Source organism: Micromonospora sp. CNZ296 (assembly GCF_007827635.1).
The window spans coordinates 1-54,877 of record NZ_VISW01000019.1 but is presented as its reverse complement, the minus strand read 5'-3'; the positions used below and the strand labels follow the sequence as shown (position 1 = coordinate 54,877).

General features: G+C 69.8%; 62 protein-coding genes (1 of these 62 cut by a window edge). 35 read left to right on the top strand and 27 right to left on the bottom strand.

The features are described 5' to 3' along the window. On the top strand, positions 1-1,507 hold the 3' portion of the coding sequence (locus tag FB455_RS26795; RefSeq protein ID WP_145755212.1) for a hypothetical protein. 209 nt of this gene lie to the left of the window's left edge; the window shows 1,507 of its 1,716 coding nt (coding positions 210-1,716); its start codon lies off the left edge, out of view; the stop codon is at positions 1,505-1,507. A gap of 228 nt (positions 1,508-1,735) precedes the next feature. Here the strand turns inward: FB455_RS26795 and FB455_RS26790 are convergent, their stop codons facing one another. Next, positions 1,736-2,605, bottom strand: coding sequence for a hypothetical protein (locus FB455_RS26790; protein WP_486481587.1), 870 nt, complete (start codon positions 2,603-2,605; stop codon positions 1,736-1,738). A 201-nt stretch (positions 2,606-2,806) separates the two neighbouring features. On the opposite strand from FB455_RS26790, the gene FB455_RS26785 reads away from it, so the two are divergent. Continuing rightward, complete coding sequence (locus FB455_RS26785; RefSeq protein WP_486481586.1) at positions 2,807-3,160, top strand: STAS domain-containing protein; 354 nt, start codon at positions 2,807-2,809, stop codon at positions 3,158-3,160. Positions 3,161-3,260: 100 nt separating this feature from the next. Then, complete coding sequence (locus FB455_RS26780) at positions 3,261-3,659, top strand: ATP-binding protein (protein WP_186466440.1); 399 nt, start codon at positions 3,261-3,263, stop codon at positions 3,657-3,659. Positions 3,660-3,987: 328 nt separating this feature from the next. On the opposite strand, the gene FB455_RS26775 is transcribed toward FB455_RS26780, so the two are convergent. After that, positions 3,988-4,599, bottom strand: a complete 612-nt coding sequence (locus tag FB455_RS26775; protein ID WP_145755210.1) for a hypothetical protein — start codon at positions 4,597-4,599, stop codon at positions 3,988-3,990. A gap of 616 nt (positions 4,600-5,215) precedes the next feature. On the opposite strand from FB455_RS26775, the gene FB455_RS26770 reads away from it, so the two are divergent. From FB455_RS26770 to FB455_RS26730, 8 genes are all read left to right on the top strand, one after another. Then, positions 5,216-5,575 (top strand): transposase, encoded by a 360-nt coding sequence (locus tag FB455_RS26770; RefSeq protein WP_083791297.1) that lies wholly within the window; start codon positions 5,216-5,218, stop codon positions 5,573-5,575. Further along, complete coding sequence (locus tag FB455_RS26765; protein WP_013285608.1) at positions 5,572-6,498, top strand: IS3 family transposase; 927 nt, start codon at positions 5,572-5,574, stop codon at positions 6,496-6,498. The genes FB455_RS26770 and FB455_RS26765 overlap by 4 nt, the downstream gene beginning before the upstream one ends. A gap of 89 nt (positions 6,499-6,587) precedes the next feature. Continuing rightward, positions 6,588-7,118, top strand: a complete 531-nt coding sequence (locus FB455_RS34910; protein WP_145755209.1) for a DUF1775 domain-containing protein — start codon at positions 6,588-6,590, stop codon at positions 7,116-7,118. A 302-nt stretch (positions 7,119-7,420) separates the two neighbouring features. Continuing rightward, complete coding sequence (locus FB455_RS26750) at positions 7,421-7,786, top strand: metalloregulator ArsR/SmtB family transcription factor (protein ID WP_145755269.1); 366 nt, start codon at positions 7,421-7,423, stop codon at positions 7,784-7,786. Then, a complete protein-coding gene (locus tag FB455_RS26745) occupies positions 7,783-8,463 on the top strand; it encodes a cation efflux transmembrane domain-containing protein (protein WP_145755208.1) in 681 nt (226 codons plus the stop codon). The genes FB455_RS26750 and FB455_RS26745 overlap by 4 nt, the downstream gene beginning before the upstream one ends. Positions 8,464-8,681: 218 nt before the next feature. Then, a complete protein-coding gene (locus FB455_RS26740) occupies positions 8,682-8,915 on the top strand; it encodes a signal peptidase II (RefSeq protein ID WP_145755207.1) in 234 nt (77 codons plus the stop codon). 105 nt (positions 8,916-9,020) lie between these two features. Next, positions 9,021-9,683 carry a thioredoxin domain-containing protein gene (locus FB455_RS26735; protein ID WP_145755268.1) on the top strand — a complete coding sequence of 221 codons (663 nt, stop codon included), beginning with the start codon at positions 9,021-9,023 and terminating at the stop codon, positions 9,681-9,683. Continuing rightward, positions 9,680-10,318: a vitamin K epoxide reductase family protein gene (locus FB455_RS26730; RefSeq protein ID WP_145755206.1), complete on the top strand. Its 639-nt coding sequence runs from the start codon at positions 9,680-9,682 to the stop codon at positions 10,316-10,318. The genes FB455_RS26735 and FB455_RS26730 overlap by 4 nt, the downstream gene beginning before the upstream one ends. A 61-nt stretch (positions 10,319-10,379) precedes the next feature. On the opposite strand, the gene FB455_RS26725 is transcribed toward FB455_RS26730, so the two are convergent. Next, positions 10,380-11,096 carry a cation efflux transmembrane domain-containing protein gene (locus FB455_RS26725; protein WP_145755205.1) on the bottom strand — a complete coding sequence of 239 codons (717 nt, stop codon included), beginning with the start codon at positions 11,094-11,096 and terminating at the stop codon, positions 10,380-10,382. After that, complete coding sequence (locus FB455_RS26720; RefSeq protein WP_145755204.1) at positions 11,096-11,440, bottom strand: metalloregulator ArsR/SmtB family transcription factor; 345 nt, start codon at positions 11,438-11,440, stop codon at positions 11,096-11,098. Before FB455_RS26720 ends, FB455_RS26725 begins: the two co-directional genes overlap by 1 nt. A gap of 155 nt (positions 11,441-11,595) precedes the next feature. On the opposite strand from FB455_RS26720, the gene FB455_RS26715 reads away from it, so the two are divergent. After that, positions 11,596-12,510 (top strand): cation diffusion facilitator family transporter, encoded by a 915-nt coding sequence (locus tag FB455_RS26715; protein WP_145755203.1) that lies wholly within the window; start codon positions 11,596-11,598, stop codon positions 12,508-12,510. 144 nt (positions 12,511-12,654) lie between these two features. Here FB455_RS26715 and FB455_RS26710 read toward each other — a convergent pair whose 3' ends face one another. The 11 genes from FB455_RS26710 to FB455_RS34395 form a co-directional block, all read right to left on the bottom strand. Then, positions 12,655-12,999, bottom strand: coding sequence for a YnfA family protein (locus FB455_RS26710; protein WP_145755202.1), 345 nt, complete (start codon positions 12,997-12,999; stop codon positions 12,655-12,657). Next, on the bottom strand, positions 12,996-13,322 hold the full coding sequence (locus tag FB455_RS26705) for a hypothetical protein (protein ID WP_145755201.1): 327 nt from the start codon (positions 13,320-13,322) through the stop codon (positions 12,996-12,998). The genes FB455_RS26710 and FB455_RS26705 overlap by 4 nt, the downstream gene beginning before the upstream one ends. Continuing rightward, a complete protein-coding gene (locus tag FB455_RS26700) occupies positions 13,306-13,752 on the bottom strand; it encodes a MerR family transcriptional regulator (protein WP_145755200.1) in 447 nt (148 codons plus the stop codon). Before FB455_RS26700 ends, FB455_RS26705 begins: the two co-directional genes overlap by 17 nt. Further along, a complete protein-coding gene (locus FB455_RS26695; protein ID WP_145755199.1) occupies positions 13,749-14,081 on the bottom strand; it encodes a hypothetical protein in 333 nt (110 codons plus the stop codon). The genes FB455_RS26700 and FB455_RS26695 overlap by 4 nt, the downstream gene beginning before the upstream one ends. A gap of 130 nt (positions 14,082-14,211) precedes the next feature. Further along, entirely contained in the window at positions 14,212-15,465 is a 1,254-nt protein-coding gene (locus FB455_RS26690) for an MFS transporter (protein WP_145755198.1), read from the bottom strand. Beyond that, positions 15,465-16,883 carry an FAD-dependent oxidoreductase gene (locus tag FB455_RS26685; protein ID WP_145755197.1) on the bottom strand — a complete coding sequence of 473 codons (1,419 nt, stop codon included), beginning with the start codon at positions 16,881-16,883 and terminating at the stop codon, positions 15,465-15,467. Before FB455_RS26685 ends, FB455_RS26690 begins: the two co-directional genes overlap by 1 nt. Before the next feature lie 76 nt (positions 16,884-16,959). Beyond that, a complete protein-coding gene (locus FB455_RS26680; RefSeq protein ID WP_145755196.1) occupies positions 16,960-17,454 on the bottom strand; it encodes a GNAT family N-acetyltransferase in 495 nt (164 codons plus the stop codon). Continuing rightward, positions 17,451-17,780: a metalloregulator ArsR/SmtB family transcription factor gene (locus FB455_RS26675; RefSeq protein WP_145755195.1), complete on the bottom strand. Its 330-nt coding sequence runs from the start codon at positions 17,778-17,780 to the stop codon at positions 17,451-17,453. The genes FB455_RS26680 and FB455_RS26675 overlap by 4 nt, the downstream gene beginning before the upstream one ends. A gap of 12 nt (positions 17,781-17,792) precedes the next feature. Beyond that, positions 17,793-19,049, bottom strand: coding sequence for a M28 family metallopeptidase (locus FB455_RS26670; protein ID WP_222434150.1), 1,257 nt, complete (start codon positions 19,047-19,049; stop codon positions 17,793-17,795). Further along, positions 19,046-19,306 (bottom strand): hypothetical protein, encoded by a 261-nt coding sequence (locus FB455_RS26665; RefSeq protein ID WP_145755194.1) that lies wholly within the window; start codon positions 19,304-19,306, stop codon positions 19,046-19,048. The genes FB455_RS26670 and FB455_RS26665 overlap by 4 nt, the downstream gene beginning before the upstream one ends. A 15-nt stretch (positions 19,307-19,321) precedes the next feature. Beyond that, complete coding sequence (locus FB455_RS34395) at positions 19,322-19,471, bottom strand: hypothetical protein (RefSeq protein ID WP_186466439.1); 150 nt, start codon at positions 19,469-19,471, stop codon at positions 19,322-19,324. 85 nt (positions 19,472-19,556) lie between these two features. Here FB455_RS34395 and FB455_RS26660 point away from each other — a divergent pair, with 85 nt between their 5' ends. Further along, the gene (locus FB455_RS26660) at positions 19,557-19,934 is read left to right on the top strand and encodes a metalloregulator ArsR/SmtB family transcription factor (RefSeq protein WP_145755193.1); all 378 of its coding nucleotides are present in this window, start codon (positions 19,557-19,559) and stop codon (positions 19,932-19,934) included. On the opposite strand, the gene FB455_RS26655 is transcribed toward FB455_RS26660, so the two are convergent. Continuing rightward, positions 19,906-21,000, bottom strand: a complete 1,095-nt coding sequence (locus FB455_RS26655) for a flavin-containing monooxygenase (protein ID WP_222434149.1) — start codon at positions 20,998-21,000, stop codon at positions 19,906-19,908. The genes FB455_RS26660 and FB455_RS26655 overlap by 29 nt on opposite strands. Before the next feature lie 62 nt (positions 21,001-21,062). Here FB455_RS26655 and FB455_RS26650 point away from each other — a divergent pair, with 62 nt between their 5' ends. The 7 genes from FB455_RS26650 to trxB all read left to right on the top strand — a co-directional run bounded on the left by FB455_RS26650 (position 21,063) and on the right by trxB (position 25,324). Continuing rightward, on the top strand, positions 21,063-21,392 hold the full coding sequence (locus tag FB455_RS26650; RefSeq protein ID WP_145755192.1) for a metalloregulator ArsR/SmtB family transcription factor: 330 nt from the start codon (positions 21,063-21,065) through the stop codon (positions 21,390-21,392). Positions 21,393-21,543: 151 nt separating this feature from the next. Beyond that, the gene (locus FB455_RS26645) at positions 21,544-22,245 is read left to right on the top strand and encodes an arsenate reductase/protein-tyrosine-phosphatase family protein (RefSeq protein ID WP_145755191.1); all 702 of its coding nucleotides are present in this window, start codon (positions 21,544-21,546) and stop codon (positions 22,243-22,245) included. Next, the gene (locus FB455_RS26640; RefSeq protein ID WP_486481585.1) at positions 22,238-22,900 is read left to right on the top strand and encodes an arsenate reductase ArsC; all 663 of its coding nucleotides are present in this window, start codon (positions 22,238-22,240) and stop codon (positions 22,898-22,900) included. The genes FB455_RS26645 and FB455_RS26640 overlap by 8 nt, the downstream gene beginning before the upstream one ends. 57 nt (positions 22,901-22,957) lie before the next feature. Further along, a complete protein-coding gene (locus FB455_RS34905) occupies positions 22,958-23,686 on the top strand; it encodes an MIP/aquaporin family protein (protein WP_486481584.1) in 729 nt (242 codons plus the stop codon). A gap of 13 nt (positions 23,687-23,699) precedes the next feature. Next, positions 23,700-23,882, top strand: a complete 183-nt coding sequence (locus tag FB455_RS34900) for a hypothetical protein (RefSeq protein ID WP_486481583.1) — start codon at positions 23,700-23,702, stop codon at positions 23,880-23,882. Next, entirely contained in the window at positions 23,882-24,289 is a 408-nt protein-coding gene (locus tag FB455_RS34895) for an arsenate reductase ArsC (RefSeq protein ID WP_486481582.1), read from the top strand. Before FB455_RS34900 ends, FB455_RS34895 begins: the two co-directional genes overlap by 1 nt. 105 nt (positions 24,290-24,394) lie before the next feature. After that, positions 24,395-25,324, top strand: coding sequence for a thioredoxin-disulfide reductase (gene trxB / locus FB455_RS26630; protein ID WP_145755190.1), 930 nt, complete (start codon positions 24,395-24,397; stop codon positions 25,322-25,324). Positions 25,325-25,379: 55 nt separating this feature from the next. Here the strand turns inward: trxB and FB455_RS26625 are convergent, their stop codons facing one another. Together FB455_RS26625 and FB455_RS26620 are read right to left on the bottom strand one after the other, a co-directional pair. Beyond that, entirely contained in the window at positions 25,380-26,450 is a 1,071-nt protein-coding gene (locus FB455_RS26625) for an ArsO family NAD(P)H-dependent flavin-containing monooxygenase (protein ID WP_186466446.1), read from the bottom strand. A 97-nt stretch (positions 26,451-26,547) separates the two neighbouring features. Then, complete coding sequence (locus FB455_RS26620; protein ID WP_145755188.1) at positions 26,548-26,799, bottom strand: hypothetical protein; 252 nt, start codon at positions 26,797-26,799, stop codon at positions 26,548-26,550. A 218-nt stretch (positions 26,800-27,017) separates the two neighbouring features. Between FB455_RS26620 and FB455_RS26615 the strand changes: the two genes are divergently transcribed. Beyond that, positions 27,018-28,610 (top strand): FAD-dependent monooxygenase, encoded by a 1,593-nt coding sequence (locus tag FB455_RS26615; RefSeq protein WP_222434148.1) that lies wholly within the window; start codon positions 27,018-27,020, stop codon positions 28,608-28,610. Positions 28,611-29,088: 478 nt separating this feature from the next. Here FB455_RS26615 and FB455_RS26610 read toward each other — a convergent pair whose 3' ends face one another. Beyond that, on the bottom strand, positions 29,089-29,640 hold the full coding sequence (locus FB455_RS26610; protein ID WP_145755187.1) for a TetR/AcrR family transcriptional regulator: 552 nt from the start codon (positions 29,638-29,640) through the stop codon (positions 29,089-29,091). Between the two features lie 292 nt (positions 29,641-29,932). Between FB455_RS26610 and FB455_RS26600 the strand changes: the two genes are divergently transcribed. From FB455_RS26600 to FB455_RS26585, 4 genes are all read left to right on the top strand, one after another. After that, a complete protein-coding gene (locus FB455_RS26600) occupies positions 29,933-30,457 on the top strand; it encodes a DUF2269 domain-containing protein (protein WP_222434147.1) in 525 nt (174 codons plus the stop codon). 572 nt (positions 30,458-31,029) lie between these two features. Next, the gene (locus tag FB455_RS26595) at positions 31,030-33,051 is read left to right on the top strand and encodes a heavy metal translocating P-type ATPase (RefSeq protein WP_486481581.1); all 2,022 of its coding nucleotides are present in this window, start codon (positions 31,030-31,032) and stop codon (positions 33,049-33,051) included. Positions 33,052-33,061: 10 nt separating this feature from the next. Further along, on the top strand, positions 33,062-33,493 hold the full coding sequence (locus FB455_RS26590; protein WP_145755184.1) for a DUF6153 family protein: 432 nt from the start codon (positions 33,062-33,064) through the stop codon (positions 33,491-33,493). 87 nt (positions 33,494-33,580) lie between these two features. Further along, positions 33,581-34,258, top strand: coding sequence for a DUF305 domain-containing protein (locus tag FB455_RS26585; RefSeq protein WP_145755183.1), 678 nt, complete (start codon positions 33,581-33,583; stop codon positions 34,256-34,258). Between the two features lie 240 nt (positions 34,259-34,498). Here FB455_RS26585 and FB455_RS26580 read toward each other — a convergent pair whose 3' ends face one another. Together FB455_RS26580 and FB455_RS26575 are read right to left on the bottom strand one after the other, a co-directional pair. After that, positions 34,499-35,824, bottom strand: coding sequence for a GNAT family N-acetyltransferase (locus FB455_RS26580; RefSeq protein ID WP_145755182.1), 1,326 nt, complete (start codon positions 35,822-35,824; stop codon positions 34,499-34,501). Continuing rightward, on the bottom strand, positions 35,821-37,221 hold the full coding sequence (locus FB455_RS26575; protein ID WP_222434146.1) for an MFS transporter: 1,401 nt from the start codon (positions 37,219-37,221) through the stop codon (positions 35,821-35,823). The genes FB455_RS26580 and FB455_RS26575 overlap by 4 nt, the downstream gene beginning before the upstream one ends. Positions 37,222-37,315: 94 nt before the next feature. Between FB455_RS26575 and FB455_RS26570 the strand changes: the two genes are divergently transcribed. The 3 genes from FB455_RS26570 (at position 37,316) to FB455_RS26560 (ending at position 39,133) form a co-directional block, all read left to right on the top strand. Beyond that, positions 37,316-37,927 (top strand): TetR/AcrR family transcriptional regulator, encoded by a 612-nt coding sequence (locus FB455_RS26570; protein ID WP_145755181.1) that lies wholly within the window; start codon positions 37,316-37,318, stop codon positions 37,925-37,927. Between the two features lie 269 nt (positions 37,928-38,196). Next, positions 38,197-38,634, top strand: a complete 438-nt coding sequence (locus FB455_RS26565; RefSeq protein WP_145755180.1) for a MarR family winged helix-turn-helix transcriptional regulator — start codon at positions 38,197-38,199, stop codon at positions 38,632-38,634. A 28-nt stretch (positions 38,635-38,662) separates the two neighbouring features. Next, on the top strand, positions 38,663-39,133 hold the full coding sequence (locus FB455_RS26560) for an aspartate carbamoyltransferase (RefSeq protein ID WP_145755179.1): 471 nt from the start codon (positions 38,663-38,665) through the stop codon (positions 39,131-39,133). Positions 39,134-39,568: 435 nt separating this feature from the next. On the opposite strand, the gene FB455_RS26555 is transcribed toward FB455_RS26560, so the two are convergent. Both FB455_RS26555 and merA read right to left on the bottom strand, forming a co-directional pair. Next, the gene (locus tag FB455_RS26555; RefSeq protein WP_145755178.1) at positions 39,569-39,832 is read right to left on the bottom strand and encodes a hypothetical protein; all 264 of its coding nucleotides are present in this window, start codon (positions 39,830-39,832) and stop codon (positions 39,569-39,571) included. Next, positions 39,825-41,240, bottom strand: a complete 1,416-nt coding sequence (gene merA / locus FB455_RS26550) for a mercury(II) reductase (protein ID WP_486481580.1) — start codon at positions 41,238-41,240, stop codon at positions 39,825-39,827. The genes FB455_RS26555 and merA overlap by 8 nt, the downstream gene beginning before the upstream one ends. Before the next feature lie 52 nt (positions 41,241-41,292). Here merA and FB455_RS26545 point away from each other — a divergent pair, with 52 nt between their 5' ends. Both FB455_RS26545 and FB455_RS26540 read left to right on the top strand, forming a co-directional pair. Further along, the gene (locus FB455_RS26545) at positions 41,293-41,697 is read left to right on the top strand and encodes a MerR family DNA-binding protein (RefSeq protein ID WP_486481579.1); all 405 of its coding nucleotides are present in this window, start codon (positions 41,293-41,295) and stop codon (positions 41,695-41,697) included. A gap of 14 nt (positions 41,698-41,711) precedes the next feature. Further along, a complete protein-coding gene (locus FB455_RS26540) occupies positions 41,712-42,287 on the top strand; it encodes a bleomycin resistance protein (protein ID WP_186466438.1) in 576 nt (191 codons plus the stop codon). 626 nt (positions 42,288-42,913) lie between these two features. Here FB455_RS26540 and FB455_RS34580 read toward each other — a convergent pair. Further along, positions 42,914-43,108 carry an FAD-dependent oxidoreductase gene (locus FB455_RS34580; protein WP_486481594.1) on the bottom strand — a complete coding sequence of 65 codons (195 nt, stop codon included), beginning with the start codon at positions 43,106-43,108 and terminating at the stop codon, positions 42,914-42,916. 152 nt (positions 43,109-43,260) lie between these two features. Here FB455_RS34580 and FB455_RS26530 point away from each other — a divergent pair, with 152 nt between their 5' ends. After that, on the top strand, positions 43,261-43,632 hold the full coding sequence (locus tag FB455_RS26530; RefSeq protein ID WP_145755176.1) for a metalloregulator ArsR/SmtB family transcription factor: 372 nt from the start codon (positions 43,261-43,263) through the stop codon (positions 43,630-43,632). Positions 43,633-43,813: 181 nt separating this feature from the next. Here the strand turns inward: FB455_RS26530 and FB455_RS26525 are convergent, their stop codons facing one another. After that, positions 43,814-44,224, bottom strand: coding sequence for a hypothetical protein (locus FB455_RS26525; RefSeq protein ID WP_145755175.1), 411 nt, complete (start codon positions 44,222-44,224; stop codon positions 43,814-43,816). Between the two features lie 127 nt (positions 44,225-44,351). Further along, positions 44,352-45,926 (bottom strand): tyrosine-type recombinase/integrase, encoded by a 1,575-nt coding sequence (locus FB455_RS26520; protein ID WP_486481578.1) that lies wholly within the window; start codon positions 45,924-45,926, stop codon positions 44,352-44,354. A gap of 334 nt (positions 45,927-46,260) precedes the next feature. Between FB455_RS26520 and FB455_RS26515 the strand changes: the two genes are divergently transcribed. Genes FB455_RS26515 through FB455_RS26500 form a run of 4 tightly spaced genes read left to right on the top strand, consistent with a single transcriptional unit; the run spans position 46,261 to position 53,349 of the window. Then, on the top strand, positions 46,261-47,796 hold the full coding sequence (locus tag FB455_RS26515; protein ID WP_145755174.1) for a DUF3375 domain-containing protein: 1,536 nt from the start codon (positions 46,261-46,263) through the stop codon (positions 47,794-47,796). Next, on the top strand, positions 47,793-48,551 hold the full coding sequence (locus FB455_RS26510) for a DUF4194 domain-containing protein (protein ID WP_145755173.1): 759 nt from the start codon (positions 47,793-47,795) through the stop codon (positions 48,549-48,551). The genes FB455_RS26515 and FB455_RS26510 overlap by 4 nt, the downstream gene beginning before the upstream one ends. Continuing rightward, positions 48,548-52,099, top strand: a complete 3,552-nt coding sequence (locus tag FB455_RS26505) for an ATP-binding protein (protein WP_486481577.1) — start codon at positions 48,548-48,550, stop codon at positions 52,097-52,099. Before FB455_RS26510 ends, FB455_RS26505 begins: the two co-directional genes overlap by 4 nt. Next, positions 52,096-53,349, top strand: a complete 1,254-nt coding sequence (locus FB455_RS26500; protein WP_145755171.1) for a Wadjet anti-phage system protein JetD domain-containing protein — start codon at positions 52,096-52,098, stop codon at positions 53,347-53,349. The genes FB455_RS26505 and FB455_RS26500 overlap by 4 nt, the downstream gene beginning before the upstream one ends. A 456-nt stretch (positions 53,350-53,805) precedes the next feature. Here the strand turns inward: FB455_RS26500 and FB455_RS26495 are convergent, their stop codons facing one another. After that, a complete protein-coding gene (locus FB455_RS26495) occupies positions 53,806-54,363 on the bottom strand; it encodes a hypothetical protein (RefSeq protein WP_145755170.1) in 558 nt (185 codons plus the stop codon). Positions 54,364-54,877 lie beyond the last annotated feature (514 nt).

Here is a 54,877-nt window from a genome sequence, read left to right as displayed (position 1 = left end):
GTCAATGCAGGACGGCTCCCTCGGACACGTCAGCCATACCTTCCGTGTCGCAACGAGCTGCTGCACCACATGCGGTGAACGCAACCGGCACTTTCCGTATGCGATGGTTTCCCTGCTCGCCCGCAAGGAGCGGGGTCTGCCCGAGGCATACCTCAGCTGTAAGCGAGGGCACCTGCAGCTCGGTCGCAGCGACAGAACAAGCCGTTGCAAGACATGCAAAACCATCATCGAGCCGTCGGCGATCTACACACCCGGCCGTGTCGTCACGTGCTCCAGGGGCCACCGCGAGAGCCTTTCGGAGCGGACCGCGGCCGGCGCGTGGCAGTGGGAGGTAGTTCTGGTCGAGCGGGCGAACGGCTTCCGTCGCGAGCTCGCAATCCCGACAAACCCCGAACTCGCAGCTGCTGACTCCCCTCGATGGGGCGAGCCGGTATCCCTTGGTGCCATCCCCGAGGGCGCCGAGACACGCGTCCTGCTCCGCCACGGCTTCCGGGACTGGTCAGACCTCTACCCCGCGCGGCAGGCCTTCATGGTGCGTGAGCTCCTCGATTTGCTACCGGAGTGCTCGAGCCAGCCCGCAGTGCAAGCGGCGCTGCGGATGGCGATCATCGGTAGCACTGAGATGGCTGGTCACCTCTCGCGATGGGACCGTTGGTACCTCAAGAGCTACGAATCCATGGCAGGCCATCGCTTCAATCTCACGACGTTCGCCGCGGAGCCGAACGTGTGGGGCACGGAAGTCAGTGGACGCGGGACCGTGCTACGTCGCTTAGGTCGACTGGTTCGCGCTGCGGAATGGCTGCACGCTCGCACCGGCGGACCCCTGACTGTCAAGCTACGCCGCACCAGTGAACCCGAACCATCCCAACCCGGGGCGGCGACGGTGCATGTCGTCGAAGGCAGCAGCGAGCGGATGTTGCTACCGAGCGACTCGGCCGACTTGGTCCTGACAGATCCGCCTTACCACGACGACGTTCAGTACGGTGAGCTGTCCCTGCCGCTGCGATCGTGGGCTGGCCTCATCGACGGCGCTCTCGCCGGTGAGGCCGTTGTCAACGCGGCGACAGGGCAACTGACAGGCGTCGGTGAGTACCAACAGCTACTGACAAGGATCTACGCAGAGAGCCGACGTGTGCTCAAGGAGGACGGCCACCTCATCTTTTCGTACGCCAACCGTGAGCCAGAGGCATGGGTGGCGCTACTAGAAGCCCTCCAGAATGCCGGTCTACGCACCGTAGGTTACGAGATCGTGCACTCCGAGAACGAGACCGACCAGGTCAAGCGCAGCGTCCGCGCTTGCACCATGGACCTTATTCTCGACCTGGTGCCGGCTGGACCTCGGCCGCTGCAGCAGCACCGCAGCACCGCCGTGGATGCCGACTCGGAGACAACTTTCCTGCACCTCGTCGGCTCAACAGCGCTACGAATCGGTGGCTTAGAGCACGGCTGGGAAGAAGACTTCATCGCCAGGGCGCGTGCCTCTGAGTTCCTGAGCGGCAGGCTCTAGGAGGACCGGCCCCGACATGGTGCCGGGGGCTGTTCTGCGTGACCGCGGACCTCACGTACATGGCCACACGGCCGGCAACCCTGTTGATCCGCTAACGTTTCCAGGATCGGACCTGCTGTCGCCATCGCGTCCGCCGCCGGTGAGGAGCTCAGGGCGTTGCTGCCGTAGCTCGCCGCACGACCGGTTGCGCATGTCGGACAGCGGTCCGACGCTCCAGTGCCGGCAGGATCACCCCGTTGCCCACTGGGTAGAAGGATCGAACCAGCCGGTGTGCGGGAACCACGCAAGGCACCTTCCAATCGGATAGGCCCACGCCCAAAGATGCGTGATCTCGGCAGGTAGCCGGGGCGGCTGGTCGGGCAACTCCCGGTATTCGTCGCTGAGACTGTGGTACGCGGGCCACGGCGTGCTGAAGGTTAAGGCGACGAAGACGTGCCGTTCCGATGCGTCTGTAGCAGCAAGCTTATGGCGAACATCTGCCCGCTTCGAACCGTGTAAGTATTCACTAGCCCAAGTGTGGAATGCCGGCCAGTCAGGGCCTGCTGCCCCTCCCACGCCACAGGGGTAGAGCAGTATCCTCGGATCTTCGTCAGCCCGGGCCGGGCGAGACAGAATCTGTACGACCCCGAGAGCAGCCAGTTGCCGGGCGGCTTCGTGATCGTTGTGGGAAAGTTCGCCTGCTGACCCAACGTGCTCGAACAGTGCGCCAGCGTCTTGGAGGGCTCGCAAGCGACCGGCGAGGGCGGATCTGAGGACGCGGAGATTTACAGTCTGGGCGACAGTGACGTACCAGATCCTGCCGAGTTCGGGGGCGAGTATCTCCTGGTCTCTGAGGACAAGCTGTGTCATCTGGGCGTAGGACGGTTCGACATCAGCAACGACCTCCACGAACGCTGGCGGCCGGTCGTGATAGTCGATTCGGAGATCGGCCATATGCTGGGCGCTATTGTCGTCTTGAATGATGACCCGTTCCCCTGTCAGGCGCGCGATGACCCTCGCAGCGGCGAGCTCGAGATCGCCGAGGTAGCTCGTAAAGGCACGCACCCGCATGGCCTCAGTGCGGAGGTCGATGGGTTGGCCGGGGTAGAAGGGCTCCACGGGCAAGAGCGTAAGGCTGGCTGCCACTGGAAGGCCACGGCGCGCGGTGCTCCCGAACGCCGCCTCGGTGCCGCAACCGGTGCGAGTCGGTCGACGCTGATTCGCTCGGAACGGGACGTGGCTGCATGCCCGCGGCAGCGGGGGTGATGTAGCGTGCGGCCAGGCTCAGCGGAGCCGCCGCCGGCGGATATGGAGGGCGTCATGACCGGCCCGGACATGCTGTGGCGGTGGCGGATCCAGCGCGGAGCAGAGGCCGTCGTGGTAACTCTGTCCGGCGAGCTCGACCTCGCCAGCGCGGATGACCTTCGTGATCGGTTGACCGCCACGATCGAGCTCACCCCGGTGGTCGATGTTGACCTCGCCGGCGTGACGTTCATCGACTCCACGGTCATCAGCGCGCTGGTAGCCGCTCACCACGCCGCCAAGACCGCCGGCGGCAGGCTGACGCTGATCAACTGCACCGGCCAGGTCCGCCGCGTCCTGCACATCACGGGCGTCCTGCCTCTGCCCGAACCCGACGATGCGACCTGCGCGCCGCCGCCGGGCGACGTGTGACCAGGCACGGCGCCGTCCGTGGGATGTTTCGCCTGGCCAAGTCGGGGGTAGCGGTGCTGACTGTCAGGACGGGCAGACCTGAACAGACGGGATCACCGCCGTGAGGAAGCTGACCGCGCAGCTGGACCTCCCCGGCGGCGTCGACGCTCTCGCCACCGCACGTCAGTTCACCAAGGCCGCTCTGGCCGGGTGGCTGCTCGGCGACCCGCAGTGGGTGGACGACGCGGTGCTGATCGCCGACGAGCTGGTGGCCAACGCGGTGCGCCACGGCGGCGGCTGCCTACGCCTGCACATTCACGCCGACGGCACAAGCGTGAGGATTGCAGCCCTGGACGGCTCCGCCGTTGTCCCGCGCCGCCGCGACCCGGACAGCGACGGCGGCCGGGGCTTGGCGATCATCGAAGCCCTGTGCGACGCGTGGGGCGTCACCGACCTCGACGACGGTCACAAGTGCGTCTGGGTCCGGCTGACGCCGCCGCCGGCCGCGACCGACGAATAGGCGCTCGACCCCGCTCGAGCTGCGGAAACGGTCATCGGGGACGAACGGTGCTGGTAGCGTCAGCGGTGTTGGAGCGGCGGGCGCAGCCAGGCGGCTGGCTTCCTCATAACGCCCGCCGCTCCCACTCAGGTCCACCGAAGGGACCCGCGCGCCCGGCAGTGCCCAGTCTCCTGACGCCGCCCGCCCTTCGGTGTGGTGACGGGGCGACGGGCACGCCGGGCACGCCGTCCACGACAGCGGTCTGTCGCCCCGTCGCCACAACACCCCTGCCAGCCCCGCGCCGTGCCGCCGCTTGAGGAACACCGCGGCTGTCCGACGCCTGGCGTGTTCACTGCGGTGGCAGGATCTTCAGGTCAGCGCTCATGCGGGTGACGACGTCGGCGTCGAGTTGCCGGCCGTGGGCGAAGGTCCAGCCGCCATCGCGGAGGTTGGCGATGGTCTGGGTGAGAGCGCGACGTGCGTAGACGACGATCTCATCGCTCCAGAGCACGACGGTGCCCTGGGCTGTGTTGTGGCTGTTGCCGACGGCTTCGCCGAGCAGCGTCAGGCAGTTGCTGGCGTCGTCGAGGACTCCGACGGCCTCCCACTTGTCGCGGCGTCCGTCCGCCAGCCGCTCGTGGTTGAGGCTGACGCACCGCACCGCCTGGGCAAGCGAGGCGATGACCCGGCCGGTGCCCTCCAAGCTGACCACCGCGGGGGAAGCGGCGGCCACCTCGCGTTTCTGCGCATCGTCCGCCTGCTTGAAGTGGGCCACGAGGTCGGCCAGGTCGACGGTGGGAAGGTGAGACCGGACAAAGGTCTCCTCGCGGATCCCCAGCATGCTGGCGCTGGTGGTGACGAGGTCGGCGAGGATATCCTGCGCGGTGGCAACGGAGATGTCGAGACCCTGACGGCGGCCTTCCTCGCGCAGCCGCTCGACCGTCTGCTGGAAATTCCTCATCCGACGCACGTGGTCCTCCTGCCGCAGCGATCGATCGATAGGATAGGACAGCTGCGAGACGCCGCCACCGCTAGGCGCACGCATCGGTCCGATGTCTTGTGCAAGGGAGACCGGTGCGAGCGGTCCCGGCCAGGGAATGCCGGGGAGTCGCCTGACATGGGGTGCTGCGGCAGGCGTGCAGCCGGTGCTCGCGTCTTGAGCCGGTAGAGCCGTCTCACCCGTGGCCGACGCAACGTTGGTAGGTGTCTAGCCAGCCCGTGGCAATGCTGTCACCCCGGCGGGTGAAGACGGTTACACCGCGCGGTTGGTCGGGGTCCCCGTTCGGTTAGGGCACGTGCGCCGGATCGCCCTGTGGATAACCCTGCCGTTATCCACAGCGAGTCGTGGCCTCTGCGCTGGCAAGCAGCGGACCTGGCGGCCGAAGAGATAGCGCCGCTGCGTTGACGGGTCCGGATTTACCCCAGGCTGCGGCGGCGACGGGGAGCCGAATCGGAGCCAGCTCAGCCGCATGGTCGAGACGATCATGGTTGTCTCGGGAGGCAGAGCAGCGGCGTTGATCGTTGTCTGCGATCATGCAGGCGTGGTGGGAGGCTCTGGGTGAGCTACCCCCGCTTTCATGGAGCTTCTTGATCATGGTCTGATGGCCGTGGGGAGGAAGTTGTCCGTGGCAGCACCGAAGAAGTACCCCGATGAGCTACGTCAGCGCGCTGTGCGTTTGTACCGCGAGTCGGATCCGAAGCCGGTGATCCGGCGCCTGGCCGAGCAGCTTGGTGTGCATCACGAGGCGTTGCGGAACTGGATCCGCCAAGCCGAGGCCGACGCCGACGAGCGTCACGACCGGCCGACCAGCGAGATGGCGGAGGAGAACCGCCGGCTGCGCAGGGAGGTCGCCGAGTTGCGGCGGGCGAACGAGATCCTGAAGGCCGCGAGCGCGTATTTCGCGGCGGAGCTCGACCCGACCCGGCGACGGTCATGAGGTTCATCCACGAACACCGTGACCAGTTCGCGGTCGCGCTCCTGCTACGGGTCCTCAACATCGGCGCCTCGACCTACTACGCGTGGGTGAAGCAGGTCGAGCAGCCCTGCGACCGCGACGTGGTCGACCTGGGTCTGGTCTCCAACATCCACGAGATCTGGGAGACATCGGGGCGCACCTACGGCGCTGACCGGGTCCACCGGCAGCTACGCCGTGACGGCATCCGCGTGGGCCGTAAGCGGGTCGAGCGGTTGATGGCGCAGCAGGGCTGGCAGGGCGCGTTCCTGCGTCGAGGCTGGCGCGGCGGCTCCACGAAGCAGGATCCCCGGCACACGCCGGCGCCGGATCTGGTCAACCGGCAGTTCACCGCCGACGGGCCGAACCGGCTCTGGGTCGCCGACGCCACCCGCATCCCCTGCGGTGAGGGCGTGTTCTGGTTGGCTGCGGTCCGCGATGCGTTCTCCCGCCGGATCGTTGGGTGGAAGACCTCCGACCGCTGCGACACCGACCTGATCCTCGCCGCCCTCGAATACGGCATCTGGTCGCGCGACGTCCGCGACGGCCAGTTGATCCACCACTCAGATCGCGGGTCGAACTACACGTCGTTTCGCTTCGCGGAACGCTTACAGGACAACGGGATCCTGCCCTCGATGGGATCCGTCGGCGACTCCTACGACAACGCGCTGATGGAGAACTTCTGGTCGACGTTGAAGATCGAACTCGTCTACCGCACGAGCTGGCGGACCCGCGACGAGGCCGAGAACGCGATCTTCGCCTACATCGACGGCTGGTACAACACCCGCCGCATCCAGAAGGAACTGGACTACCTCAGCCCGAACGAGTACGAGACCGCCTGGCACACCCGCCAGACGCAACCAGCCGAGCCACCTATCGCCACCCCTGCGCCAGCCGGCAGCAGGTAACCACCGCTCCATCAAAGCGGGGGGAACTCAGGTCGGTCACGTCCCGCGACGATGGTGACGACCAGCGCGCCGGCGCGAGCAACGCCGTCGTGACGGTCAACGCCAAGGCCGAATCCGACAACGCAGGCGTCAAATCGGTGCAGGTGTTCCTGCCCGCATCACCGCCCCGGACGTCACCCTGCAAAGCCCTCAAGGGGTGGAAGCTGAGCAGCAAGGCAGCCGACAGCTACACCGTCGGCGGACCGGCCGTGCCCGTCGGTCAGGACGCCGAACACCAAATGCGGGTATGGCAACTGCCCAACGCGCCGCAGGTGTCGTTCAAGATCCTGCAGACCTACAGCGACGGCCGCGTCGACAGATGGATCGAGGTCCCCAGCGGCGATTCCCGAACCCGCCAACCCCGCGCTCGCCGTCAAGCTCGCCACCGCGGCACCGGGCAGCGCGGCGCCCACCACGGCACTGCCACCCCGAGCGCGGCGCCCAGCAGCGCCACCACCACCGACGCCCCTGCCACCGACGCCGCCGTCACCGAATTCCCCTCAACCAGCGACGAGCCGGCCGCGGGTAACGGTGGGCTCTGGAAAGGTGCGGGGGTTCGCTGGCAGTCCTCGCCGCCATAGGCGGAGCGCTCTATCTGCGGCGGCGCCGCCGCCAGCTGTGGCAGCCGCACCCTCGCACCCGCGCCCCGGCGTCGTCGACGTCGTCTGCCGCTCCCGTCCGGGCGCGGGTGGGTTGCCGGCCGCCAAGGTGCAGCAGCCACGGCGTTTCGTACCAGCGTTGCAGCCAACGCCGCGGCGCGGAGTTAATCAGCGCTGACTCGATCCGGTTCATCAACATCCCGGCCCCTGTTCCACCCGTATTTTCCGATGTCATCGGATACTAGCGATACAACGTTGTGGGTGGCTATCATCGCGCCGTGACGATGAAAAATGAGGAGCGGGTCTCCAGCCGGCCCGCGGACGAGCTGGCGCCGGCAGCGGCACTGTTTCGCGGCTTGGCGGATCCGACCCGGCTGGCGATCCTGCGGCTGCTCGCCAGCGGCGAACTGCGGGTGGTGGACCTGACCGGGAAGCTCGGTCTGGCGCAGTCGACCACGTCGGCGCATCTGGCCTGCCTACGCGACTGCGGCCTGGTGACGGCACGCCCGCAGGGACGGCAAATGTTCTATGCCCTGGCCCGAGCGGACCTGCTGGACCTGCTGCGCGCCGCCGAGCAGCTGCTGGCGAGCACCGGAGAGGCCGTGGTGCTGTGCCCGACGTACGGCTGCACGACGCAGGACGGCAGGTGACCACGCGGTCGACCGGGCTGAGCCCGGCCGAAACCGAACGGCTCACCCGCCGCGGGCTTCGCCTGGCGCAGTTCACGGTCGCCTACAACGTCGTCGAAGGGGCCGTGGCGATCACCGCCGGGCTGCTCGCCGGACTGGTGTCGCTGGTCGGGTTCGGTCTGGACTCCGGCATCGAGTCCGCCGCGTCAGTGCTGGTGGGTGTGCGGCTGGCGGCGCGGCTACGCCACGGTGAAGCCGACGAGGCCAAGGAGCGCCGCACACTCAAGGCAGTTGCGGTGACATTTTTCGTCCTGGCCGCGTACGTGGTGTTCGAGGGAGTGCGCAGCCTCATCGGTCGGGAGGAGCCGGACTCCTCAATCGTCGGTCTGGTCCTGCTCGCCGCGTCGGTGGTGATCATGCCGGTGCTCGCCGCGGCGAAGAAGAGGGTGGCAATGCAGCTTGGCGGGGATCAGCTGATCCTGGCTGACGCCGCCGAGACGAAGATCTGCGTGCTGCTGAGCATCTCTACCCTGCTCGGGCTGGGCCTCTACGCGCTCACCGGCGCTGCGTGGTTGGACCCGGTGGCCGGGTTCGTCATCGCCGCGTTCGCTATCCACGAGGGCCGTGAAGCGTGGGAAGGCGAGTTGGTTGAGGACGACGACGATGACGATGACGATGACGATGACGATGACGACTGAGCATCAGCATCGGCTCGACCCGGCGCTTGGTGGGGTGCGACGGGCCACGGCGGCGGCGGATATCGCAGGCCGCCGTGGCCGGCACCGGCTTGGCCCCAAAAGGCTTCCGCCGAGGCGACGCTGACCGGGGACGGGAGCGGCTGAGACGCGTGTGGCGGCACCCTGAGCCACAGCCCGGCGCGGAGCTCAGCCCTCGGTAGCGACGACCCGCCTGGGTCGTGCCGACGTTCGCGGTTGTGGTTGTCGCCGGGAAGGCCATCTACGCCTGTCCGGCCGCGGCCACCGCGACCCGCATCACGGTGACCGCGCTGGCCGTGATGCTCAGCGGCGGTGCCGCCAAACCTGACCGACGCATCGAGGACCGGCTCGCCACCGACGATGTCAACCTGGATTGGTTTCCGTCGTTCGACGTAAGCGACGCCGGCCGATTCGCGCCACCTTCAGCAAACTGACAGCAAGTCAGTACAGCCGTGCCTGTATGGTCCGATTCGGTGGTGGCTCGGCTTCGCGCCGAGCGGGCTGATCACGTTGTTCACGCGGCGGACGAGGGACGGCAAATGACGAGGAATACGCGTTTGACCTTGGCGTTGATCGCGGTGGTGGTGCTCGTGGTTGGCGGTCTGTTGGCCGTCAATCGTCCCGACCAGCCGCCTGCTGCGACCACTGATACTGGCGCTATCGAGTCGACGGTGCTGGTGCGCGAGGACAGCCATCGGTTGTCCACCGCAGCGGACGGCAGGGTGACGCTGGTGGAGTTCCTCGACTTCGAGTGCGAGTCCTGCGCCGCGGCGTATCCGGCGGTCAAGCAGATCCTGGCCACCTATCAGGACCGCATTACTTTCGTGGTCAGGTATTTCCCGATCCCGAGCCACCCGAACGCGGATCTGGCCGCGCGCACCGCCCAGGCCGCCGCGAACCAGGGCCGTTTCTCCGACATGTACGTCCAGTTGTTCGAGAACCAGACCAGCTGGAGTCACAAGGAGCAGGCGCAGACGGAGGTGTTCCTCGGCTACGCCCGTACCCTCGGCCTGGACATGGCGCGCTTCCAGCGCGATCTCGACGACCCCGCCACTGCCACGCGGGTTGCCAAGGACAAGGCCGATGGCGAATCCGCCGGCGTGCAGGGCACCCCGACGTTCTTCCTCAACGGCCGGAAGCTGACCGACCTGCGCGGCCAGGACGACCTCGTCGCCGCCATCGACGCCGCGCTGGCCGAATGAGCGCCACCACCGTCGATCAACCCACCGACCTGACCTCATCCGAGCAGGGGTTCCTGTCCCGGGCCACCGCCTGGATCTGCGCCGTCGGTGGGGTTGTCGGGATGCTCGCCGCCGTGATCCTCATCGTCGAGAAGATCAACCTGCTCGCCGATCCCGGCTATGTGCCCAGCTGCAGCATCAACCCGATTCTGTCCTGCGGCTCGGTCATGACCACGCCCCAGGCCGAGGCTTTCGGCATTCCCAACCCCTTGATCGGCATCGCGGGGTTCGCCGTGGTCACCACGATCGGCGTCGTCCTGCTGGCCGGTGTGCGACTGCCGGGCTGGTTTTGGCTCGGATTACAGGCCGGCGTGACGTTCGGCGTGGTCTTCGTGCACTGGTTGATCTACCAGAGTCTCTACGTCATCGGCGCGCTGTGCCCGTACTGCATGCTCGTCTGGGCCGTCACCATCCCGATCTTCCTGTACGTCACCCTGCGCACCCTGCCCCAGCACGCCGATGTGCTTCCCGCGCCCGTACGACGGGCCGTCGCCGTGACCGGCACCTACCACAGCCTCATCCTCACCAGCTGGTACGCGGTGATCGTGATCGCGATCCTGGACCGGTTCTGGAGCTACTGGATCACTCTCATCTAGCCGTCCGCTGCCTCGTATCACTGTGCCGGCGGTCGAGAACCGACCGCCGGCGCAGCTCCACTCAGGGCTTGCCAGGGGCGCAGCATCCGTCGTCGCACCCGCTGGCGTCGCTCTCTGGGGCGGGGGAGCGCAGGGCAGCGCCGGGGGCGCAGCAGGTGTCGCCCCGCCAGGCGTCGCGGCCTTCCTTGACCGCGACCGCGGCGATGACCAACGCGGCGGCGGGGTCGGCCCACCACCAGCCGAACAGCGAGTTGACCGCCAGGCCGACAAGCAGCACCGCCGAGAGGTACGTGCACAGCAGGGTCTGCTTGGAGTCCGCGACGGCCGACGCTGACCCGAGTTCGCGTCCCGCGCGGCGTTGCGCGGCGGACAGGACCGGCATCACCGCCAGGGACACCGCGGCCAGGGCCAGGCCGATCGTGGAGTGCTCCGCCCGGTCCGCGCTGACGAGGGCGCGCACCGACTCGACGGACACGTAGGCGGCGAGGGCGAAGAACGACAGCGCGATGACGCGCAGCGCGGCGCGTTCCCGGCGTTCGTGGTCGGGGCCGGAGAACTGCCAGGCGACGGCGGCGGCGGAGGCCACCTCGATGACGGAGTCGAGCCCGAACCCGATCAGCGCGGTCGAGGACGCCATCGTCCCGGCGCTGATGGCGATGACCGCCTCGATCACGTTGTAGGTGATCGTCGCGGCGACGAACAGACGCACCCGCCGGATCAGGATCGCCCGGCGGGCCGAGGACGGGCTGAGCGACATCAGCGGCAGCGGCGTGCCCATCAGCAGCACCCGTCGGATTCAGCGGCCGGGCAGGCGGCTGGATCGACGGCCAGGACCAGACCGAGGAGGTCTCCGAGGGCGTGCGCGAGGCGCGCGTCGGCCAGTTCGTAGCGGCTACGGCGGCCTTCGGGCACGGCGACGACGAGGCCGCAGCCCCGCAGGCACGCCAGGTGGTTGGACAGGTTCTGCCGGCTTGTGCCGAGCAGGTCGGCGAGCTCTGCGGGATAGCCGGGCCCGTCGCGTAGTGCGAGCAGGAGCCGGGCGCGGACCGGGTCGGACAGGGCGTGACCGAAGCGGGCCAGCACCTGGCCGTGCGTGAGTGTCTCCACCCGCTGACAGTACATCACAAGGTGAATAAACAGAATGCTGAACTATTTGCTTGCGGGTCTTGACGGGGTCCAATCAACTCATCTTAGTATGCGCATGTGAGCATGATTCCTGGATTGGTCGACGGGTGCGGCGCTGGAGGCATCGCGAACACGGTGCGGGAGGATCACTGATGGGGCACGACCACGGCCATCAGGTGACGGCGACCGGGCAGCACCGCCGAGCCTTAGCCGGTGTACTCCTGGTGTCGGTGGTGATCTTCGCTGTCGAAGTTGTCGGTGCGGTCATCACTGGCAGCCTCGCGCTGCTCGCCGACGCCGGGCACGTCCTCGCCGATGCCGGCGGTGTCGCCCTCGCTCTCGGCGCGGCCTTGCTCGCCGCCCGCCCGGCGACCGGGCGGCGCACCTTCGGCTGGGCCCGTGCCGAGATCCTCGCCGCCGCCGTCAACGGCCTGATCCTGGCCGGGATGGGCGTCTACGTCTTCGTCGAAGGCGTCCGGCGTCTGTTCGAACCGGTCGACGTGCAACCCGGTGGCATGGCAGGTTTCGCCGCGATCGGTCTGGTCGGCAACCTCGTCGGGGTGGCGTTGCTCTACCGGGCCCGCGACGCGAGCCTGAACATGCGCGGCGCGTTCCTTGAGGTCGCCACCGACACCGCGACCTCCGTCGGTGTCCTCGCCGCCGCCGCGGTCATCGCGCTGACCGGCTTCACCCGCGCCGATGCGATGGTGTCCCTACTCATCGGCCTCGTCATCGCCCCCCGCGCGCTGCGGCTGCTGCGCGAGGCGGTCAACATCCTGCTCGAAGCCGCCCCCGCCGAGGCTGACCTCGAACAGATCCGCCAGCACATCACCGACGTCGACCACGTCCTTGGCGTGCACGACCTGCACGTACACACCGTGACCTCGGGACTGCCGGTCCTCACGGCGCACGTCGTTGTCGATGACTCCTGCTTCCACGACGGCCACGCCCCACAACTACTCGACGCCCTACAGACCTGCCTGGCCGGGCACTTCGACGTCGAACACAGCACCTTCCAACTCGAGCCGGCCAGCCACGCCGACCACGAACATCCCACCCACCCCTAGCCGAACCGCACCACCGCACCGCCGAACCAGCCCGCGTCGTCCAGGATGTCGCCACCACACTCGCAGCCCTCACTGGTCAGCCGCACACACCCATCGAACAGCGAGGGCGTCCACGCTCGCCCGCCTAACCTGCTTTCGCCCTGATCACGAGCCGCTTGCGGACCGGGGCGCGTACATGATCAAGGCGACGCCGATCAGGCAGATGCCGGCGCCGATGACGTCCCACCGGTCGGGTCGGAACTTGTCGACGATCGCGCCCCAGGCGAGGGATCCGGCGACGAACACGCCGCCGTAGGCGGCGAGGATGCGCCCGAAGTTCGGGTCGGGTTGGAAGGTGGCGACGAATCCGTACGCGCCGAGGGCGATGACGCCCGCGGCGATCCACCACAGCCCGCGGTGTTCCCGCCAGCCCTGCCAGACCAGCCACGCCCCGCCGATCTCGAACAGGGCGGCGACGATGAACAGCAGGATGGAGCGGACGACGGTCATCGGTGCACCGTAGCGGCCTGGCGGTGGCCCGCGATCATGCCGGCGACCCGGTCGAGCAGCCGCAGCCGCGCGCGCCCACGCAGCCGCCCCGGTGGGAGCGGCGCATCGCCCACCACCAGGCGCCCGCGGCTACGGCGGCGAGGGCGATCGCGATGCCGGGCATCCACGCGCCGACGGCGGCCCAGCCGGCGCCGGAGGATCCCGGCGGCGAGCAGCAGCGGGATGGCGCAGCACGCCGCGCAGGCCAGACCAGCCAGACCGGTCAGGCCGAAGGGCAGCCCGCGGCGCGCTCGGGCAGCATTCTGGTCAACGGACTTTGGCATCGGGGACTCCTCTGACGGCGATGGTGGCGAACGGGATGGGGCAGCACGGCTGTCCGGCGCACTCGACGAGGTCGTCGCAGCCGACGTCCACCGCGGCCCGCAGGGTGTCGGCGATGACCTGCAGGTCGGCGATTTTCGCCTCGACCTCGGCGAGCTTTGTTCGGGCGCGGACCCGCAGACCAGCGTCGGGATTAAGGCCGTGGCGGTGTTGGCCCGCGTCGAGCAGGTCGGCGACCTCGTCGAGGGTGAACCCGAGCCCCTGCGCCGCCTTGATCACTCTCAGCACGGTGACCGCTTCGGCGGGGTAGAGGCGGTGTCCGCCCAGGGTGCGCTCCGGTTCGGCCAGTAGGCCTCGGCGCTCGTAGTAGCGCAGCGTCTGCGGGTTCACCCCGGCCGCTGCGGCGACCTCGCTGCTGCGCAACCCGCTCATGCCGTCAACCTCGCGGCGGCTCGTTGCACGAGGGCGTCGAGGACGTCGACGTGCGTGGCCGGCACCTGCACGTCCAGGCGCAGCGTGTCGGCGTCGCCGGTGATGGTGAAGGTGAAGAACGAGCAGCAGGAGCTTTCTCGGTCGGTCAGGTTCCGGGCGGTCGTCTCGGCGGTCGGGTCGAGGCGCCACCGCAGGTGGGTGGGCGACAGCCGTTGCTGCGCCAGCAGGGCGGTGGTGAACAGGTTGTCGAATTCGGCCAGCCGCAGTGGCCGTTGCACGCTTGGCAGGGTGCACGCCTCGGGCATCCACGTCTGGTCATCGGCGGTCATACCGATGACGGTAAGCCTGTACCCGGGTACCGGATGCAAGCCCAATTGTTCGACGTAGTCCACTGCGGCACTGAAGTCAGTTCTCTGATCGCCACCGATTCCCTGCCCGTCCGTGGTGCCGCGGGCCGGCTCAGCCGCTGGGGTTTGGTGCCGTGGTGGTGGCGCGGGCGAGCATGCCGGTGGCGGCGAGGGCGCAGCAGGCAGCGACGGCGGTGAGCAGGGGTGTGTATCCGGTGGTGGTGTGCAGGAGGCCGGCGGCGGCGAGGGGTCCGGCGGCTTTGGCGATGGTGACGGGGGCGGTGAGTCGGCCGGCGATGGTGGCGTAGGCGGTGGTGCCGTACCGGTCGGTGAGTAGGGCGGGGGTGGCGAGGCTGGTGATGCCGAAGCCGAGTCCGAAGCCGATGACGGTGATGATCGCGCCGGTGCGGGTGCCGGCGAGCAGGGGCATGGCGAGCACGGCGGCGGCCTGGGTGGTGAAGACGGCGGCGACGATGGTGGTGACGCGCAGGTGTCGGCGGGCGGCGGTGAGGACGAGTCGTCCGGTGACGGACAGGATGCCGAGCAGTCCGGTCAGGGTGGCGGCGACGGTGGCGGGGTGGCCGCGGCTGGTGAGGTAGCCGATGAGGTGAACGGTCATGGTGCCGGTGGCCGCGCTGTGGGCGATCAGGGTTGCGGCGAGGATCCAGAACCGGGTGTCGCGCATCGCGGCCCGGGCCACAGCGCGCCGCTGGGCGTGTCCGGACCGCTCGGTGCCGGCGGGTGCCGTGGTCGTTGCCGGTCGGGGCCGGCGGATGGTGAGGGCGTGCAGCGGCACGGTGACCGCGCCGTGGATGGCGGCGAGGACGAGCAGCGCGCCGCGCCAACCGAGGTGGGCGGCCAGGACGCCGGTCAGGGGCATGAAGATGGTGCTGGCGAACCCGGCGACGATCGTGACGACCAGCAGGGCGGTGGGGCGCCGCTGGGGGGTGAACCAGGCGACGATGACGGCGAACGCGGGTTCGTAGAGGACCATCGCGCCGGTGATCCCGATGCCGATCATCACGGCGTAGAGCTGTTCGATGGTGTGGACCTGGGACCAGGCCACCAGCAGGGCGGTGGCGGTGACCGAGCCGGTGGTCATCAGGGCGCGTCCGCCGTGGTGGTCGAGCCACCGGCCGACGGGGATCGCCGCGAGGGCGCCGGCGAGGACGCTCGCGGTGAGTGCGCCGGTGACGGCGGTGGTGGAGGTGCCGAGGGTGGCGGCCATCGGGGTGAGCAGGACGGCGTAGGCGTAGTAGAGGGTGCCGTAGCCGATGGTGGAGGTGACGGCGAGGGCGGCGACGATGCGCCACCCGTGGTGCCCGCCAACAACAGGGTCGGCGGGCACCGTGATGGTGGTGGGCATCAGCTGGCGCAGCAGCCGCCGGTCTGGGTGTCGGCGGGTGCGGCGTCGAGGGTGAGCAGGCTCAACGGTGCGGCGAGCAGCCCGCCGGAGATGCCGGTGGCCAGGCCCCGTCCGGCGCTCTGGGCGGCCGGCGCCGGCCCGCAGCAGCTATCGGCGGTGGCGGACTCGTCCGGGTTGCTGTTGCACACCCCGGTCTCGGGAAGGTCGAGTTGAACGTCGCGGGCGGCGGCCCAGTCGCCGGCGAGGGCGGCGACGACGGAGCGGACCTGCTCGTAGCCGGTGGCCATCAGGAAGGTCGGCGCCCGCCCGTAGGACTTCATCCCGACGGCGTAGTAGCCCGCCTCGGGGTGGGTGAGCTCGTCCACGCCGTGCGGGGGCACGGTGCCGCAGGAGTGCTCGTTGGGGTCGATCAGCGGGGCCAGGGCGCGGGTGGCGCCCATCACCGGGTCAAGGTCCAGGCGCAGCTCGGCGGCGATCGAGTGGTCGGGGCGGAACCCGGTGGCCGCGACGATCCGGGCCACGGTGACGGACTCTTCGCCGCCGTCGGCGTGGCGCACCACGACACTGACCCGGCCGTCGGTGGGGGTGAGGGCGTGCACGGCGAAACCGGTGAGTAGCCGGATCCGGCCGGCGTCGACGTGCGCGCGTAGCCGGGAGCCGAGCGCACCGCGGGCGGGCAGCGCGTCGGCGTCGCCGCCGCCGTAGGTGCGCGCCGGTGAGGCGGTGCGGATCGCCCAGGTCACTTCGGTGCCCGGCGTGGCCTCGGCCAGCTCGGCGAGGGAGAGCAGGGTGTTGGCGGCGGAGTGACCGGCGCCGACGACCAGGGTGTGCCGGCCGGCGAACCGGTCCCGGTCGGTCCCGAGGACGTCGGGCAGCGCGTGCTCCAGGTACCCGGCGACGTCGCGCTCACCGCGGGCGGGCAGCCCGGAGGCGCCGAGGACGTTCGGGGTGGCCCAGGTGCCGGAGGCGTCGATGACCGCGCGGGCGAGCACCTCCTGGCCGTCGGCGAGGCGGATCAGGAACGGGGTCGTGTTGCGGCCGGCGGTGCGCAGCCGGTCCAGGCCGAGGCGGCTGATCGCCTCGACGCGGGCGCCGTAGCGCAGGTGCGGCTTGAGCTGCGGCAGCTGCGCGAGGGGCTGGAGGTAATCGCCCGCCAACTCCGCTCCGGTGGGCAACGCCTCCAGGTCCGGGGCGATCCAGCCGGCGTCGTCGAGGAGCCGACGGGCGGCGGGGTCGATGTTGTACCGCCAGGGGGAGAAGACCCGGACGTGACCCCACTGCCGCACCGCGGCGGCGGGGGCGTCGCCGGCTTCCAGGACGAGGAACGGTAGGTCACGCTCGTGCAGGTGCGCGGCGGCGGCCAGGCCGACCGGGCCGGCGCCGATGACCACGACGGGCAACTCGTTCAGGGCGCTCATCAGGTGACTCCTCTGTGTTGAGAACTGTCGAATCAAGAGGGTGTGGTGGTGCGATGGTGGCAGGGTCCGGGAGGGTTCAGATGGTGCGGCTGCGGCGTTCCAGCAGGATCACGTCGCGCCACCGGCCGTGGTGGCGTCCCACCCGTTCGCGCACGCCGATCACGCGGAATCCGGCCCGTTGATGCAGGGTGAGGCTGGCGGTGTTCTCGCCGAACACGCCGGACTGGATGGTCCAGATGCCGGCCGCCTCGGTGGAGGTGATCAGCGTGTCCAGCAGCAGTCGGGCCACGCCCTGTCCGCGCGCGGCGGGGTCGATGTAGACGGAGTGCTCGACCACCCCGGCGTAGACCGGGCGGGTCGATGTTGGTGAGACCGCGATCCACCCGAGGACGGTGCCGTCGCCGTCGACGGCCACGAAGCGGTGCTGCGGCAGTCGGGCGGCGTCGAATGCGGCCCAGGTCGGTGTGGTGGTCTCGAAGCTGGCGTCCCCACTGTCGAGGCCGGCCTGGTAGATCGCGAGGACCCGGTCGGCGTCGTCGACGCTCATCGGGCGGACGGTGATCTCGGTCATCGGCAGGCTCCGATCGGGGTGGGGGCGGGGCGGCCCATGACCACGTCGGCGGCGGAGGGGAAGCAGTCGACGCAGGCGTCGTTGATCCGGTAGTGCCGGGCGGTGCCGACCGCCTCGACGAGGACGAACCGCACCTCGGTAAGGATCTTCAAATGTTGGGAGACGGTGGACTGGGCCAGGCCGACGGCGGCGACGATCTCGCCGACGCTCATCGGTCGGGCGTGACGGGCGAGGTACTCGACGATCTGGACCCGGGTCGGGTCCGCGAGGGCCCGGAACCACGACGCGTACTGCTGCGCGGTGCTCCGGTCGAGCAACTCGTCCACACCTCACCCCTTCTATCGTTTATCGCCGATCGACGATAAAAGTGTAGCGGGTGCGGAAGCGGCGAGGCCGACGGTCGCGACAACGAGGCGGGCGATCGCCTGCAGGGTGTGCGCGTCGACGCGGTCCGGGGTGTCGGCGGGACTGTGGTAGCCGGCCATGCCGGCGCCGATGCCCACCGCGGCGAACCCTGCGGCGGCGTAGCGGCGGTTGTCGGAGGCGACCGGACCGGCGGCGAGCGGAAGGCCGGTGTGCCGCCCGGCCTGATCGAGCAGCGCGAGCAGCGCGTGGGCCGGCCCGCCGGCCTCGACCGCGGCGGCCCGGTCGAGCAGCCCGGCGCCGTCGACGTTAATGACCAGCGGCCGAACGTCGCCCGCCTGCAACTGCTGGCTGTGGTGGGCCGAGCCCAGCGCACCGACCTCCTCGCCGTCGAGCAACGCGACCGCCACCCCAACCCCTGCAGGGCGGGCGGCGGCAAGGATTCGGGCGGCTTCCAGCACCACGGCGACGCCGCTGGCGTTGTCCGACGCGCCGGGCTGACGCAGCCCGGGATGGTCGCCGACGCCGTCGTAGTGGGCGGTCAGCAACACCTCGATCCCACCCGCCTGCGCCGCCGCCGGGAACCTTGCGTGGATGTTGGCGCCGGTCACGTCGCGGCGGCGCAGCGGGGTGTTCGCGCTCCACCAACCCGCACTGGTGGCGGCGGCCAGGGCGGCGCGGTGGGTGCCGGCGTCGAGGGTCAGGATGGGCAGTGGTCCTGGGTCCGGTCCGGCGAGGACCGTGTACTGCCAGCCGTCGGCGTCGACGGCCCGGCTCACCAGCAGACCCGCGGCGCCCTGGGCGTCGCGGGCGGCGTCGAGAGGGTTCCCGCCCGCAGGCACCAGCAGCCACCGGCCGGTCGGGTCGCCGCTGCCGGCCACACCCAACGGGCCATGCCTGACCTCAGAGGTGTCGGCTGAGGCGCAGTGGACCGCGACCTCGCGGCCGAAGGCCAGCCGCGTCGAGGTGTCACCGTCGCCCCAGAAGACGGTCGGCGTCGCGTACAGCTCGGGCACGTTGCGGACCGGGAACTCGTCGGTGTCGACCGCCGCGCCGAGGTCGGCGAGGTGCGCGACGAGCCAGGCGCGAGCGGCGGCGCCGCCGGCCGTGCCGACCCGCCGCCCGGTGAATTCAGCCGAGGCGAGAGCAGCGACCGTGGCGGCCATCCGCTCGGCCGACACCAGGGGAAGTAGCGCGTCGAGGTGGGCGGCCGATTCCGGCTGGGCGGTCATCCGCAGCACCCCTGACCCGTCGTGACGGCTTCGATCTTCGCCTCGGTGCCGCAGCAGGAGCCGGCCGCTTCGGCGGCCTGCTGGCTGCCGCAGCACGGCCCCGCCGTCGCCGACTGCCCAGCGGGCGGGAGGATCGAGCCGACCGCCTGCGAGGGGCTGCCACAGCAGGAACCGGAGCCGGTCACGGCCAGGGCGGCGCCCGGATCACCGGCGAACCCGCCCGCCGTCGCGGGGCTGGTCTGGGTGTTCTCGCTCATCACACAACCTTTCGGTTACCGGGTGCCGATCAGGGCGTAGGCGTTGTCACGGACCTGGTCGAAGCGCCGCTGCGCCCGCTGCGCTGCGGTGGACACCCGGGCGCAGGAGTCACAGAACCGCGCGCCCGCCTGGGCTTTCGCCGTGCGTCGTGCTGTGCCGAACATGACGACTCCCTTTCCACGACGCCTGTCTTGACGTCTGTCGAATCAGAGAGTTGCACGCTGCTTAGACACCTGTCAACCTAGAGGCATGTCAAAACAAGCCGGGTTGCTTCCCGTCATCGACCTCACCGCCGACACCCCGTGCTGCCCGCCGCTGGCGCAGAGCCCGGTGCCGGCGCACATCGCCGCGGTGCTCGCGCCGGCGTTCAAGGCGCTCGGCGACCCGGTGCGGCTGCAGCTGATGTCGATGATCGCCTCCGCGAAGAGCGGGGAGGCGTGCGTCTGCGACCTGACCCCGGCGTTCGACCTGACCGGGCCGACGATCTCGCACCACCTCAAGACGCTGCGCGAAGCCGGCCTCGTCGACGCCGAACGCCGCGGCACCTGGGTCTACTACCGCGCCCGCCCGGCAATCCTGCGTCAGCTCGCCGCGCTGCTCAGCGTGCAGCCGACGCCCGTCGCCTGAGCCGGAACCGACCCGCGGTCGCGGCCAGCGCGGCGACGACGTGCGCGGCGTCGCGGCCGACACCGCGCAGGGTGTTCGAGGCGAACGATCGCTGGAACTCCAGCCCCAGATAGACCAGGGCCCGGTGGGTGGTGGAAATCCCACCCGTTTGGTGGGGAGTCCCGTCCGGCGTGAGGGCGCCCAGTGGGGCGAGATAGTCCAGGTGCGGGCGGTAGCCGGTGGCGAAGATGACCGCGTCAACCGGCTCTGACGTGCCGTCGGCCCAGACGACACCGTCGGGGGTGAAGGCGCTGAACATGTCCCGGCGGGTGAGCAGGTCGGCGGCGAGGGCATCGCGGTAGACGCCGGTGTCGAGCACGGCGGCATGGCGGATCACGCGCAACAGGACCGCCCGGGGGAGCCGATCCGCGCCAGTGACGCGCAGCCAGTGGTGCAGGTCCCGGCCGCCGACGCGCTGGGGCACGAACTGGATCGGGGCGCGGGTGGCCAGGGTGACCCGCGCGTGCGCCGCCAGTTCGTGGGCGACCTGCACGGCGGAGTTCCCGGCGCCGACCACCACGACCCGCTTGCCCGCGTACGGCTCCGGCCGTCGGTAGTGCGCGACGTGGCGCACCTCGCCGCCGTAGGTGTCCTGGCCCGCCACCGCCGGCAGGTGCGGGTGGCCGAAGGACCCGCTCGCGGCGACCACGCCAGCGGCGGTGAACTCCGCTCCGGTGCCAGTGCGCACCAGGTAGCCGCCGGGCCGGGTGTGCACGGCGGTGACCCGGACGCCGGTGCGGATGTCGGCGTCGATACCGGCGGCGTAGCGGCGTAGGTAGCCGACCACCTCGTCGCGGGTCGGATAGCGCTCGGGATCGGCGTCGTCGAGGGCCAACCCGGGCAGCGCGCTGTAGCGGGCCGGGGAGAACAGGGTGAGGCTGTCGTAGTAGTCCGGCCACGAGCCGCCCGCCTCGGCGCCCGCCTCCAGAACGACCGGGCGCAGGCCCGCGGTCAGAGCGGCGCGGGCGGCGGCGAGGCCAGACTGGCCGCCGCCGACGACGATCACAGGTTCAGAAGTCTTCGTCACCGACCCATCATATTGTCGTTTCGTTGAATGACAATATGATGATGGTGCGGGAAGGTGGAGCCATGGACCAGCCGACGCCCCCCACCGACGCGCGTACCGCAGCGGTGGCCGGGCTGGGACCGGACACCCAGGAGTTCCTCAAAGCCCTGGGCAGCCCCACCCGACAGCGAATCATGATGCTGTTCGCGCAGGGCGCCGAGCTGTCCGTCGGGCAGGTGGCCGAACACGTCAGCATCAGCCAGGCCACCGCCTCGCAGCAGCTGACCCTGCTGCGCCGCGGACGGGTGGTGACCTCCCGTCGCGAGGGCAAGACCGTGTACTACCGGGCCGACCGCGACGGCGCGCTCGCCGCGCTCGCCGAATTGCAGTCGTACCTGAAAACCTGCTGCTGACCGCGCCGTCCGCCACCCGGCATCGGCAACCGCCCCATCCCCTCCGCCGGCCGCCTGCCCTGCAGGCCGCAGGACCCGCGCGTCCGCCTCCCGGTGAGGCTCGCCGCACTTCCGCTTGACAGGATCAGGAGGCTCAACGAATATTGAGTCAATGACTACTGAGCTTGCTTCCCTGTCGGGGCGCGCCCGGATCCACGCCGCGCTCGGCGACCCGGCGCGCCTGGCGATCGTGGACGCGCTCACCCTCGGCGACGCGTCCCCCGGCGAGATCGCCCACGACCTGGACATGCCGACGAACCTCATCGCTCACCACGTCAAGGTCCTCACCGAGGCGGGCCTGGTCGCCCGAGACCGCTCCGAGGGTGACCGCCGCCGCACCTACCTGCGGCTGCGCCCCGAGGCCCTGGCCGCGCTGACACCGGCACCGTTGGCGGGAGTGGGCCGGGTGGTGTTCGTGTGCACCCGCAACTCCGCCCGCTCGCAGCTCGCCGCCGCCCTGTGGTCCGATCGCGTGCACACCCCGGCGGCGTCGGCGGGGACGAAGCCCGCCGAACGGGTTCACCCCCGCGCCGTCGCGGTGGCCCAGCGGCACGGGCTGACGCTCAACCCGGTCGGCACCTCCCACGTCGCCGACATCGTGCGCGACGACGATCTGATCATCGCGGTCTGCGACAACGCCCACGAGGAACTCACCGGCCCGGTCCGGCCCCGGCTGCACTGGTCGGTGCCCGACCCCGTCCGCCTCGACACCGACGACGCATTCGAGACGGCGTTCGCCGACCTCGCCGCCCGCATCGAGCGCGTCGCCCCCGCCATCACCCCCGCCATGAGCTCGGGAGAGCACCGTGACTGACACCAGCCCCCACCCGATGCCCGACATCTCCGTCGACCAGCAGGTCGCCCTACGCACCGCCGCCACCCGGCTCGCCGCCGAGTTCACCGCCATCTACGGCGCCGAGACGATCGAGGCGTTCCTGCACTCCAGCTACGACCAGTTCGCCACCGCCGGCAGCATCCCCAACTTCCTGCCGCTGCTCGCCGAGCGTTTCGCCCGGCAGCGCCTGCGTGCCCTCGCCCGCGTCGAAGGCCATCACCGCGACGGGCGGCCCGTCGTGCTGTTCCTCTGCACCCACAACGCCGGCCGGTCGCAGATGGCGCTGGGCTTCTTCACCTCTCTCGCCGGCGAGCACGCCGTGGCATGGTCCGGCGGCAGCGAACCCGGCATCGAGGTCAACCCAGCGGCGATCGCGGCGATGGCCGAGCGTGGCATCGACATCTCCGAGGAGTTCCCCAAGCCCTGGACCGACGAGGTCGTGCGCGCCGCGGACGTGGTGGTCACCATGGGCTGCGGCGACGCCTGCCCGGTCTTCCCCGGCACCCGCTACGAGAACTGGGACCTCGACGACCCCGCCGGCCTGGACCTCACCGACGTGCGGCCGATCCGCGACGAGATCGAACGCCGCGTCCGCCAGCTCCTCGACGACCTGAACGTCCCCGCCGCCCGCTAGAGCACCCGCCGGCCGACCCGCAGCCGGCGACCTGACCACACTGGAGAGAACAGACTGATGACCATCGCACTGTGGCGACGCCTGCTGGCTGAGTTCACCGGCACCGCGCTGCTGGTCACCGCCGTGGTGGGCTCCGGCATCATGGCCACCACCCTCTCCCCGGACGACGTCGGCTTGCAGTTGCTGGAGAACTCGATCGCCACCGCGTTCGCCCTCGGCGCGCTGATCCTGATCTTCGGCCCGGTCTCCGGCGCGCACTTCAACCCGGTGGTCTCGACGGCCGACTGGTTCCTCGGCCGTCGCGCCGGCGCCGGCCTCACCGTCCGCGACCTCGGCGGCTACATCGCCGCCCAGGTCGCCGGGGCAATCGCCGGGTCGGTGCTGGCGAACCTGATGTTCGACCTGGCCGCCGTGACCTGGTCGGCCAAGGACCGCGCCGCCGGCAACCTGTGGCTCGGCGAGGTCGTCGCCACCACCGGCCTGATCCTGCTCGTCTTCGCCCTGGCCCGCTCCGGCCGCGCCCCCGTGGCCCCGGCCGCCGTGGGCGCCTACATCGGAGCCGCGTACTGGTTCACCTCGTCCACGTCGTTCGCCAACCCGGCCGTGACGATCGGACGGGCGTTCACCGACACGTTCGCCGGCATCGCCCCCGCCTCGCTGCCCGGCTTCGTCATCGCCCAGATCATCGGCCTCGCCGTCGGCATCGGCCTGCTGGCCGCGCTCTACCCCGACGCCGGGAAGGCCGCCGACCAGGTGCTCGTGCCCACCGACGAGCGCAACCCGTAGTCGACCAGCGCTCATGACCCGCCGCCCCGCGCACCTGGCAGCCGAGCCGTACCGCGAGGTGCTCAACCGGCCGCATCCCGCCGGCCGGTACCGGCTGCTCGACCACAACACCAACCTCCGCAGCTCCCTGCCACCGATCCTCGACGAGGCGCCGGTCAACCGGCCCCGCGAACCGCACTGCCAGAAAGGCTCCTGATGTCCGACAAGCCCAGCGTCCTGTTCGTCTGCGTGCACAACGCCGGCCGGTCCCAGATGGCCGCCGGTTGGCTGCGCCACCTCGCCGGTGACACCGTCGAGGTCCGCTCCGCCGGCTCCGCCCCCGCCGACACCGTCAACCCCGCCGCCGTGCAGGCCATGCGGGAAGTCGGCATCGACATCACCGACCAAACCCCGAAACTGCTGGAGTACGCGACCGCGGAGTCGTCCGACGTCATCGTGACGATGGGCTGTGGGGACGCCTGCCCGGTCTTCCCCGGCAAGCGCTACGAGGACTGGAAGCTCGACGACCCCGCCGGCAAGGGCGTCGACGCCGTGCGCCCGATCCGCGACGACATCCGCACCCGGGTGGAGAAGCTCCTCACCGAGCTGCGCCCGAGCGCCTGACGCCACCCTCCCCGCCGCCCGCCGCCCGCCCTCCGCCGCCCGCCCTCCGCCGCCCGCCGGTCCAGCCACCGGCGGGCGGTCCACCCCTTTGAGCAGGAGCCCTTCGTGTCCGACCCGCACCCGCTGATCATCATCGGCTCCGGGCCCGCCGGCTACACCGCCGCCATCTACGCCGCCCGCGCCAACCTCACACCCCTGGTCATCGAAGGCGCCCAGTCCGGTGGCTCCCTGATGACCACCACCGAGGTGGAAAACTTCCCCGGCTTCCCCGACGGCATCACCGGCCCCGAACTGATGGACAACCTGCGCAAGCAAGCCGACCGCTTCGGCGCCCAGTTCCTCACCGACGACGTCACCCGCGTCGACCTCACCGCCGACGTCAAAACCGTGTGGGTCGGCCAGCAGAGCTACCAGGCGCGAGCGGTCATCCTCGCCACCGGGTCCGCGTGGCGGCCCCTCGGCGTGCCCGGTGAGACCGAACTGCTCGGCCACGGCGTCTCCTCCTGCGCCACCTGCGACGGGTTCTTCTTCCGCGACAAGGACATCGCCGTCATCGGCGGCGGCGACTCCGCGATGGAGGAAGCCACCTTCCTCACCCGCTTCGCCCGCAGCGTCACCATCATCCACCGCCGCGACACCTTCCGCGCCAGCCGCATCATGGCCGACCGCGCCCTGACCAACGACAAGATCACCATCGAGTGGAACACCATGGTCGAGGAGATCCTCGGCCGCGACGGCGTCGTCACTGGCATTCGCGTCCGTGACGCCCACACCGGCGCCGAGCGGGTCCTGGACGTCACCGGAGTGTTCGTCGCCATCGGCCACGACCCCCGCAGTGACCTGTTCCGCGGCCAGGTCGACCTCGACCCCGACGGCTACGTCACCGTCGCGGCCCCCAGCACCCGCACCAACCTGCCCGGCGTCTTCGCCGCCGGAGACCTCGTCGACCACACCTACCGCCAGGCCATCACCGCCGCCGGCACCGGCTGCGCCGCCGCCCTCGACGCCGAGCGCCACCTCGCCAGCCTGTCCTAACCAGCACCTGCCGCAGCCCACGTCAGAACACACAGGCGGCGGTTCCCTCCCAGGGTTACCCGGCGAGTTGGGCGCTGATGTCGGCGACCGTGGCCTTGGCCGTGCGCCCCGCGCCCACCAGCGTCGCCGACGCCGACCCGGTCCAGTCGCCGTACCCCAACAGATAGAGACGGGACTCGTCCACCGACCTGGTGCCGTCGGTGGGCGCCACACCCTGCCGCCACCCGGGCAACAGCGGCGCGAGGTGGGCGAGCTCCGGCCGGAACCCGGTGCACCAGATGACCGCGTCACACGGCTGTCCGGTGCCGTCGGCCCACCACACGCCGTGCGCGTCCAGCCGCGCGAACATCGCGCGGGCATGCAGCACGCCGCGCTCACGGGCGTCGCGGACGCTGGGCACCATCACGATGTCCCCCAGGTCACTCACCCCACCCGCGGCGCCGGCGGCTGTGCGGGTGGCCACATCGAACAGCACCCTCCCGTCGACGTCGTCCGGCATGAACCGTGGCGGGCGCCGGGTGACCCAGGTGACCTCGGCGACCCGCGACACATCGGCCAGGATCTGCGCCCCCGAGTTGCCCCCACCGACGATGACGACCCGCTGCCCGCGGAACTCCAGCGGCGAGGCGTAGTCCACGGTATGCAACTGCCGGCCACCGAACTCCTCCCGACCTGAGACGTCCGGCAGGTACGGGCACTGCCACGTCCCGGTCGCGGAGATGACGTACCGGGCCGACCACGATCCGGAGTCGGTCTGCACCGCCAAGCGCGCACCCGCCGCCCGCACCTCCCGCACCCGGACCGGGCGACGCACCGCGAGGTCGTAGCGCTGCTCGTATGCCCGCAGGTAATCCACGACGTGCCCGGCGCTCGGGAACTCCTCACCGTCCTGGCTTGGCATCCCCCACCCCGGCAGCGGGCTGTACGGCGCCGGGGAGAACAACCGCAACGAGTCCCAGCCATGCCGCCATGCGCCACCCGACTGCGATTGGGCATCGAGGATGACGTAATCCAGGCCAGCGCGGCGCAGGTAATAGCCCGCCGCCAGGCCCGCCTGCCCACCCCCGACGACCACCACATCACACGACCCAGGCACCCACGCCACCTTCCTCGCTCTACAGATCATCATGCGACACGACTCGAACGGGCGCGGAAGGTCCCAGGCCCGAGGAGCAACGGGTAGAGCCACACCACAAGATCAGTGGACCTTTGCAACCAGGTCTCTACGAGCTGCGGCGGCGGATCTCGGCTAGGCGCTCTTCGGAGCTGGTTACGCTGTCTCGCCTGAGTCGGTAGACCTTCAGTTGCCGGGCCGAGGCCAGCGCGCAGATCCGGGCCAGGTGCAGCCGCACCAACTCGATGGTGTCGTCGGGGGCCGCATCGCCGGGAAACAGGACCATGTGCACCTTGGCCTTGACGAAGGCTCGCAGCTCCAGTTCTCGCTTGCGGATGTACCGGTCGCGGCCGAACACCACCCAGCCATTTTCGGCCGATCATTGGCAGCCAGTCCTCGAACCGGGTGACCGGCATATGCAGTCGCCGATACGGGGTTACCGTGGGTCGAGGCGGGTCAGTCGCGCGTCGCGCCGAGGATCTGGATGGTCGACATCGTGTACGTGTTTGCGTTCAAGACTTCAGCCGGCCTGCTGGAGACACCGGCCGGGGTCGTCGGCTCTTGCCGGGTCGAGGTCCGGTGAGCGCCGTCGAAGTTTTGGTGATCGGGGCGGGGCCAACCGGGCTGGCGATGGCCGGGCAGTTGGCCGCCTTGGGTGTGCGGGTCCGGGCGGTGGATCGATCTCTCGACCGGGTGCAGGAGTCCCGTGCCCTGGCGATACAGCCCCGCACTCTGGAGGTCCTCGCCAGTCTCGGGGTGACTGACGAGATGACGGCCGTCGGGAACCGCGCGGTGCGGCTGTGTCTGCACGCGCGGGGGCGGGCGCGTACCGTGCCACTGTTCGACCTGGGTCTGTCCGGCACCGCGTATCCGTATCTGCTGTTCCTGTCGCAGGCGAAGACCGAGCGCATCCTGGGTGAGCACCTCGCGGCGGTGGGGCTTGACATCGAACGGGGTGTCGAGCTGGTGGGGTTGGACCGTGCCGTCGACGGTGCGGTGGCGACGCTGCGGCACGGAGACGGCCGGACCGAGCGGGTGACGGCCCGGTACGTGGTGGGTTGCGACGGCGCACACAGCGCTGTGCGGCACCTCGCCGGAATCGGATTCGAGGGCGCTGCGTATCCGCAGACGTTCGTCCTAGCTGACCTGGAGGCCGACGGCCTCGACACGGGGACGGCGCACGTCTTCTTGTCTGAGCGGGGAATGCTGTTCTTCTTCCCACTCGGCCATCCGACCACCTGGCGGCTGTTGGTCATGCGGCCACCCGCCGAGGTGGCCTCACCAGACGCCCCGGTCACCCTCGATGAAGTGCAGGCACTCGCCGACACCTACACCGATGCGACGGTGCGCCTGCGTGATCCTGTCTGGATGACCAATTTCCGGCTGCACCACCGCGCCGCCACCCACTACCGGGCCGGGTCGGTGTTCCTGGCCGGCGATGCCGCGCACATCCACAGCCCTGCCGGCGCGCAGGGTATGAACACCGGCATCCAGGACGCCGTCAACCTCGGTTGGAAACTCGCCCAAGCCTTGCGGGGCAACGCTGACTCGACGCTCCTGGATACCTACGAGATCGAACGGGCGCCTGTTGGCCGGATGGTGCTGCGCTTCAGCGACCGGGCGTTCACTGTCGCGACGTCCACCAATCCGGCCGTCCGGTTCGCCCGGACCCGGATCGCCCCCGCTCTCATCCCGGTCGTGCTCGCGTCGCGGTTCGTGCGGGCCTCCGCCTTCCGGACGGTGTCGCAGCTGGGCATCACCTACCGGAACAGCCCGCTGTCAGTGGAAGGGCCGCGCCCATCGCGCTCCGGTCCTCGACCCGGAGACCGGCTGCCCGACGCCCCGCTGCCCGGCACGGGAGACGCCACCACGCTGCATCGGCTCACCTTCACGCCCGGATGGCACCTGCTGCTGTGCGGACCCTCCGCCGCCTGGCCTGCCGACGACACCGCCGGACTCGCCCGGGGCCACCTCACCGTGCATCGGTTGGCCGAGCCGGACGCCGTAGGAGAGGCGCCGACGTCCGCTGCTCAGGCGTTGCGGCGATTGGGGTTCGGCCCCGGCGCTAATGGCGTGTTACTGGTCCGTCCCGATGGACACATCGGATACCGGGCTGGTGGCACCGACCTGACCGGGCTGTTCGCCTACCTGGACCGCTGGCTCGGCTCGTAACCCCACCCGCTGCTGTCATCGTCGTCGACCGCGCTGCGGCGCGTAGCGGCGCCTCGGATCCGGTGATCCAGTGGCAGGGCGGTGTCGCCCGCCAGCGGTGGCCCGAGGAGCTTACGAAGAGCCCCTGACCCGCCTGCTTCGCACGAAGATCAGCAGGTCCTGGCCCCGGGCTAAGGCGTCCGGACCGATCGTGTCCGCGTCTGTGGCCTGCTGTCTACAACGACGGCAGGCCGCAGACGAGTCGCGGCGCACGGCCTGGTGCCGATCAGTGCGGCGAACAGGCCGCAAGCCAGAGCCCTTCGAACAGATGGGTCCGCCTCGACGGGGCGCCTCCCTCACCTAGCGTCGGCCGTGAATGTTCGTCAGTCGTCCCGCGTCGCACCGCAGTTGACCAGCACAGGCATGTTGGTGATCGGCAGCTGCGCAGACCGAGACAGCGGTGGGCGTCGCTTCCTGCGGCTCACGGTCCGGTCCGCGCTCAGCGCCGGGCCCGCATGGCGTCGATGGTGAGTTCGACGAGATGCTCGGCGGCGGCGTCTGCTGCGAGGGCGTTCAGGGCGAAGGCGGCGAGTTCATCGGGTGCGATGTCGTCGCGAATTGTTCTGGACTGGGCGGCGTCGGCTATCAGGGTGCTGAGGAAGGCGCGCAGCTGTTTGTGTGCGGCGGTCACCTGTTCGCTGCGGTGCAGTTCCGCCCCCAGCTCGCCGCTGTGGGAATGGCCGGACATCCGCGCGAAGGCGTGCAGCACGACGCGCAATCGTGCGCTCGGGTCGGCAGTGTCGTCGCGGATCTCCATCAGGTGGGCGAGGTGCTGGCGGACCTGGCGTTCGTGCCAGGCACGGAGGACCGCGTCGATGTCGGGGAAGTACTTGTACAGGGTGGCGCGTCCGATGCCGGTGGTCTCGGCGATGCGGGACATGGTGAGCGCGGTCAGTCCATGCTCGGCGATCAGTGCTGCGGCGGCGTCCAGGGCGGCGTCGCGCACTGCGGCGCGGTGCGCCTCGATCGTGTCGGTCCACAGCTTGGGCACCCTCTTACTATACGCATTGGCGCTTCCGTGACATGCTGTCTGCTTAGCGAGACATAATGTCTTGAAAAAGGTGGCGGGCGTGGTTCTGCGCCGGGAGACGGGAGAGGCCAGTGGCGGACAGGGCGAAGGGCGGCGGCAGTGCGCCCGGCCCGCCGCGATGGGTCGTGGCGCTCGCGGTGGTGGGGCTGGTTCTGTTGGCCCTGTTCGTGATCGCGCAGCTCGCGGGTGTCGGTGGGCATCATGGTCCGGGCCGACACCTGCCCGGCGGTATGCCGGCGCAGGCGGCGGGCAGGTGGTGACGGTGCGCTCGGGTGCGCGTAAGGCGGCGCTGACGGTGCATGTGACGACGTCGGTGGGCTGGCTCGGCGCGGTCGTGGGGTTTCTCGTTGTCGCGGTCGTCGCGGTACGCAGCCGCGACGCCGTGCTGGTGCGGGCCTGCTATCTCACCGCGGATCTGGTGGCGCGCTTCGCGGTGGTGCCGTTCGCGGTGGCGTCCGTGCTCAGCGGCTTGGTGTCGTCGTGGGTCAGCCCGTGGGGTCTGATACGGCACTGGTGGGTGCTGGTGAAACTCGTCGTCACGCTCGTGGCGACGGGAGTGTTGCTCCTGCAGGTGGCGCCGATCAGCGCGCTGGCTGCCGCCGCCGGGAACTCCAGCTTCCCGGTCGGTTCGCTGCAGGCGGGCGGCGTTGCCCTGGTGGTGCACGCCGCCGGTGGGCTGCTGGTGTTGCTGGCAGTGACGGTGCTGGCCGTCTACAAGCCGCGCGGGGTGACCCGCTACGGCGTGCGCCAGCGGGGCGCGGTGCCGGCATCCCGCTGACCTGCCGGCGCCGACACGCCCAGATCTGGTCGCCGCTGCCGGGCGACTTGCACTACGAGCGCACGCATGACTCGTGATCGCGCCGACGCGTGTGCGCCCCGTTGCCCGAGTTCTGGCGGCGCGCCGGCTACGAGGCGACCGCCACGGCGACGCATTGGCCGTGTCGCACCAACGCCGTTGGTGGGCGATTACGTCTGCCGCGATGCCGGCCGCTTGCTCCTTTAGTGGCGACGTGACCAACTGCGCTCTCCTGTCCCGCGTCGCTGACAAATGCTGGCCTCAATTGGGTGACCTGTGGAACATCGACACGCCTGGACGGCTATACCCCCTGGGGGTATGTTGAGGGTGAGGAGGCGATGAGGATGTCGCACGAGAACGAGCACCACCAGACGCAGGCCCCGGGGGAGAGCGTCGACCCACACGGCGGCCACGGCGATCACCGAAGCAGTCGAGAGAGTCCGGGCGGGCAACCTGTTCGGCCCAGCACCCACCACGACCATGCCGGGCACGGCGGCACTGACGGGCACGGCGGGCATGGTGGGCATGACAAGCACGCCGGGCATGACCCGGAGATGTTCCGCCGTAAGTTCTGGCTGAGCCTGGTCTTGACGGTGCCGATCGTGGTGACCAGTCACATGGTGATGGGCTGGTTCGGCTATCGGCTGGACTTCCCGGGGGTCGACTGGGTGGGACCGGTGCTGGGCACGGTGGTGTTCGTCTACGGCGGGTGGCCGTTCCTGCAGGGCGCGGTGCGAGAGGTCCGTGACCGGACGCCGGGGATGATGCTGCTGATCGCGATGGCCATCACCGTCGCGTACGTGGCCTCGGCGGCGACCGCGCTGGGCGTGTTCGACCTGGACTTCTGGTGGGAGCTGGCGGCTCTGGTCACGATCATGCTGCTCGGGCACTGGCAGGAGATGAAGGCCATCGGGCAGGCTCAGGGCGCGCTGTCGGCCCTGGCCGCGCTGCTGCCCGACGACGCCGAACGCCTCGGCGGTGACGGTCAGCCCGAACGGGTGCGGGTCAGCGACCTGCGCGTCGACGACGTGGTCCTGGTGCGCCCGGGCGGGCGGGTGCCGGCCGACGGGCGCATCACCGACGGCCGCGCGGAGCTGGACGAGTCGATGATCACCGGCGAGTCCCGGCCGGTCGGCCGCGAACGCGGCGACCGGGTGGTGGCGGGCACGGTGGCCACCGACGCGGCCATCCGGGTGCGCGTCGAGGCCGTCGGCGAGGACACCGCCCTGGCCGGCATCCAACGCCTGGTCGCGCAGGCCCAGCAGTCCAGCGGCAGGGCGCAGGTCCTCGCTGACCGGTTCGCGGCCTGGCTGTTCTACATCGCCACCGCCACAGCCGCCGCGACGCTGCTGATCTGGACGTTGATCGGCGACCTCGACGAGGCCGTCGTCCGCACCGTGACGGTGCTGGTGATCGCCTGCCCGCACGCGCTGGGGCTGGCCATCCCGCTGGTGATCGCCCTGTCCACCGCTGTGGCCGCGAAGGGCGGCATCCTGGTCAAGGACCGCCTCGCGTTGGAGCGGATGCGCACCATCGACACGGTGCTGTTCGACAAGACCGGCACCCTGACCCGCGGCGAGCACGTCGTCGCCGGTGTCGCCGCCACCGGCGGCGTCAGCGAGACCGACGTGCTGGCCGTCGCGGCGGCGGTGGAGGCCGACAGCGAACACCCCCTCGCACGGGCCATCGTCACCGCCGCCGCCCAGCAGGGCGCCCGGCGCACCGCGACCGGTTTCCGGTCGCTGACCGGTCGCGGGGTGCGCGCCGACGTCGGTGGCGTCAGCTACGCGGTCGGCGGGCCCGCCCTGCTGCGCGAACTCGACGCCACGGTGCCCGGCGACCTCGACGAGCACCGGGCCGGGTGGTCTCGGCGGGGAGCGGCGGTACTGCACCTGCTGCGTCTCGACGGCGGGCAGGCAAGCGTCATCGGCGCCCTCGCCCTGGAAGACCAGATCCGCCCCGAGGCGCGCCAAGCCATCGCCGACCTCCGTCAACAGGGCATCCGCAAGATCGTGATGATCACCGGGGACGCGCGTCCGGTGGCTGAGGCGGTCGCCGCTGACCTGGGCTTCCGGCCCGGTGAGGACGAGGTGTTCGCCGAGGTGCTGCCCGCCGACAAGGACGAGGCGGTCGGTGAGCTGCAACGCCGAGGGCTGCGGGTGGCGATGGTCGGTGACGGCGTGAACGACGCTCCCGCGCTGGCCCGTGCCGACGTCGGTATCGCCATCGGCGCCGGCACCGACGTCGCGATCGAATCCGCGGGCGTCGTGCTCGCCTCCTCCGACCCGCGCGGGGTCACCGGAGTCATCCGGCTCTCGCGCGCCTCCTACCGCAAGATGATCCAAAACTTGGCCTGGGCCGCCGGCTACAACGTCGTCGCCCTGCCCCTGGCCGCCGGGGCTCTGGCCTGGGCCGGAGTGAGCCTGAGCCCCGCGGTCGCCGCGGTGCTGATGTCCGCCTCCACCATCGTGGTCGCGCTCAACGCCCAACTGCTGCGCCGCGTGCAGCTACGCCAACCCGACAATCCAGGCCCGGATCACGGGTTCGCCCCGAAGGACCCAACGCCGGCCCGCTAGCGTGAAGCGCATGACACCGCCAGCAGCACGAACCGGACTCCTCGTCCGGTTCGTGCTGCTGGCCTGCACCCTTGTCGGACTGGCCGCCATGCACAGCCTCGGCCACGACCCCATCACGTCGATGCGACCCGCCGCCGAGCACGCCAACCACACCGACGGGCAGCCGACCACGCCCGCGGCCCACGGTTGCGGCACCGACACCTGCGATCACCCATCGGTTTCACCGCCGGGCCACGACAACGGGCACCTGCCCGGCTGGCAGGTGTGCCTGGCCCTCGTGGCGGCCGTCGGCCTCGCGGTAGCCCTCGGCGCACTCCTGCTCGCCCGCACGAGTCACGCCCGCCTACGGCACCGCCCCCGCCGGCGTGCCGCGAGTTCCCGGGCGCCACCAGCGCCCCGCATCGGATTGCACCTGAGCGCGGTGTCGGTGCTGCGCGTATAGGCGCTGCGACCTGCGGCGGGACACGTCCCGCCGGCTCGCACGCACCTGTTCCCGCAGTTACCTCGACATCGAAAGGCACATCCTGCGATGACTCGCACCCGCCTGCGCCGCGCCGTCCTGACCGCGGCCAGTCTCGCCACCGCCGTCGCGCTCGCCGGCTGCGGCACCGACCAGCACGGCTCCACCGCCGGGGGCCACAACAGCGACAGCACGGCCAGCCCGACGCTCAGCCCGGCCCCGAGCAGCCCTGGCGCCGCCAACGCCGCCGACGTCACGTTCGCCCAGGCGATGATCCCGCATCACCAGCAGGCCGTGCAGATGGCCGACCTCGCCGCCTCCCGCGCCACCGACGCTGACGTCAAGCGACTCGCCACCCAGATCAAGGCCGCCCAAGGGCCAGAGATCACCACCATGACCATGTGGCTGGCCGCCTGGGGCACACCGGCGCCAACGACCAGCACTGCCGGCGCGCCCGGCCAGCATCACGGCGGAAGTGCCAACGCCTCACCCGGCACGGACCAGGACCACGCCATGGCGGGCATGATGACCGACGCCGCCATGACCGCCCTCGCCGCCGCGACCGGCGCGGACTTCGACCGGCAGTTCCTCACGATGATGATCGCCCACCACCGGGGTGCCATCAGCATGGCCAAGGACGAGATCAGCAACGGCGTCAACACCGACGCCAAAGCCCTCGCCCAGCAGATCGCCGACGACCAGCAGGCCGAGATCGACACCATGAACAGGATCCTCGCCCGCCTCTGAGCGCTGCAGTGTGTGCCCGGGCGTTCTCGACGCCCGGGCACACCGCATCATCTGGCCAATCCCCGCAGCGCCAGGCCCGAGGCCGGCAACGACGTTCGACTCGGCCGCCGCACTCGCTCAGCCGTCCCTGGAGCAGTGTTTGGAGCTTTATGCCCTCCGGGAGAAGTCGCAGGCGCCAGCCCTTGATGTTCGCGACAAGCCGCTGGCGCCCCCGCCGTATGTGTCGACTCGGCCCGCTGGTCAGTTGCGGGGCCAGACCCGCACGGGCACGCGGGGAAACGCCGCCGTCAGGAACAGTTCGGTGACGCGGTCGCGCAGGAGGCAGTCCGGCCAGGCGTCCAGCACCTCGGGCAGAGTGCGGTGCCCGAGGGCCAGGTGAAGCAGGCCCCCGGGCGGGATGGCGGCGTGGGCCTCGGGGTCGGTGGCGGGGCTGACGGTGCCGCGCAGGGCCGTCACCGCGCTCAGCTCGCCGTCGGTGAATTCCAGCCGGGCGGCTCGGCCGTAGGTGTCGATGGTCAAGGCCGGCTCGGGCCACCGCAGGTCGGCGGTGCGCCAGCGCTGCCGCAGCAGCGGCAGCAGTCGGGCGAGCAGGTCGACCGGGTCGCCGGTGCGGACGTACCAACCTCTGGGTCGCCTCGGTACACCGGGCGGGCCGAGGCGGGCCAGGGGGTGCTCCGGGTCGAGGATGGGGCGCACCGCGGTGAACGGCTGACCGGCTGATGTCTCGTACTGGCGGCCGACGTGGCCCAGGTGTGCGTGCATCACGGCGGCGGCCCGCGGCCAGTCGGCTGGTCGCTGACACGCGGCAGCGACCACGATCAGCTCGCCGGCGGCGGAGAGCCGGGCACCGTGGACCAGGTATCCGAGGACGTCGGCGTCGTGCACCAGGACGGCGACGACGCGCCGGGCGATATCCGCCGGGCGGCGCCCGGTGATCTCGTAGCGCCACACCGTCGCGTCCCTGGGGCAGACAAGGGCGTCACCGTCGGCGAGGCGTCGGTCGATGTCGGCGAGGGCGTCCGCGTCGGCGACGGTGGCCGGGCGCACCGTCATAGCGCCGACACGGTTGTCCGAGCGGTCCTGGGTGGCGTCCGGCAGCGCGGACGAGGGCATCGAGCAGGCGCCGTCGTTGGCCAGGGCGTAGTCGTAGCCGAGCCGCCGGTAGAAGTACCCGATTCCCTCGATCACCTGGACCGGCACACCGTCGCGCGCGTATCGGTGGTGCAGGGCGGCGAACAGGTGCTCGGTGAGCCGGTTGCCGCGGTGCTGCGGCGCCGTGCCGACCAACTCGACCTGGGCCACCGGCAGCTGGACTCCGGCCAGGCTCCAGTTTTGCCGCAGCCCGACGAGGCTGGCGACCGGGCGGCCGGTGGCGGTGTCCTCGGCGACCAGGAAGTCGTCGGGCACGACCGAGGGATGACCGTCCAGCAGGTCTTCGACCCAGGCGGCGATGCCGGGGTGCGGTTGCCCACCGGTTACCGGTTGAAGCTGGACCGACGCGTGGAGGCGAGCGAGCACGGTGGCGTCGGAGAGTCGGCCCGGCCGCACCACGTAACGGTCGTTCACCGGGAGCGGGGACTTGGGGTGATGGCCAGCGCGGCGACGGCAGTGACGACGGCGACGATCGCGGCGGTGGTGAAGCCGCGCGAGAAGCCGCCGGTGCCGGTGCCGGCGATGCTGACGGCGGCCACGCTCGAGACGACTGCTGCGCCGACGGAGGCCCCGAATTCGTGGAAGGTGCTGACGATTCCCGAGGCCAGGCCTGCTTCGTGGGCCGCGACCTGTCCCAGCGCGGTGGCGGCCGACACCACGAAAAGGGTTCCGGTACCGGCCGCCGCGACCGCCATACCGGCCACCAGGGGGGCGGCTCCGGTCCAGATCGCCGGGACAGCCAGGCCGGCGGCGGCAACGGTCAGCCCGGCCACCGCCAGGGTGCGGGCTCCGGTGCGGCCGATGACGCGTCCGGCCACCTGTGCGCCGAGCATGGTGGACAGCGCGCTGGGGAGGAAGAGCAGGCCGGTGGTCAGTGCGCCGTAGCCGTAGTGCTGCTGCAGCGCGAATGTGCCGAGGAAGAACATCATGATCATGAGTGCGGTGGCGACGAGGATCAGCAGGCTGCCGGTCGCCACGGGCCTGCGGGCCAGCAGTCGTACGTCCATCAGTGGGCTGGCGGCGAGGCGCTGGCGGGCCACGAAAGCGGTGTAGACAAGCGCCGACACCAGCAGTAGGAGCGCGGTGCTCCAGGTGGCCCAGCCGTGCTCTCCCGCCCTGACCAGCGCGTAGATCAAGGTCGCGGTCGCGGTCGTGACCAGGGCGGCGCCGGCAACGTCGAGCGTGGCGCGCGGAGCGGATGCGCGCCGCGCTGGTAGGTACGAGCGCAGCGTGAACAGCAGCACCACCGCGACGGGGACGTTGATGAAGAAGATCCACGCCCAGCCCGGTCCGGCGGTGAGAAGCCCGCCGAGCAGAACGCCGAGCGCGGCGCCGCTGCCGCCCAGCGCGGACCAGATGCCGAGCGCCTTGTTGCGCTCGTCGCCGTCGAAAATGGTGACAATGAGCGAGAGCGCCGCCGGGGACAGCATGGCGGCAGCCAGTCCCTGCGCCACTCGGCCGGTGAGAAGCAGGGGCCCGGAGGTCGCCAGTCCGGCGGTCAAGGAGGCGGCCGCGAACAGCAGCAGACCGGTCAGGATGAGCCGGCGGGAACCGAACAGGTCGGCGGCGCGACCGCCGAGCAGCAGCAGTCCACCGAACGCGAGGGTGTAGCCACTGACCACCCAGGTGAGGGTTTCGCGCCGCAGGTCAAGGTCCGCGCCCATGTGTGGCAGGGCGATCGCGACGACGGTGACGTCGAGGATGAGCATGAGCTGCGCGATACCGACCATCCCGAGGATGCGCCAGCGTCGGGGATCGGGGGTGAGGGTCGGTTGGGTTGGGAGGGTGGCTGCGGGCGTGGACTCAGACACGGTGAGCGCCTCCGGAGCTAAGTTGTACAAGCTGTGTTCAACTTGCGTCCGGTACTGTAACTCATACACACACTGTTTGACTTAAGGACGTCGCATGCCCCGCTCCGACACCACGCCGGCCCGTCGGGCGGACGCACGGCAGAACGCCGAGAAGATCGTGCAAGCGGCCGTCGGCTGCCTGGGGCGCAACCCGCAGGCGAGCATGAACGACATCGCTCAGGAGGCGGGGGTCGGCAGGGTGACCCTGTATGGCCACTTCCCGTCCCGGGAGGCGCTCGTCGAGGCGGCATTGGTCCGACTGTTGGCCCGAGGCGACGAGGTGTTGGAAACCGTTGATCTCGGTGGTGATCCCCGCGATGGGCTGCGGGCGCTCATGGAGTCCGGATGGCTGCTGATCGCCCAGGCGTCGTCGGTCCTGCAAGCCGCGGAGCAGGCCCTGTCCCCAGGGCGGGTGCAGGAGCTGCACGCGAAACCGGAGCAACGCGTTCATGGCCTGATCCGTCGCGGTCAGGCCGAAGGCGTGTTCCGGGCCGACATCGCCGCCGACCTGCTGTCCAGCGTCCTGCATCACATCGTGCACGGGGCGGCAGGTGACGTCGCAGCAGGACGACTCGATCCGGCGGACGCGCCGCGTGTCGTTGCCGAGATGGCCCTGGCCGTCTGCGTGCTCCCGCCGGCCCGCGGTGGGCTGCCGGCCGACCGATGAGTCGGCCGCCGCTGCTGTTGGGCTTCGCGGCCGGCGTGCTCGTCCGCACCGACGCCGCGCCGATCAGAGCGCCAGGGATGATGTTCCTGCCTCCGGTGTAGCAGTCCGCATGGACTGCCGCGCTACCGCCGTCGCCGGGGCCTCGCCGGGACGCTGTCGCGCCTGCTGCTGGCCGGCGCTCTTCCCAGCCGTCACTGTCACCTTCTCGCCGCCCCACCCAAGCGGTGAAGTGGTTGTGTCATCGAACCAACTGGTTGTATCGTCGAACCATGCGGGGTGAAGAAGTGGACGCGGCGCAGGAAGCCCTGATGCGTTTCATCCGCAACTTCGGCCTCCATCAGCCCGACCGCACGCCATGCGGACAGCCACTGCCGGTCTCCGAGGCGCACGCCATGGTGGAAATCGCCCGCCAGACAGGCATCCGTCAGACGGAACTGGCCCACCGGCTGCGGCTGCAGAAAAGCACTGTCAGCCGCCTGGTCACCAACCTGGTCAACCGGGGTTGGGTACAACGCGAGACGGCCGACAACGACGGCCGCGGCGTCGTGCTACTCCTCACCGAAGCCGGAACCACCGCCGCTGCACGGCAGGCCGACGCCCGCCGGCACCGGCTCACCACTCTGCTCGCTCGCGTACCCGACGACCAACACGCCACCGTGGTGCGCGCCCTGCAAACCCTCGCGGAGGCCGCCAATGAACCGCCCTGACCGCCATCCCCGAACCCGGACCCTGCTCATGGTCGCCGCCACCATCATGCTGAGCAGCGGATGCGCCAACGACTCGACGCCGACACCGGTAACGTCCAGCCGACAGGCCGAGGTGGCCGAACGGGGCGCATCAGTCATGCCGTTCGACCTGGAACGCACCACGCACCAGTTCACCAGAAGCGGTAGCGGCGGCGTCCAAACCGTGACCGCCGACGACCCGCAGAACGCCAACCAGGTCGCCCTCATCCAGCAGCACCTGAACGCAGAGACCACCCGCTTCCGCCGCGGCGACTTCACCGATCCGGCCGCTATCCACGGCAACCAGATGCCCGGCCTGCAAGCGCTACGAACACACGGCGGACGCATCACCATTGACTACGAAACCACCCCCGGCGGGGGACGCGTCACCTACACCACCAGTGACACCGAACTCCGCAACGCTCTGCACCACTGGTTCGACGCGCAAGTTAGCGACCACGGTGAGCACGCCACCCGCTGAGCCCCATCCAACGTAGCCGCCCGGACCAGCCAACCTGATCAACCAGCGCTGCTCCGGCGAACAGCCGCAGCTGATTCAGCTGAGTCGCTGCGTGGCGGCTCGACCACCACGTGGCCCCGGCAACGACGGCGGAGGGTCTCCGCGAAGCCGACATCCACGCGTCGACGTCTGCGCGCGCTCGCCGCACCTAACGCCGCGACGACCATCACCGGACACCGGGGCGCGCCGCAGGTCCCTGCCGTGCGCGCGGGCCCAGGCGGCCAGTTCGGCCGCGGCCGGGGCCATGCCGGTGGCGGCGAAGCGGGCCAGCGCCAGCCGGTGCAGGTCCCGCAATGGTGCGGGCAGCGCGGCCCGGCGGGCGAGCAAATTGTCGGCGGACAGCCCGGCCCGCGCCAGCACCGTGCGTGGCAAGGTCGCCGTCGTTACCGCTGCTGGTCACAGTTCACTCCTGCCGGTCGATGTCGGTGGTGCTTCGGCGGTCTGTGCGGCGCGACGCCGGGCGAGGACCACACCGGCGAGCGTGGCGAGGACCCCGCCGGCTGCGGCGGCGAACACCGCGTTACCGGCGACCACACCCGCGAGGGCAGCACCGGCACCGGCGAGTCCGCCGGTGAGCAGCAGGAGATGTACGGTGCAGCACGTCGCGAGCGCGCCAACCGCCCACAGCACACCGCGGCCGCCGCGCCTGTTGTCAGGCACAGCAGGAGGTCGGCAGCTCGTTGCGGAACGTCCCGGCGACGATCCGCAGGCTCTCGGCCATGGTCAGATACGGCGCCCAGGTATCGGCGAGGTCGTCGACGGTCATCGCGGCCTTGATGGCGTAGGTCGCGGCGAGCATCATCTCCCCGGCACCGTCGGCCAGCGCGTGCACGCCGAGGACCCGGCCGGTGCCGGCGTCGGCGACGAGTTTGACCGCGCCGTGGGTGTCGCGGTTGACCAGCGCCCGCGGCACGTCCGCCAGGTCGAGGACCCGACAGTCGCAGTCGTGCCCGGCCGCGAGAGCCTCGGCCTCGGTCAGCCCGGCCGAGGCCAGCTGCGGGCGCGTGAACACCACCGACGGCAACCCGGTGTAGTCCACCCGGGCCGGGCGCGCGCCGTCGCCGGCGAGGGCATTGACCGCCGCGACCCGCCCGGTGGCGGCCCCGACGTAGACGTACTGCGGGGCGCCGGTGACATCCCCGGCCGCGAAGATGCGCGGGTTGGCGGTGCGCTGCGCCTCATCGACCACGACGAACCCGCGTTCGTCGGTCTCCACCCCGGCGGCGGCCAGGCCGAGGCCGTCGGTGCGGGCCCGGCGACCGGTGGCCACCAGCAGCCGCTGCCCACGGACCCGCCGCCCGGACCCGGTGACGACCTCCACCGCGTGCCCGCCGTCGACGGCCCGCACCGCGGTGGCGTGCTCCTGCAGCACGGTGATCCCGTCGCCGGCGAACACCTCTGCCAGGGCTGCGGCGAGTTCCGGCTCGGCCCGCGGCGCCAACCGGCCCACCACCGTGACCTGGGTGCCGAGGTGGGCGAACAGCTGCGCCTGCTCCATGCCGATGTACCCGCCACCGATGACCACCAGCGATTCCGGCAGCATCTGCTGCTCGACCGCGGTGGTGGAGGTCAGGTACTGCACCTCGTCGAGGCCGGGCAGCTCGGGGAGGTCGGGTTCGGCGCCGGTGGCGATGACGTAGGCGCCTGCGCGCAGCGGTTGCCCGTCGACGGCGAGGGTCTCCCCGTCGGCGAACCTCGCTTGGCCGGGGCGGATCTCGAAGCCGTAGGCGGCGGCGACATCGGCGTACTTGGCCTGCCGCAGCTGATCGACCAGTTCGTCTTTCTGCTCGACCAGCGCCGCCAGATCCACAGCTGCAGCCGAGGTTGGCGCCCCCAGGAACGGGTTGGCCGCTGCGACGTGCCGGGTGCCGGCCGCCGCCAGCAGCGTCTTCGACGGCACGCAGCCGATGTTCACGCAGGTGCCGCCCAGCACGGCTCGCTCGACCAGCATCACACTGCCGCCGGCCTGCCGCGCGGCGATCGCGGCCGCCATCGCCGCCCCACCGGAGCCGACCACCGCCAGATCAACGTCGTAGTTCTCGTCCATGTGCTGCCTCTCACTGGTCATCGGGCCGTACGAGGATCAGACTGAACCTTCCAGTGCAGGGGAAGGTCAAGGCGTGGAGGTGACCGGGGTGCGCATCGGTGAGCTGGCGGCCGCCACCGGCACGACCACCAAGACGCTGCGCTTCTACGAGGACGCCGGCCTGCTACAGCCCGAGGGCCGCACCGCCACCGGGTACCGCCAGTACGGCCAGAACGCGATCGACCGACTGAACTTCATCCGCCGTGGTCGTGCCGCCGGCCTGACCCTGGCGCAGATCCGCGAGGTCCTCGACGTGCGTGACCAGGGCCGCACGCCGTGCCGGCACGTCGAGGACCTGCTCGCCACCCGCCTGGCTGCTCTTGACGCCCAGATCGCCGACCTGCAGGAGCTACGCGCCACCGTCACGCAGCTGCACGACGACGCCCGCAGCGGCGACCCCGACACCTGCGGCCCCGAGCAGGTCTGCCGCTACCTGTAACCGAGGAGACCTCCGTGACGACCGCCGCCGCCGAGAGCGCCCGAACATCCGACCACGAACACTGCGGCTGCTGCGGCCGCCAACTCCCCAAGAGCGAAATTGTCGAGCTCGGCTCCACCCCGGGCGTGTTCATCTGCGTCGGCTGCGCCCTCTGGGCCGCGCGTCGAGCCGGCCCGGTGGCGGCGCTGCGGCAGCTGCGGTTCACCCCGCTGGGCGCGCTGGCGCGCCGGCTCACCGGCACCCGCACCACGCCCGGATCGGCCCGGGCGGCCATCCCGATCCTGCCCAGCGCCGATCTGGACCGCACCGCCGCGTTCTACACCGCCGCTGGCTTCCACGAGACCGAGCGGCACGAGGGCTACCTGCTGTTGCACAACAGCGGGGTCGAGCTGCACTTCACCCACGAAGCCAGTCCGTCGCCCGGCCAATGCTTCGTCCACGTCGCCGACGCAGCGAAGCTGTGGAAACAACTACGCGACGGTGACACCGCCGCAGTCGGCCCCATCGCCGAGCACGACTACGGCCTACGCGAATTCGTCCTGACCGACCCCGACGGCAACCGGCTCAGATTCGGCAGCCCCATCGACTGACCCTCGTTTCTTGAAGATCGCTGACGGCACCGAAGGCTGGCTCGGTTCGCCGGCGCCAGTGGGCTGCGGGACGGCCGGGTGCAGCAGCGTCCGGGCGTGCACGACCGTGGCGATGATCGGCACCGGGTGCGTCGGTGTCCGGCACGGCTGACGCAGGGCAAGGACGTCTAGGGTGGGGCATGTCGCCGGCTCCTTCGTCGATAGTTGCGGGCCGATGCGTGGCCCGATCGGGGAATCGTCAGGTCGACAGCCGCGTGGGCGTGATCGGTGGGAAGTCGCGGATCCGCTCGCGCAGTTCGTCGACGTGACCAGGATCTGCGCCCCGGAGTTGCCTGCGCCGACGATGACGACCCGCTGCCCGGGGAACTCCAGCGGCGAGGTGTAGTCCACGATATGCAACTACCGGCCACCGAACTCCTCCCGACCCGGGACGTCTGGCAGTAGTGGCACTGCCACGTCCCGGTCGCGGAGATCAAGATGACGTACCGGGTCGGACCACGATCCCGAGTCCGTGTGCACCCGCCGCACGCACCTCCCGCAACCGGACCGGGCGACGCACCGCGAGGTCGTAGCGCTGCTCGTAGGTTCGCAGGTAATCCACGACGTGCCCGACGCTCGGGAACTCCTCACCGTCCTGGCCTGGCATCCCCCCACCCCAGCAGGGGGCTGTACGGCGCCGGGGAGAACCACCGCAACGATTTCCAGCCATGCCGCCATGCGCCACCCGGCTGCGACTGGGCGTCGAGGATGACGTAATCCAGGCCAGCACGGCGCAGGTAGTAGCCCGCCGCCAGGCCCGCCTGCCCACCCCCGACGACCACCACATCACACGATTCGGGCACCCCAACACCTCCTCCGCTACGCAGGTCATCATGCCGAGACGACCCGAACGGATGTGGGGAGTCCCCCACCCGAGAACCTCACCGTGATCAAGGCCTCGTTACACGGCTCTAGCCGGGGTGTTGCTGCAACGATGCAGGGCGTGGGAACTGTGGAAACGATGATGCCTGCCATCTCGCCTCTTGCGGGCGAGCCGATCAAGCGTGCCGATGCCGAGCGGCTTGCGGGAGTGCTGAAGGCATTCGCCGATCCGGCTCGGCTACGACTGCTCAGCCTGATTCAGTCGTCTCCCGAGGGCGAGGCGTCCGTCAGCGACCTCACCGCGCCGCTCGGGCTCTCCCAGCCGACGGTGAGTCATCACCTGCGGATCCTCACCGAGGCCGGCCTGCTCGAGCGCGACAAGCGCGGAGTCTGGGCGTACTACCGGCTGATGCCGTCCGCGATCGCCGGGATCGCGGAGCTGCTGACGCCGCCCCGCAAACGGGCGACGAAGAAGACCCGCTGAACGTCGCCGTCGAAGACGGCGACCACGTCGGGTTGACCGGCCTGAACCCGACGCACCGTCATCGACCCACGGCTGGGCATTCACCGCATGTGCACATCGAGAGCGCAAGCCCTGCGGCTGTCACCGGCTACCGCAGCCTCGACCGAACAACGGCCTCCCACCGCAGGCGCCGCCCGCTGTGTCACGACACGCGGCGGACCTCCTCCGGCTCGAACCGCGAAACGAAGAGCCGGCCGAGGTCCTGCCAGTCCTGGACAGAAGCCCGTTCATCAGCGTGCAACTCAAGACACTCGTCAACGGTCCAGTCCTCGTAGGTGATGTACGGCTCGCACCACCGCCCGCTGCGCCACGCCGCGCGGGTGCCCTGGCGCCCTTCGGACTTGTTCAGGCCGATCCAGAACAGATTCCCCGGATCGCTCCGGGGGCCAGCGAGACTCGGAAACTGTGTCGCCGGTGCCCACCTGCGCCAGGCGTGGTTGAACCCAAGCTCCAGATTCAGTTTGGCGCTGGACACCGCTTCCACGCCCTGCGCGAGCACACCTAGCGCCATCCCCTCGACCACATGCTTCACCTGCTGGTCCTTCGTCGGCATGCGCCGATGCTACGACGCGCCGCCACAGGCACCCTTCCCCGCGACGACCGCCAACGGACTCCGGGCGGCAGGTGACGGCGCTGCACGCCTGTCGCCACGCCGCCCGGAACTGCACCGATGACACGTGTCAGCTCGATTCGCGCGCCCGTCCGGGCCGCCGCCGGCCTGCCGAGGACCGAAGCTTGGCGCCTCCTGTGGCCGAGGACGGCTTCCACCGAGGGCGGCAGGCAGGTGCCGCCGTCGGCCGCGCCTCGGCAGTGCGTTCCTGCGCTGGCTTCGGATGGTGGCTGAGCTGGCGCCGAATCTCCTCGCCAGGTTTGGCAGCGTCAAGAACCAGACGCGCGGTGGCTTCCGCGGCCTCGCGCTGAGACTCGGGCAGGACGCTGGTGTAGATGTCGGCGGTCAGTTGGATGGTGGCGTGCCCGAGCTGGTCCTGCACCGCTTTGAGGTCGGCGCCGGCCTCCCGCGCCAGGGTCGCCGCCCCGTGGCGCAGGTCGTGCAGCCGGATCGGCGGCAGCCCAGCCCGGTCGACCAGCAACCGCAGCCGTTGGGTGAGGTAGCCCGGGTGGATCGGCATCCCGTCGGGTCCGGTGAACACGTAACCGCTGTCATGCCACACCTTCCCGGCCGTGGCCCGCAGGTCGCGCCGCTGGGTTTGCCGCTCGTGGTGCTGACGCAACACCCGCACCGTGTGCTGGTCCAAGGCCACGCTGCGGCGGCTGGTCGCGGACTTCGGTGGCCCCTCGTGCACGTCGTAGCCGGCGGTGGTGCGCTGCCGCACCACCGACACCTGGCCCGCGTGCAGGTCGACCTCGCTCCACCGCAGGCCGGCGGCCTCACCGCGGCGCAGACCCCGCAGGGCGATCAGCCACCACAGGGCGAACAGGCCGTCGTCGCGGACATAGTCCAGGAAAGCGGCGAGCTGTGTGGGTGTCCACACCGCGACGGTGGGCCGCTCACCGGTGGCCCTCCATTCGGCGACGCGGGCCTCGGTCCACACCTGGGCCTGGGGGCGGGGGCGCGCGGGTAGCTCCAGGTGGCGGGCCGGATTGGTAACGAGCAGGCCCTCGCGGACAGCGCCGGTCAGCGCCGCCCGCAGCGTCGTGTGGATGTGCTGCAACGTGCAGGCGCTCTGCAGTTGCCCAGACCGGTTGCGGGTGGTCGCGATCTGGGCGAACGCCGCGGCGAGCTGCCGTGAGCTCAGGTCACCGAGGATCAGCTGGCCGATGTGCGGGATCAGGAACCGCTCGACATCGTGGCTGTAGTGCATTCGCGTCGTCGGCCGGATCCGGGTCCTCGTCGACAGCCAGTACCGCAACCAGCGGGTGACCGTCCAGGACCGGCCGGCCTGCTCCTCCCGGGACAACGCCAGCAACTCGTCACGCGCCGTGCGCGCCGCCGCCTCCGACGCATAGCCACCCCGGCGGATCCGCTCGGTCTGCCCGAGCAGATTTCGGGTTGAGCAGTGGAAGTACCAGCTGCCGTGAGCGCGCTGCGTCAGCTGCGGACAGGACGCACCGCGCCGCCGGCCCGTCTCCGGGTTCACACACCGGCACCGCTTCACGACGACACCCTGACTGTTCATGATCTCCCCCTCTGATCTGGTCAGGGGCTCATCGTCGCGAAACCGCAGGGAGCGATTGAGGGCTTCAACCCGAAATATTCGGCATCCGTCGAGTAAGAATGGAATGAGGTGAAACATGCCCGCGTCCGTTGATGGTCGGGGGATCTCGGAATCGCAGTTTGCGTAAACGCTCAGGCAAGCGTCACGGCTCAGGAAAAGCTGATCATGGACTGGTCGGACGGAAACAATTTTAGAACGATTGTACGACTCCGATAATTGTTGGAAGCGGCTGGCATCATCGGGTGCGAATCAACAGCGCGCCGATGGGATGCTGCATGAGATGCGACTGCGGGCGAGCCACGACGTTTACCGCTGTGCGGTGCGTCGCCAGGTCGCCGTCCTACCTGGCTGGGCCACACCGTAGACCGCGACGGCCTACCTGCCGGCCGACATCGAGAGCGGACCGCGCCCGGTGAGCGACATCGTCGGCGAGCTCGCCCGCGTCGCTGGGGCGTTCGACCAGCCGACCCTCACACTTCTGTACAGAGGCCACGCGAAAGTGGTGATCGCGATGCTGCGCAGCGCGTTCACTCGGGACAACCGCACCATCTCCACCGCCCGACTCCACGCGCAGGTCGACACCTACCTTGATCAATTGCGGATCGCGGGCTTCACCGATCTCCCATCCGGCACGGGCCGTGATCTGTGCATGCGGTGGATGCGGGGGCAGTGGCTTGTCCGCAGCGTCGAAGACGATGGCGCCGAGGTCTACACGCTGACCAGTCACGCCCAGGACGCCCTCAACCTCGTCACGAACCTGACCAGGGAACGCGCCAGCCTCAGTGAGCACCGGATCGCCACGATCGTCAACGCGGTGCGGCGGTTCAACACCGAGGTCAACCCGGACCGCGGCGCCCGGGTGGACATCCTCAACAGCGAGATCGCCCGGCTGACCCGCGAGCGTGACCGCCTCCTCGAAGGCGCCGACCTGCCGCACGTGTCAGCCGACTACATGCTCGAGGGATACGGCGAACTGCTCCAGCTGGTGGCAGCGCTACCGAGCGACTTCGCCCGCGTACAGGAGGCGTTCACCGCCCTGCGCACGCAGATCCTGGCCTCGTTTCGCGCAGAAGACCGCCACGCCGGCGAGGTGATCGACGACTACCTGCGGCACACCGACTCGCTGATGACCGCCACCGCCGAAGGCCGAGCATTCGAGGGCGCCTTCACCCTGCTCCGAGACGACGAGTTGCTCCTGCAACTGCGCGAAGACCTCTCGGCGCTGCTGAGTCATCCCATGGCTGAGGACATCCTCAACGACGTCGACCGCCGCGATCTGCGCGGCACTGTCGGGCTGATCCGGCGCGGCATCGACGCGGTGCTCGCCCAACGCAACCGCGTCACCGCGACGCTGCGCGAGTACATCCAGACCCACAACACCGTCCGAGACCGCGAGCTGGACAACACCCTGCGCCAACTCGACGGCGAACTCGCCCGATGGATGACCTCAGCCGGGCCACGTACGACCGTCGCGCTGCCGCTGCTCCCCGCCCGCTTAGACGTGCACCACCTGCGCGAACGTTTCCACAACCCGGACGACGACGCGGGGCCACCGCCACTGCGGGACGTCACCACGCAACGCCCCGACGAGCTCACCCTGGCGGACCTGCTGGCCCAGGGTGGCCCGTCACTTGACCAACTCCGCGCCGCCGTTCAGGACGCCCTCGCCTCGGACGAGCCCCTGGCGTCCCTGGGGCGGCTGTTCGACGCGCTGGACGCACCGCTACGCCGGCCCGTCGAGATCTTCGGTCTGCTTCACCTGACCACGAACATGGACGACTTCGTTCACGACGAGGAGCACACCGAGGTGTACCGCACGGTGCGCCCGGACAGCACCCGACGCGACTTCGCGGTCCCAGTGATAACACCAGGCCGGCGGAGCCCAGATTCGCCTGTCACGTGTGCAGGAGAACCCCCGGGCCGCGCGCCCAGATCGGAGCCGGCATGAGCGTCGACGAGACATCCTCGACCGGTGCCGCCGCGGACATCGCCCTCGGCTGGGACGACTCGGAGCGGGAGTTGACCAGCAGCGTTTCACTCTTCGAAGGCGATGAAGGCGGACTCGAGCTGCCGCAACGCCGCGTGCTGGTCGCTCTGCTCAAGCAGCGGTTCATCACCGCGCAGAGCCACCCCAAGGAATGGAAGACGCTCACGGCGAACCCACGGCTGTTCCGCTCTCGGCTCAACGACCTGTTCCTCAATCTCCACCTGGACGCCGAGCGCGAGGTTGCCTACAAACGCCCGGCAGTCCCCGAAGGCGGCGGCAAGTTTCCCACCTTGCTCCATGACACCGCGTGGAGCCGCGAGGAGACCATCCTGCTGGTGTACCTGCGCACCCGCAGCCGCTCGGAAGAAGTCGCCGGAACCTCCCGCACCTACGTCGATCGGCAGGACATCCTCGAGCACATCGTCTCGCTCCGCCCGGCACATGCCACCGATCACGCCGCCGATGGCCGACGCGCCGTCAAGGCCATCGAAAGTCTCCTCCGAGCCGGACTGCTGATCGGCGCCAGCACCGCCGAGCGGTTCGAGGTGAGCCCCGCCATCGACGTCGTGCTGCCCCTGGAACGCCTGCAAGACCTGCTGCGATGGCTCAAGGCACCCCACCAAGGCGAAGCCAGCGACCAATCTGCCACCGGCCCCGTCGCCGGCGGCGATCCGGACGCTACCGACGCCGCCATCAGCGACGAGGAGGCACCGTGACGATCGGCGACGAGGTCCAACCCGCTCTGCTGCCCATCGCCGTGCTCTCACCGCCCGCCACCACGTCATCACCAACTCCACTGTTCTACGTCGCCGGAGCCACCGACGGCACACTGCAGTGGAAGGCCGAGGCGTTCCAACTGGTGAACTGGGGAGGATTCGAAGGCCGGGTACGCTTCGACTTCCACACCGGCGCGACGCTGATTTCCGGGGCGTCCGGCACAGGAAAGAGCACCCTGCTCGACGCGTACATCGCCCTGATGATGCCGTCAGACACATCCTTCAACGGCGCGTCCAACGACGCCGTCGCCGGCCGCGCCCGCAGCGCCGAGCAACGCAACCTGCTCTCCTACCTACGAGGCCAGACCGACACCACCGCCGACGACCACGGCCGAGAACGGCCCAAGGTGCTCCGCGGCGACGGCCGACCCACCTGGGGCGCGGTGGCCATGACATTCATCGACGACCACGCCCGCCGCTTCACCGCGCTACGGATCTACCACGTCTCCTCGCGCGCGACTCAGGCCACAGACATCACCATGCGGATGGCCACCTACGAGGGCTACCTCGACCTGGCAGACCTCGCCGAGCACGCCACCTCACTGTTCGCGCCGAAGTCCCTCAAGACGGCTTTCCCCGGCCTGGTGACACACGACAGCTACGCCTCCTTCGCCGCCCGCCTGCACACACGGCTGGGCATCGGCGCGAACGGCGACGGCGCGAAGGCCCTGCGACTGCTGGTGCGGATCCAGTCCGGCCATCAGATCCGCACTGTCGACGAGCTCTACAAGGAGATGGTCCTAGAGCGGCCAGCGACGTACGACGCGGCCGATCAAGCGATCAGCCACTTCGACGACCTCGAAGTCGCCTACGTTGCCATGCAGACCGAGCAGCAGAAAGCCGACATCCTCGGCCCGATCACCCAGAAGCACGCCGACCTCGAGACGGCACGATCGACAACCGCGCAAATCGAGGCATTCGGTCTCACCGCGGCGGGCGACACCCCGATCGTGCTGTGGAGCCTTGACCGTGAGGCTGCGCTACTGCAAACGGCGACTGCCGGCACCCAGCGAGCAAAGGAGGTCAACGCCGCTGAACTCGCCCGCGCATCGTCGTCCGTCACCTCACTCGAGGATGACCTGGCCGTCACGGTCACCGCTCATCGGGAGGCCGGCGGTGGCGAACTGGAGAGTCTCGCCCAGCAGACCATCCAGGAGAACCAGCGTCGCGATGAACGACTGGCACGGCGGGCAGCACTGGCCGAACGCACTACCAAGCTGAGCGTGCCACTGGACGATGGGGACGCCTTCGCCCGCCTCCAAGAGACGGCCGCGGCGTTTCTCGGCGACTACGAGAACGCCGCAGGGGCGCTACGGGACCGCCGCGAACACTTACGGGACCGCGAGTTTCCGCTGCTTGAACGCCGCACGAAGCTGACCGAGGATCGTGCGTCGCTGGCCGGTCGGGCCGGACGCGTCCCGAAGTATCTCGATGACCTACGCCAAGACGTCGCGCGGGCGTCTCGCATCGATGTGGCTGAGCTGCCGTTCCTCGCTGAGCTGATCGACATCGACGCAGACCAGCGGCGGTGGCGGGCTGCGGTGGAAACGGTCCTCGGGGCGAGCGCCCGGCTGCTGCTGGTGCCTCAAGACAGGTTGGAGGAGTTCTCCGCGGCGATCGACCCGCTCCACCTGCGCGGCCGATTGACATTCGAAGGGGTGGCGCACGGCCAGGACGGCCACGCTGAGCGCAACCCAGACCGACTCGCCGGGAAATTGATCTTCAAAGACTCCCCGTTCTCCGGGTGGGTGCGCCAACACGTGTCTGAGCCCGCCCGAAACGCCCTCTGCGTGGAAAGCTCGGACGAGCTGAAAGGACCCGGCTATCGGGTGACGCTGGCCGGCCAGACCCGCTTCGGGACGCGCGGTACGCACGGCCGGCGCGAACAGGCGAACATCATCGGATTCAGCAACGAGGAGGCCCTCGCCGACATCGACCAGGAACTGGCCAACATCGAAAAGGAGCTAGGCCAGATCGACCAGAGGCGAGGCGTGATCGACGCCGAGCGCAGCGACTTGGACGCCCGCCGCAGCGCCTACGACGCGGTCCGGGCAGCCATCTGGGACGACATCGACGTGGCCAGCGTCGTAGCGCGCATCACCAGTCTCGACCGGGCACGTCAAACAATTCTCGACGCCGACGACCAACTGCAGGCGTTGCAACGGCGCATCGACCACCTCGGCCAGCAGTTGGAGGCAGCCCGCGAAGTCCGCTACCAGCTCAGACAAGAGGAATCCGGCCTCGACAAGAGGACGTCCTGGTTGCATGAGCAGCACAGCGCGGTAGACGGAAAGCTTCAGCGAATCATTCACGACCAGCGGGTGGTCTTGACCGACGCCCAGGCCGCCGCACTCGATCGGCACTTTATCGAGGCAGTCGCCCCGGCAGACCCCGATGACCTCGATCAGTTCCCGACCCACCTGGGTCGGCTCCTGCAGAACCTATCCACCGAGGCGGGAAAGGCCGACAGCCAGGCGCGTAACGCTGAGGTCGAACTCGAACGGATCTTCACCGCCTACCAGGTGAAGTTCGATGACCCAAATCTTGGCCGCGGCGTCGCGTCGTACTCTGACTACGCCGCGATCCTGGACACCATCCTCACCACCGGTCTGCACGAGCGCCGGGAAGAGTGGCGTCAGCGTCTCATGAAGTGGAGTGGCGAGGACCTGGTCCCGCTCGCCGGGGCCATGGAGTCCTCGGTCGACGAGATCGAGGAACGCCTTGATCCGATCAACGGCATCCTCCGCAGTCTGCCGTTCGGCGCCAACCGCGACCGGCTGCGCATCAAGCTTCGGCGCCTGACCCCCACCGCTGTAGTCCAGTTCCGTCGCGAGCTACGGACACTGTCCTCCGGTGCCACCCGAGACCTACCCGAACACCAGACGGAGCAACGCTTCCGCGAACTGCAACAGTTCATGGGCCGCCTTCGCCGCCGGGACGACCCTCGCGCGATCGCCGAGCTCAGCGACCGCGACCGACTGCTCGACGTGCGGCGCCACGTCGAGATCACCGCCGAACGGTACGACACCACCGGGCAACTGCTCAGCACTCACTCCTCGCTCGGGGGCAAGAGCGGAGGCGAGAGCCAGGAACTGGTGGCGTTCATCGTCGGCGCGGCACTGCGATTCCGTCTCGGCGACGAACTGCGGACCCGCCCCCGGTTCGCGCCGGTCTTCCTCGACGAAGGTTTCGTCAAGTCCGATGCCGAGTTCGCCGGCCGCGCCGTGCAGGCGTGGCGAGGCCTGGGCTTCCAGCTGATCGTGGGCGCGCCGCTGGACAAGGTGACAGCGCTCGAGCCACACATGGACGAACTACTGGCTATCACCAAGAACACGACAACCCACTACTCCTTCGTGACCCGAATCAGCGACGTCAGACAGCACGCGGCCAGCAGCTCACCGGCCGTCCCGATCGCGCGCAGCCCGATTAACGGTGCCAGCGCCACGGCAGACAACCGCCTACGAGACGGTGAGTCAACCGCCCGATGAAATCCCCTGAGCAGGTCCTGACCGACATCGAGCGACGGCTCGCCAACACCTGGGCGCGCTGCCTGGCAGACCCTCATGCGGTGGCGTCGCTGTCGGCAGCGCACGACACAGCATTGCCCCCGAGACCAGTACCTTCCCAACAGTCCGGCCAGCCACCAAAGGCCTGGCCGCATGCCTTCCCGCTAGGACAACCCCTCTCAACCAGCCTCGAAAAGGACTTCGCCTTCCCGGTGGCCTGGGCCGCCACATGGCGAGCATGGAGCGCCACGCACGGCACGTCACTGCGCACACGCTCCCGGCGAGTCCACAACACCGACCAGGAACTCCCCACCCACCTCGTCGTCACCGACGTCGATCACGCCGCACGGCTCTGTGGCGGGCATTGGCCGCAGCGTCTGGGACGAGGCCGCCAACGCAGCGCCCTCCTCGCGAGCGGCTTCCCCCACCTTGTCCAAGCGCAACTGCTCGCCGCGACAGTCGCCGCAGTTGATGAGCTCAGCGAGGTGGACTTCGATCTGCTGCGCCGCGCCGGAGCGTGGTTCACCGAACACGACGCGGCCGGCCTCACTCCCCGGCAGGTGCCGATCGAGGGGTTGCATGCCAAATGGCTCAACCATCGGTTGGGTCTGGTACGCCGCCTCTCAGGCAAAGACGACCTGGGGCTGCTGCCACCACACCCGCCCCGAGTCCACTTCACCTATCTCGACCCCGTCCACCTTGCCGCAGGCGGACGCCGACACGACTCGATCACCATCGGCGACCGGGCACAACCGGAGTACCAACCACGGGTGGTGGTGATCTCCGAGAACAAGGACACCGCCATCCACTTCCCCGCCCTCGACGGCGGCATCAGCGTCGAGGGCGTCGGCCGCGGTGGCGCCGCGATCGCCGCGCTGCCCTGGCTGACGACCGCACCGCACGTCCTCTACTGGGGCGACATGGACGCCGACGGCCTGGAGATCCTCGACCAGTTCCGCGCCGTCGGCATCCCCGCCACGTCGCTGTTCATGAGTCTCCCCGCCTACGAAGAATGGGAGCGCTACGGCACCAACGTCGACGCCCGTGACCGTCCCCTGCAGGCCCGGACGCCCAGGCCAGTCCCATTCCTCACCACCGCCGAGGAAGCCCTCTACCGGTGTCTCACCGCCGAGAACTGGACCCGTTACCGCCGCGTTGAGCAGGAGCGAATCCCACTCAAGGTGGCTGTGGCGGCCGTACGACGGATCGTCAAGGACACGCAACTCCCGTGACGCAGGATGGCGGATCAGATCCTCCCGCTGAACGTTCCCGGCAGGAGGACCCAGGTCGCCCTAGTTGGAGCGCGCCGTTGCCCGAGCGGTACGGGCCCAGGCAGCCGCAGCCGACCCGGAGGCCAAGAGGCGAAGAGGCCAAGAGACTCCGGTCCCGAGACGCGGTGTTGCCCAGCTAGCGGCTGTTGACCCGTCGACGCTGTCGAACTGTTGGCGCCTGTCCGCTGCGCCAAGCGAGCATCGCGGCCAGTTCGCGGAGGATCTTCGGTCGATCAGCTGAAGTGGTACCCCGCAGGGAAACCAGAGCGATCGTCAGAAAGGCTGCGACTGGTGCGACTGCTACGAAAACTACGAGTAGCGCGGGAACGAGAGCACGCACGACTATCCCCAATTCGGGTTAGTCCGTGGTGCTCATCCCACGGGGGCGGCGATGCACGCTCGAGCCTATGAACGCGATCATAGCAAGAGCTGGCTCTGCCGCCTGGCGAGCTCGGGTGGTAATGGCGCGACGTGGACCGGCGTCGCGTCGACTGTCGTGTGCCCCAGGGAGGCCATGACGAGGGCCCGGATGTCCAGGTAGTACTGGCGTCGGCAGCCGCACGATACCTCGCTGACGGCAAAGCCGGGACCGCTGATCATCGACATGGGGAACGACCGCGTCCCTCCAAACGACCATCGTCCGGCCCCATCTAGGTCGATCTTCATCACTGAAGGGCTGACAGCCTGTCTCGTGGCGGAGGCCAGAGCTTCGATGGCACCGCCGTAGCAGGCCCGTACTTCTTCGTCGGTCGAACAGTCTTCTAACGCGTCGAGATTGGCGGCTGCGGCCTCGTGACGTATCGCCTGTGGTGGCTGCCGATGTCCCGCCGACCACATCCAGATGCCATCGGGTAGTTGGTAGGTGGCGCCCAACAAGCGGCCGTCCTTGTCACAGCGGCTCTCCGCCAACCGAGTTAGGCGTCGGCCATGTTGGGCGATCGACATGAGGACCTCGGCTTCGCGGTCATCGCTCATCGAGGACCACCTGCACACCCCTGTCGGTGAACCCGTACGCCAAGCCCGTGTCGGCAGTCCCGCTCACACGGGTAGCTGGCAGGGCCATCACATGACTCCCGCGTCGAACAGCGCCAGCGCCGGCCCTGACCCCGGCGTAGACCAGGGCGAGCATCTGAACCTGGTACCCCCGACGACACTGACACGAGGCGTACGCGAACAAGGGAAGGCCGTCCGCGAACATCTGCAGCGGGTGCCGGCTACCCCGCCAGCACCCCACGCGCACACCGTCCTCGTCGCTGCCGCTCAGGATCTTCACCGCTGTCGCCGGAGATTCGTAGCGAGGAGCACCACTGAGAAGCTCATCCGCCAGCTGATTGGCCTGGCAATAGATCTCTGGAGTGAATTCTTCGCTGGCGAACTTGTCTAATACGGCAGCCGCCGTTCGGGATCATGGCTGGAGTTCGAGGTTGAGGCGTCGGGTGTAGTGGGCTTGGCGGGCTCGGGCTTGATGCTGGCGCCGCCAGTCTGACCA

Excerpts from the sequence above, each read along its gene's own strand:
- FB455_RS26785 (WP_486481586.1), top strand. The coding sequence starts at position 2,807 with ATGACCGGCCCGGACATGCTGTGGCGGTGGCGGATCCAGCGCGGAGCA.
- FB455_RS26775 (WP_145755210.1), bottom strand. The coding sequence starts at position 4,599 with ATGAGGAATTTCCAGCAGACGGTCGAGCGGCTGCGCGAGGAAGGCCGC.
- FB455_RS26770 (WP_083791297.1), top strand. The coding sequence starts at position 5,216 with ATGGAGCTTCTTGATCATGGTCTGATGGCCGTGGGGAGGAAGTTGTCC.
- FB455_RS26765 (WP_013285608.1), top strand. The coding sequence starts at position 5,572 with ATGAGGTTCATCCACGAACACCGTGACCAGTTCGCGGTCGCGCTCCTG.
- FB455_RS26750 (WP_145755269.1), top strand. The coding sequence starts at position 7,421 with ATGAAAAATGAGGAGCGGGTCTCCAGCCGGCCCGCGGACGAGCTGGCG.
- FB455_RS26735 (WP_145755268.1), top strand. The coding sequence starts at position 9,021 with ATGACGAGGAATACGCGTTTGACCTTGGCGTTGATCGCGGTGGTGGTG.
- FB455_RS26730 (WP_145755206.1), top strand. The coding sequence starts at position 9,680 with ATGAGCGCCACCACCGTCGATCAACCCACCGACCTGACCTCATCCGAG.
- FB455_RS26725 (WP_145755205.1), bottom strand. The coding sequence starts at position 11,096 with ATGGGCACGCCGCTGCCGCTGATGTCGCTCAGCCCGTCCTCGGCCCGC.
- FB455_RS26720 (WP_145755204.1), bottom strand. The coding sequence starts at position 11,440 with ATGTACTGTCAGCGGGTGGAGACACTCACGCACGGCCAGGTGCTGGCC.
- FB455_RS26715 (WP_145755203.1), top strand. The coding sequence starts at position 11,596 with ATGGGGCACGACCACGGCCATCAGGTGACGGCGACCGGGCAGCACCGC.
- FB455_RS26710 (WP_145755202.1), bottom strand. The coding sequence starts at position 12,999 with ATGACCGTCGTCCGCTCCATCCTGCTGTTCATCGTCGCCGCCCTGTTC.
- FB455_RS26705 (WP_145755201.1), bottom strand. The coding sequence starts at position 13,322 with ATGCCAAAGTCCGTTGACCAGAATGCTGCCCGAGCGCGCCGCGGGCTG.
- FB455_RS26700 (WP_145755200.1), bottom strand. The coding sequence starts at position 13,752 with ATGAGCGGGTTGCGCAGCAGCGAGGTCGCCGCAGCGGCCGGGGTGAAC.
- FB455_RS26695 (WP_145755199.1), bottom strand. The coding sequence starts at position 14,081 with ATGACCGCCGATGACCAGACGTGGATGCCCGAGGCGTGCACCCTGCCA.
- FB455_RS26690 (WP_145755198.1), bottom strand. The coding sequence starts at position 15,465 with ATGCCCACCACCATCACGGTGCCCGCCGACCCTGTTGTTGGCGGGCAC.
- FB455_RS26685 (WP_145755197.1), bottom strand. The coding sequence starts at position 16,883 with ATGAGCGCCCTGAACGAGTTGCCCGTCGTGGTCATCGGCGCCGGCCCG.
- FB455_RS26680 (WP_145755196.1), bottom strand. The coding sequence starts at position 17,454 with ATGACCGAGATCACCGTCCGCCCGATGAGCGTCGACGACGCCGACCGG.
- FB455_RS26670 (WP_222434150.1), bottom strand. The coding sequence starts at position 19,049 with ATGACCGCCCAGCCGGAATCGGCCGCCCACCTCGACGCGCTACTTCCC.
- FB455_RS26665 (WP_145755194.1), bottom strand. The coding sequence starts at position 19,306 with ATGAGCGAGAACACCCAGACCAGCCCCGCGACGGCGGGCGGGTTCGCC.
- FB455_RS34395 (WP_186466439.1), bottom strand. The coding sequence starts at position 19,471 with ATGTTCGGCACAGCACGACGCACGGCGAAAGCCCAGGCGGGCGCGCGG.
- FB455_RS26660 (WP_145755193.1), top strand. The coding sequence starts at position 19,557 with ATGTCAAAACAAGCCGGGTTGCTTCCCGTCATCGACCTCACCGCCGAC.
- FB455_RS26650 (WP_145755192.1), top strand. The coding sequence starts at position 21,063 with ATGGACCAGCCGACGCCCCCCACCGACGCGCGTACCGCAGCGGTGGCC.
- FB455_RS26645 (WP_145755191.1), top strand. The coding sequence starts at position 21,544 with ATGACTACTGAGCTTGCTTCCCTGTCGGGGCGCGCCCGGATCCACGCC.
- FB455_RS34905 (WP_486481584.1), top strand. The coding sequence starts at position 22,958 with ATGACCATCGCACTGTGGCGACGCCTGCTGGCTGAGTTCACCGGCACC.
- FB455_RS34900 (WP_486481583.1), top strand. The coding sequence starts at position 23,700 with ATGACCCGCCGCCCCGCGCACCTGGCAGCCGAGCCGTACCGCGAGGTG.
- FB455_RS34895 (WP_486481582.1), top strand. The coding sequence starts at position 23,882 with ATGTCCGACAAGCCCAGCGTCCTGTTCGTCTGCGTGCACAACGCCGGC.
- FB455_RS26625 (WP_186466446.1), bottom strand. The coding sequence starts at position 26,450 with ATGATCTGTAGAGCGAGGAAGGTGGCGTGGGTGCCTGGGTCGTGTGAT.
- FB455_RS26595 (WP_486481581.1), top strand. The coding sequence starts at position 31,030 with ATGTTCCGCCGTAAGTTCTGGCTGAGCCTGGTCTTGACGGTGCCGATC.
- FB455_RS26590 (WP_145755184.1), top strand. The coding sequence starts at position 33,062 with ATGACACCGCCAGCAGCACGAACCGGACTCCTCGTCCGGTTCGTGCTG.
- FB455_RS26585 (WP_145755183.1), top strand. The coding sequence starts at position 33,581 with ATGACTCGCACCCGCCTGCGCCGCGCCGTCCTGACCGCGGCCAGTCTC.
- FB455_RS26570 (WP_145755181.1), top strand. The coding sequence starts at position 37,316 with ATGCCCCGCTCCGACACCACGCCGGCCCGTCGGGCGGACGCACGGCAG.
- FB455_RS26565 (WP_145755180.1), top strand. The coding sequence starts at position 38,197 with ATGCGGGGTGAAGAAGTGGACGCGGCGCAGGAAGCCCTGATGCGTTTC.
- FB455_RS26560 (WP_145755179.1), top strand. The coding sequence starts at position 38,663 with ATGGTCGCCGCCACCATCATGCTGAGCAGCGGATGCGCCAACGACTCG.
- merA (WP_486481580.1), bottom strand. The coding sequence starts at position 41,240 with ATGACCAGTGAGAGGCAGCACATGGACGAGAACTACGACGTTGATCTG.
- FB455_RS26530 (WP_145755176.1), top strand. The coding sequence starts at position 43,261 with ATGCAGGGCGTGGGAACTGTGGAAACGATGATGCCTGCCATCTCGCCT.
- FB455_RS26525 (WP_145755175.1), bottom strand. The coding sequence starts at position 44,224 with ATGCCGACGAAGGACCAGCAGGTGAAGCATGTGGTCGAGGGGATGGCG.
- FB455_RS26520 (WP_486481578.1), bottom strand. The coding sequence starts at position 45,926 with ATGTTTCACCTCATTCCATTCTTACTCGACGGATGCCGAATATTTCGG.
- FB455_RS26510 (WP_145755173.1), top strand. The coding sequence starts at position 47,793 with ATGAGCGTCGACGAGACATCCTCGACCGGTGCCGCCGCGGACATCGCC.
- FB455_RS26500 (WP_145755171.1), top strand. The coding sequence starts at position 52,096 with ATGAAATCCCCTGAGCAGGTCCTGACCGACATCGAGCGACGGCTCGCC.
- FB455_RS26495 (WP_145755170.1), bottom strand. The coding sequence starts at position 54,363 with ATGAGCGATGACCGCGAAGCCGAGGTCCTCATGTCGATCGCCCAACAT.